This window comes from Escherichia sp. WS3227_2, assembly GCF_046486495.1.
GTDB lineage: Bacteria > Pseudomonadota > Gammaproteobacteria > Enterobacterales > Enterobacteriaceae > Escherichia > Escherichia coli.
This window is the reverse complement of sequence record NZ_JBJQLG010000006.1, coordinates 1-57,671: the sequence shown is the minus strand read 5'-3', so window position 1 is coordinate 57,671 and position 57,671 is coordinate 1. Positions and strand designations below refer to the sequence as shown.

The 57,671-nt window shown below is 49.3% G+C and carries 45 protein-coding genes, 5 tRNA genes, 3 pseudogenes and 1 other annotated feature (1 of these 54 running past the window's edge); of the genes and pseudogenes, 29 read left to right on the top strand and 24 right to left on the bottom strand.

Features of this window, described 5'->3' with window-relative positions; all coding sequences use genetic code 11:
* Window positions 1-902 carry the 3' portion of a UDP-glucose 6-dehydrogenase gene (gene ugd / locus ACJHXB_RS10205; protein WP_000704797.1) on the top strand. 265 nt of this gene lie to the left of the window's left edge, so only the last 902 of its 1,167 coding nucleotides appear in the window; the start codon falls outside the window, past its left edge; the stop codon is at window positions 900-902.
* 146 nt (window positions 903-1,048) lie between these two features.
* Window positions 1,049-2,029 carry an LPS O-antigen chain length determinant protein WzzB gene (gene wzzB, locus ACJHXB_RS10200; protein WP_042097151.1) on the top strand — a complete coding sequence of 327 codons (981 nt, stop codon included), beginning with the start codon at window positions 1,049-1,051 and terminating at the stop codon, window positions 2,027-2,029.
* 96 nt (window positions 2,030-2,125) lie between these two features.
* Here wzzB and hisIE read toward each other — a convergent pair whose 3' ends face one another.
* The 9 genes from hisIE to hisL all read right to left on the bottom strand — a co-directional run bounded on the left by hisIE (window position 2,126) and on the right by hisL (window position 9,355).
* Complete coding sequence (gene hisIE, locus ACJHXB_RS10195) at window positions 2,126-2,737, bottom strand: bifunctional phosphoribosyl-AMP cyclohydrolase/phosphoribosyl-ATP diphosphatase HisIE (RefSeq protein ID WP_000954872.1); 612 nt, start codon at window positions 2,735-2,737, stop codon at window positions 2,126-2,128.
* The gene (gene hisF / locus ACJHXB_RS10190; RefSeq protein WP_000880182.1) at window positions 2,731-3,507 is read right to left on the bottom strand and encodes an imidazole glycerol phosphate synthase subunit HisF; all 777 of its coding nucleotides are present in this window, start codon (window positions 3,505-3,507) and stop codon (window positions 2,731-2,733) included. The genes hisIE and hisF overlap by 7 nt, the downstream gene beginning before the upstream one ends.
* On the bottom strand, window positions 3,489-4,226 hold the full coding sequence (hisA, locus tag ACJHXB_RS10185; protein ID WP_097447024.1) for a 1-(5-phosphoribosyl)-5-[(5-phosphoribosylamino)methylideneamino]imidazole-4-carboxamide isomerase: 738 nt from the start codon (window positions 4,224-4,226) through the stop codon (window positions 3,489-3,491). Before hisA ends, hisF begins: the two co-directional genes overlap by 19 nt.
* Window positions 4,226-4,816, bottom strand: coding sequence for an imidazole glycerol phosphate synthase subunit HisH (hisH, locus tag ACJHXB_RS10180; protein ID WP_001103560.1), 591 nt, complete (start codon window positions 4,814-4,816; stop codon window positions 4,226-4,228). Before hisH ends, hisA begins: the two co-directional genes overlap by 1 nt.
* Entirely contained in the window at window positions 4,816-5,883 is a 1,068-nt protein-coding gene (gene hisB / locus ACJHXB_RS10175; RefSeq protein WP_087890955.1) for a bifunctional histidinol-phosphatase/imidazoleglycerol-phosphate dehydratase HisB, read from the bottom strand. Before hisB ends, hisH begins: the two co-directional genes overlap by 1 nt.
* Window positions 5,883-6,953 carry a histidinol-phosphate transaminase gene (gene hisC, locus ACJHXB_RS10170; protein ID WP_000108970.1) on the bottom strand — a complete coding sequence of 357 codons (1,071 nt, stop codon included), beginning with the start codon at window positions 6,951-6,953 and terminating at the stop codon, window positions 5,883-5,885. Before hisC ends, hisB begins: the two co-directional genes overlap by 1 nt.
* Window positions 6,950-8,254, bottom strand: coding sequence for a histidinol dehydrogenase (gene hisD, locus ACJHXB_RS10165; protein WP_001578572.1), 1,305 nt, complete (start codon window positions 8,252-8,254; stop codon window positions 6,950-6,952). Before hisD ends, hisC begins: the two co-directional genes overlap by 4 nt.
* Window positions 8,255-8,259: 5 nt before the next feature.
* Entirely contained in the window at window positions 8,260-9,159 is a 900-nt protein-coding gene (gene hisG / locus ACJHXB_RS10160; protein ID WP_000131782.1) for an ATP phosphoribosyltransferase, read from the bottom strand.
* A 46-nt stretch (window positions 9,160-9,205) separates the two neighbouring features.
* Window positions 9,206-9,329, bottom strand: a sequence feature (His leader region).
* Window positions 9,305-9,355, bottom strand: a complete 51-nt coding sequence (gene hisL, locus ACJHXB_RS10155) for a his operon leader peptide (RefSeq protein ID WP_001364200.1) — start codon at window positions 9,353-9,355, stop codon at window positions 9,305-9,307. (Overlaps the previous feature by 25 nt.)
* Before the next feature lie 282 nt (window positions 9,356-9,637).
* Between hisL and yefM the strand changes: the two genes are divergently transcribed.
* The 8 genes from yefM to tsuB all read left to right on the top strand — a co-directional run bounded on the left by yefM (window position 9,638) and on the right by tsuB (window position 15,115).
* Entirely contained in the window at window positions 9,638-9,889 is a 252-nt protein-coding gene (gene yefM / locus ACJHXB_RS10150; RefSeq protein WP_001259255.1) for a YoeB-YefM toxin-antitoxin system antitoxin YefM, read from the top strand.
* On the top strand, window positions 9,886-10,140 hold the full coding sequence (gene yoeB / locus ACJHXB_RS10145) for a type II toxin-antitoxin system mRNA interferase toxin YoeB (RefSeq protein WP_000767820.1): 255 nt from the start codon (window positions 9,886-9,888) through the stop codon (window positions 10,138-10,140). The genes yefM and yoeB overlap by 4 nt, the downstream gene beginning before the upstream one ends.
* A gap of 82 nt (window positions 10,141-10,222) precedes the next feature.
* On the top strand, window positions 10,223-11,047 hold the full coding sequence (locus ACJHXB_RS10140) for an SDR family oxidoreductase (RefSeq protein ID WP_000754737.1): 825 nt from the start codon (window positions 10,223-10,225) through the stop codon (window positions 11,045-11,047).
* Between the two features lie 45 nt (window positions 11,048-11,092).
* A complete protein-coding gene (locus ACJHXB_RS10135; protein ID WP_097447025.1) occupies window positions 11,093-12,022 on the top strand; it encodes a LysR substrate-binding domain-containing protein in 930 nt (309 codons plus the stop codon).
* 214 nt (window positions 12,023-12,236) lie between these two features.
* A complete protein-coding gene (yoeI, locus tag ACJHXB_RS10130; RefSeq protein ID WP_010723108.1) occupies window positions 12,237-12,299 on the top strand; it encodes a membrane protein YoeI in 63 nt (20 codons plus the stop codon).
* Window positions 12,289-13,647, top strand: coding sequence for a putrescine/proton symporter PlaP (gene plaP / locus ACJHXB_RS10125; protein ID WP_000019197.1), 1,359 nt, complete (start codon window positions 12,289-12,291; stop codon window positions 13,645-13,647). The genes yoeI and plaP overlap by 11 nt, the downstream gene beginning before the upstream one ends.
* Window positions 13,648-13,815: 168 nt before the next feature.
* Window positions 13,816-14,874, top strand: a complete 1,059-nt coding sequence (gene tsuA, locus ACJHXB_RS10120) for a thiosulfate utilization transporter TsuA/YeeE (protein ID WP_000492321.1) — start codon at window positions 13,816-13,818, stop codon at window positions 14,872-14,874.
* A gap of 13 nt (window positions 14,875-14,887) precedes the next feature.
* Window positions 14,888-15,115, top strand: coding sequence for a thiosulfate utilization sulfurtransferase TsuB/YeeD (gene tsuB, locus ACJHXB_RS10115; RefSeq protein WP_000985273.1), 228 nt, complete (start codon window positions 14,888-14,890; stop codon window positions 15,113-15,115).
* Window positions 15,116-15,157: 42 nt separating this feature from the next.
* Here the strand turns inward: tsuB and sbcB are convergent, their stop codons facing one another.
* Window positions 15,158-16,585, bottom strand: a complete 1,428-nt coding sequence (gene sbcB / locus ACJHXB_RS10110) for an exodeoxyribonuclease I (protein WP_000980601.1) — start codon at window positions 16,583-16,585, stop codon at window positions 15,158-15,160.
* Between the two features lie 208 nt (window positions 16,586-16,793).
* Between sbcB and dacD the strand changes: the two genes are divergently transcribed.
* The 4 genes from dacD (at window position 16,794) to ACJHXB_RS10090 (ending at window position 20,309) form a co-directional block, all read left to right on the top strand.
* Entirely contained in the window at window positions 16,794-17,960 is a 1,167-nt protein-coding gene (gene dacD / locus ACJHXB_RS10105) for a serine-type D-Ala-D-Ala carboxypeptidase DacD (RefSeq protein WP_001514310.1), read from the top strand.
* A 118-nt stretch (window positions 17,961-18,078) separates the two neighbouring features.
* Window positions 18,079-18,552 (top strand): DNA gyrase inhibitor SbmC, encoded by a 474-nt coding sequence (gene sbmC, locus ACJHXB_RS10100; protein WP_001105393.1) that lies wholly within the window; start codon window positions 18,079-18,081, stop codon window positions 18,550-18,552.
* Window positions 18,553-18,749: 197 nt separating this feature from the next.
* On the top strand, window positions 18,750-19,808 hold the full coding sequence (locus tag ACJHXB_RS10095; protein ID WP_001200892.1) for an FUSC family protein: 1,059 nt from the start codon (window positions 18,750-18,752) through the stop codon (window positions 19,806-19,808).
* Between the two features lie 171 nt (window positions 19,809-19,979).
* Window positions 19,980-20,309, top strand: a complete 330-nt coding sequence (locus tag ACJHXB_RS10090) for a DUF496 family protein (RefSeq protein WP_000450409.1) — start codon at window positions 19,980-19,982, stop codon at window positions 20,307-20,309.
* Between the two features lie 100 nt (window positions 20,310-20,409).
* On the opposite strand, the pseudogene ACJHXB_RS10085 reads toward ACJHXB_RS10090, so the two are convergent.
* Window positions 20,410-20,706 (bottom strand): annotated as a pseudogene (locus ACJHXB_RS10085) (EutP/PduV family microcompartment system protein); the annotation flags it as partial.
* A gap of 2 nt (window positions 20,707-20,708) precedes the next feature.
* Between ACJHXB_RS10085 and ACJHXB_RS10080 the strand changes: the two are divergent.
* The 5 genes from ACJHXB_RS10080 (at window position 20,709) to ldtA (ending at window position 24,551) form a co-directional block, all read left to right on the top strand.
* Entirely contained in the window at window positions 20,709-21,044 is a 336-nt protein-coding gene (locus tag ACJHXB_RS10080) for a hypothetical protein (RefSeq protein WP_032159232.1), read from the top strand.
* Window positions 21,045-21,177: 133 nt separating this feature from the next.
* Complete coding sequence (cobU, locus tag ACJHXB_RS10075; RefSeq protein ID WP_000973153.1) at window positions 21,178-21,723, top strand: bifunctional adenosylcobinamide kinase/adenosylcobinamide-phosphate guanylyltransferase; 546 nt, start codon at window positions 21,178-21,180, stop codon at window positions 21,721-21,723.
* Window positions 21,720-22,463 (top strand): adenosylcobinamide-GDP ribazoletransferase, encoded by a 744-nt coding sequence (gene cobS, locus ACJHXB_RS10070; protein ID WP_001297350.1) that lies wholly within the window; start codon window positions 21,720-21,722, stop codon window positions 22,461-22,463. Before cobU ends, cobS begins: the two co-directional genes overlap by 4 nt.
* 11 nt (window positions 22,464-22,474) lie before the next feature.
* The gene (gene cobT, locus ACJHXB_RS10065; RefSeq protein ID WP_001193829.1) at window positions 22,475-23,554 is read left to right on the top strand and encodes a nicotinate-nucleotide--dimethylbenzimidazole phosphoribosyltransferase; all 1,080 of its coding nucleotides are present in this window, start codon (window positions 22,475-22,477) and stop codon (window positions 23,552-23,554) included.
* A 61-nt stretch (window positions 23,555-23,615) separates the two neighbouring features.
* The gene (gene ldtA, locus ACJHXB_RS10060; RefSeq protein WP_001602802.1) at window positions 23,616-24,551 is read left to right on the top strand and encodes a L,D-transpeptidase; all 936 of its coding nucleotides are present in this window, start codon (window positions 23,616-23,618) and stop codon (window positions 24,549-24,551) included.
* Between the two features lie 55 nt (window positions 24,552-24,606).
* Here the strand turns inward: ldtA and ACJHXB_RS10055 are convergent.
* Window positions 24,607-24,682 (bottom strand) — tRNA-Asn (locus ACJHXB_RS10055).
* Between the two features lie 325 nt (window positions 24,683-25,007).
* Here ACJHXB_RS10055 and nac point away from each other — a divergent pair.
* Complete coding sequence (gene nac, locus ACJHXB_RS10050; RefSeq protein WP_001011451.1) at window positions 25,008-25,925, top strand: nitrogen assimilation transcriptional regulator NAC; 918 nt, start codon at window positions 25,008-25,010, stop codon at window positions 25,923-25,925.
* Between the two features lie 101 nt (window positions 25,926-26,026).
* Window positions 26,027-26,977, top strand: coding sequence for an HTH-type transcriptional regulator Cbl (gene cbl, locus ACJHXB_RS10045; RefSeq protein WP_001011029.1), 951 nt, complete (start codon window positions 26,027-26,029; stop codon window positions 26,975-26,977).
* 37 nt (window positions 26,978-27,014) lie between these two features.
* Here the strand turns inward: cbl and ACJHXB_RS10040 are convergent.
* Window positions 27,015-27,090 (bottom strand) — tRNA-Asn (locus ACJHXB_RS10040).
* Between the two features lie 160 nt (window positions 27,091-27,250).
* Here ACJHXB_RS10040 and yeeO point away from each other — a divergent pair.
* From yeeO to ACJHXB_RS10025, 3 genes are all read left to right on the top strand, one after another.
* Window positions 27,251-28,738: a toxic metabolite efflux MATE transporter YeeO gene (gene yeeO / locus ACJHXB_RS10035; protein WP_001308744.1), complete on the top strand. Its 1,488-nt coding sequence runs from the start codon at window positions 27,251-27,253 to the stop codon at window positions 28,736-28,738.
* A gap of 100 nt (window positions 28,739-28,838) precedes the next feature.
* Window positions 28,839-28,914, top strand: a tRNA-Asn gene (locus ACJHXB_RS10030).
* Window positions 28,915-29,075: 161 nt separating this feature from the next.
* A complete protein-coding gene (locus ACJHXB_RS10025; protein ID WP_000055678.1) occupies window positions 29,076-30,338 on the top strand; it encodes a tyrosine-type recombinase/integrase in 1,263 nt (420 codons plus the stop codon).
* A 1,363-nt stretch (window positions 30,339-31,701) separates the two neighbouring features.
* On the opposite strand, the pseudogene ACJHXB_RS10020 reads toward ACJHXB_RS10025, so the two are convergent.
* Window positions 31,702-32,392: pseudogene (locus ACJHXB_RS10020) on the bottom strand (phage integrase N-terminal domain-containing protein).
* Window positions 32,393-32,659: 267 nt separating this feature from the next.
* Between ACJHXB_RS10020 and ACJHXB_RS10015 the strand changes: the two are divergent.
* Window positions 32,660-32,818: a hypothetical protein gene (locus ACJHXB_RS10015; protein WP_000301065.1), complete on the top strand. Its 159-nt coding sequence runs from the start codon at window positions 32,660-32,662 to the stop codon at window positions 32,816-32,818.
* Between the two features lie 424 nt (window positions 32,819-33,242).
* Here ACJHXB_RS10015 and ACJHXB_RS10010 read toward each other — a convergent pair whose 3' ends face one another.
* Together ACJHXB_RS10010 and ACJHXB_RS10005 are read right to left on the bottom strand one after the other, a co-directional pair.
* On the bottom strand, window positions 33,243-33,497 hold the full coding sequence (locus ACJHXB_RS10010; protein ID WP_000983501.1) for a helix-turn-helix domain-containing protein: 255 nt from the start codon (window positions 33,495-33,497) through the stop codon (window positions 33,243-33,245).
* Window positions 33,494-33,954 (bottom strand): annotated as a pseudogene (locus ACJHXB_RS10005) (hypothetical protein). Before ACJHXB_RS10005 ends, ACJHXB_RS10010 begins: the two are co-directional and overlap by 4 nt.
* 521 nt (window positions 33,955-34,475) lie before the next feature.
* On the opposite strand from ACJHXB_RS10005, the gene ACJHXB_RS10000 reads away from it, so the two are divergent.
* Together ACJHXB_RS10000 and ACJHXB_RS09995 are read left to right on the top strand one after the other, a co-directional pair.
* Window positions 34,476-38,657 carry an RHS element core protein gene (locus tag ACJHXB_RS10000; protein ID WP_410233490.1) on the top strand — a complete coding sequence of 1,394 codons (4,182 nt, stop codon included), beginning with the start codon at window positions 34,476-34,478 and terminating at the stop codon, window positions 38,655-38,657.
* Between the two features lie 56 nt (window positions 38,658-38,713).
* Complete coding sequence (locus ACJHXB_RS09995) at window positions 38,714-39,262, top strand: tetratricopeptide repeat protein (protein ID WP_001375933.1); 549 nt, start codon at window positions 38,714-38,716, stop codon at window positions 39,260-39,262.
* 750 nt (window positions 39,263-40,012) lie between these two features.
* On the opposite strand, the gene ACJHXB_RS09990 is transcribed toward ACJHXB_RS09995, so the two are convergent.
* From ACJHXB_RS09990 to shiA, 3 genes are all read right to left on the bottom strand, one after another.
* Complete coding sequence (locus tag ACJHXB_RS09990; RefSeq protein ID WP_000532923.1) at window positions 40,013-40,729, bottom strand: YebC/PmpR family DNA-binding transcriptional regulator; 717 nt, start codon at window positions 40,727-40,729, stop codon at window positions 40,013-40,015.
* Window positions 40,730-41,070: 341 nt separating this feature from the next.
* Window positions 41,071-42,525: an AMP nucleosidase gene (amn, locus tag ACJHXB_RS09985; RefSeq protein WP_001060231.1), complete on the bottom strand. Its 1,455-nt coding sequence runs from the start codon at window positions 42,523-42,525 to the stop codon at window positions 41,071-41,073.
* Between the two features lie 101 nt (window positions 42,526-42,626).
* Window positions 42,627-43,943, bottom strand: coding sequence for a shikimate transporter (gene shiA, locus ACJHXB_RS09980; protein ID WP_000378562.1), 1,317 nt, complete (start codon window positions 43,941-43,943; stop codon window positions 42,627-42,629).
* A 314-nt stretch (window positions 43,944-44,257) separates the two neighbouring features.
* On the opposite strand from shiA, the gene ACJHXB_RS09975 reads away from it, so the two are divergent.
* Window positions 44,258-45,310: a glycosyltransferase family 9 protein gene (locus ACJHXB_RS09975; protein WP_000477869.1), complete on the top strand. Its 1,053-nt coding sequence runs from the start codon at window positions 44,258-44,260 to the stop codon at window positions 45,308-45,310.
* Between the two features lie 571 nt (window positions 45,311-45,881).
* Here the strand turns inward: ACJHXB_RS09975 and ACJHXB_RS09970 are convergent.
* From ACJHXB_RS09970 to mtfA, 3 genes are all read right to left on the bottom strand, one after another.
* A complete protein-coding gene (locus ACJHXB_RS09970; protein ID WP_410233489.1) occupies window positions 45,882-54,563 on the bottom strand; it encodes an Ig-like domain-containing protein in 8,682 nt (2,893 codons plus the stop codon).
* A gap of 312 nt (window positions 54,564-54,875) precedes the next feature.
* A tRNA-Asn gene (locus ACJHXB_RS09965) sits at window positions 54,876-54,951 on the bottom strand.
* A 100-nt stretch (window positions 54,952-55,051) separates the two neighbouring features.
* On the bottom strand, window positions 55,052-55,849 hold the full coding sequence (gene mtfA, locus ACJHXB_RS09960) for a DgsA anti-repressor MtfA (protein ID WP_001604628.1): 798 nt from the start codon (window positions 55,847-55,849) through the stop codon (window positions 55,052-55,054).
* A 93-nt stretch (window positions 55,850-55,942) separates the two neighbouring features.
* Between mtfA and ACJHXB_RS09955 the strand changes: the two genes are divergently transcribed.
* Window positions 55,943-56,032 (top strand) — tRNA-Ser (locus tag ACJHXB_RS09955).
* 669 nt (window positions 56,033-56,701) lie between these two features.
* Here ACJHXB_RS09955 and zinT read toward each other — a convergent pair.
* Entirely contained in the window at window positions 56,702-57,352 is a 651-nt protein-coding gene (gene zinT, locus ACJHXB_RS09950) for a metal-binding protein ZinT (RefSeq protein WP_001007766.1), read from the bottom strand.
* 240 nt (window positions 57,353-57,592) lie between these two features.
* A partial coding sequence (locus ACJHXB_RS09945) for an IS3 family transposase (RefSeq protein WP_323498327.1) occupies window positions 57,593-57,671 on the bottom strand: 79 nt, incomplete at its 5' end.

Below are 57,671 nucleotides of genomic sequence, written 5' to 3'. Positions count from 1 at the left end.
CAAATTATTTTAATACCTCAAGCGTGGAAGCGGTCATTCGCGATGTGACAGAAATTAATCCTAATGCTGTCATGGTGATTAAATCTACAATTCCGGTAGGTTTCACCAAATCAATTAAAGAACGTCTGGGTATCGATAACCTTATTTTCTCTCCGGAATTCCTCCGTGAAGGTAAAGCCCTTTACGATAATCTCCATCCTTCACGTATTGTCATCGGTGAGCGTTCAGAACGCGCAGAACGTTTTGCTGCGTTGTTACAGGAAGGAGCGATTAAGCAAAATATCCCGACCCTGTTTACCGACTCCACTGAAGCAGAAGCGATTAAACTTTTTGCAAACACCTACCTGGCGATGCGCGTGGCGTACTTTAATGAACTGGATAGCTACGCAGAAAGTTTAGGTCTGAATTCCCGTCAAATAATCGAAGGCGTTTGTCTCGATCCACGTATTGGCAACCATTACAACAATCCGTCGTTTGGTTATGGTGGTTATTGTCTGCCGAAAGATACCAAGCAGTTACTGGCGAACTACCAGTCTGTGCCGAATAACCTGATTTCGGCAATTGTCGATGCTAACCGCACGCGTAAAGACTTTATTGCCGATGCCATTTTGTCACGCAAACCGCAAGTGGTGGGTATTTATCGTCTGATTATGAAGAGCGGGTCAGATAACTTCCGTGCGTCTTCCATTCAGGGGATTATGAAACGTATCAAGGCGAAAGGCGTTGAAGTGATCATATACGAGCCAGTGATGAAAGAAGACTCATTCTTCAACTCTCGCCTGGAACGTGATCTCGCGACCTTCAAACAACAAGCCGACGTCATTATCTCTAACCGTATGGCAGAAGAGCTTAAGGATGTGGCAGATAAGGTATACACCCGCGATCTCTTTGGCAGCGACTAACATCCTGTTATCAGGGCGATTTTCGCCCTGATTCTCTTATGTTCCCTTTGTAATAATTCATTATTTTTATCATTTATCCTATAGCATTCATGGTGATTATCGCTAAACTATGGCGACTTAAAATTATTTCGTCCGTTAGGGTAATGATGAGAGTAGAAAATAATAATGTTTCTGGGCAAAACCATGACCCGGAACAGATTGATTTGATTGATTTACTGGTGCAGTTGTGGCGCGGCAAGATGACAATTATCATCTCTGTCATTGTGGCTATTGCCCTGGCTATAGGGTATCTGGCCGTTGCCAAAGAAAAGTGGACTTCCACAGCTATCGTTACTCAACCTGATGTGGGCCAAATCGCTGGTTATACCAACGCGATGAATGTGATTTACGGTCCGGCTGTACCGAAAGTCTCCGACATTCAGGCTTCGCTTATCGGACGTTACAGCACTGCATTCTCAGCATTAGCGGAAACGCTGGATAACCAGGAAGAAGCAGAAAAGCTGACCATTGAGCCTACCGTTAAAAATCAGTCATTACCTTTAGCGGTGTCTTATGTTGGTGAAACACCTGAAGGTGCTCAGAAGCAGCTGGCGAAGTATATCCAGCAAGTTGACGACCAGGTAAACGTAGAGCTGGAAAAAGACTTGAAAGACAACATCGCGCTGCGTATGAAAAACTTGCAGGACTCTTTAAGAACTCAGGAAGTAGTCGCGCAAGAGCAGAAAGATCTGCGTATCCGTCAGATTCAGGAAGCGTTGCAGTATGCGAATCAGGCGCAGGTGACAAAACCGCAAATTCAACAGACTGGCGAAGATATCACACAAGATACGTTGATCCTTTTGGGGAGCGAAGCGCTGGAGTCGATGATAAAGCACGAGGCGACCCGTCCGTTGGTGTTCTCACCAAACTACTATCAGACACGTCAAAACCTGCTGGATATCGAAAGCTTAAAAGTTGATGATCTTGATATTCATGCTTACCGTTATGTGATGAAACCGACGTTACCTATTCGTCGCGATAGCCCGAAAAAGGCAATTACCTTGATTCTGGCGGTGCTGCTGGGCGGCATGGTTGGCGCGGGGATTGTGCTGGGGCGTAATGCTCTACGCAATTACAACGCGAAGTAATCTTTTCGGTTTTAAAGAAAAAGGGCAGGGTGGTGACACCTTGCCCGTTTTTTTTGCCGGATGCGACAACAACATCGCATCCGCTTACCCCGCAACTCACTGATGCCGTTTACGCAGGTTCTCAATCACCGTCGTTAAATCCAGATCCTGATCCTGCAACAATACCAGCAGGTGATACATCAAATCAGACGCCTCGTTGGTTAGCTCAAAGCGGTCATGTACCGTTGCTGCCAGTGCGGTTTCCACCCCTTCTTCGCCCACTTTCTGCGCAATGCGTTTGGTGCCGCTGGCATACAGTTTGGCTGTGTAAGAGGTTTCCGGGTCGGCAGATTTGCGTTCGGCGAGCAGTTGTTCCAGTTGATACAGGAACAGCCATTGGTGAGCGGTGTCGCCGAAGCAGCTGCTGGTGCCTTTGTGGCAGGTTGGTCCGATAGGATTCGCCAGTACCAGTAGCGTGTCGTTGTCGCAGTCCGGCGCAATATTTACTACGTTGAGGAAATTGCCCGACGTTTCGCCTTTGGTCCACAGTCGCTGTTTAGTGCGCGAGAAGAAGGTGACTTTGCCGCTTTCGATGGTTTTATCTAAGGCTTCTGGGTTCATATAGCCCAGCATTAACACTTCACCGGATACCGCGTGTTGCACAATCACCGGCATCAGTCCGTCGGTTTTTTCCCAGTCCAGTTCTCGACGTTGTTGTTCTGTTAACATATCCTGATCTCCACGCCCTGTGTTGCCAGGTACGCTTTTAATTCACCAATATTGATTATTTGTTTGTGGAATACGGAAGCTGCCAGCGCGCCGTCAACGTCGGCATCGCGGAAGGCTTCGAGGAAGTGTTCCATGGTGCCCGCGCCACCGGAGGCAATCAGCGGGACGTGGCAAACTTCACGCACTTTTTTCAGCTGCTCGAGGTCGTAACCGTTACGCACACCGTCCTGATTCATCATGTTGAGGACGATTTCTCCGGCACCGCGTTTTTGCACTTCCTGTACCCAGTCGAGCGTTTCCCACTGAGTGACGCGGGTGCGGCTTTCATCGCCGGTATATTGATTCACATGATATTTACCGGTTTCAGCGTCGTACCAGGTATCAATGCCGACCACAATGCATTGCACGCCAAAGCGATCCGCCAGGCGAGTAATTAACGTCGGGTCCGCCAGCGCAGGAGAGTTGATGGAAATTTTATCCGCGCCAAAGGAAAGAATTTTCGCGGCATCTTCCAGAGACTTAATCCCACCCGCCACACAGAACGGAATGTCGATCACTTCCGCCACGCGAGATACCCAGCTTTTATCTACCACACGGCCATCGCTGGAAGCGGTGATATCGTAGAACACCAGTTCATCTGCACCTTCTTCGGCGTAGCGTTTTGCCAGCGGCACGATATCGCCAATGATTTCATGGTTGCGAAACTGTACGCCTTTCACCACCTGACCATCACGAACGTCGAGACACGGGATTATGCGTTTTGCCAGCATGCGATGGCCTCCTTCACGGTGAATTTACCTTCCAGTAATGCACGACCAACTATTACGCCGCGCACGCCAGTACCACGCAGGGCCGCGACATCATCAATGTCGCCAATGCCGCCGGATGACTGAAATGCCACCTGCGGATATCTGGCGCACACTTCTTCATATAAAGAGACGTTAGAACCTGCCAGCGTGCCGTCGCGCGAGATATCGGTACACAGCACATGTTTCAGGCCGACGGGCAGATAGGTTTCCACCAGTTGTTCCAGTGAAACGCCCGAGTTCTCTTGCCAGCCGCTGACTGCCACCTGCTTGTTGCCTTGCTCGTCAATACGGACATCCAGCGCCAGCACTAAGGCATCGGCACCGAAACGTTCAAACCAGCCTTTCGCCATTTCTGGTGATTTCACCGCGGTGGAGCCGACCACCACGCGCGCAACGCCCGCTTCCAGTAACGCCGCCACGTCTTCTTCGCTACGCACGCCGCCGCCAACCTGCACCGGAACGTTAACGCCCGCGACCAGGGTTTTAATCAGCGGGATTTGACGTTTAGCCGGATCTTTTGCCCCGGTCAGATCCACAAGGTGCAGCACTTCAGCACCTTGTGTGGCGTAATCCTGTAAGCGTGGCAGCGGGTCGTTACCGTAATCGCGTTGTTTGCCATAATCGCCCTGATGGAGACGCACCACGGTGCCGTCGATTAAATCTAATGCCGGAATAATCATCACATCTCCAGGAAATTTTTCAGCAACTTAGCGCCAGCGGCACCAGAACGCTCCGGGTGGAACTGCACGCCGTAGAAGTTATCTTTTTGTACCGCCGCGGTGAACGGTTCGCCGTAATTACACTGGGCGATGGTCCACGGATTGACCGGCATTGCGTAGCTGTGAACAAAGTAAAAGTACGCGCCGTCTTCAATCCCCTGAAACAGGCGGTTGCCTGCCTGCGGGTAAACGCGGTTCCAGCCCATATGCGGCAGGGGCAGGCCAAAGTCGGTCATTTTCGGCACGTCTTCGTCGATGATGCCCAGCAAGTCGACGCCGTTGCTCTCTTCGCTGCGCCGCCCCAGCAGTTGCATCCCTAAGCAGATGCCCAGCACCGGTTGGGTACAGGCTTTGATGAGATCAAACAGCTCGCGCTCACGCACCTGATCCATCGCTGCTTGTGCAGTGCCAACGCCGGGTAAAAATAGTTTATCGGCCAGTAACACGACGTCCGGGTCACGGCTGACTTTGGGTTCATAACCGTGACGCGCAATGGCTGACTTCACCGAGTTCAAATTGGCGCAGCCAGTATCAAGGATCACCACGTTCATTACAGCACTCCTTTCGACGAGGGCAGAGTATCGCCTTCCACGCGGATGGCCTGGCGCAGGGTGCGACCAAAGGCTTTAAAGAGACTCTCTACACGGTGATGATCGTTTTTACCTTTGGTTTTCAGGTGCAACGTCACGCCCATGGTGTAAGAGAGCGAACGGAAGAAGTGCTCGATCATTTCAGTGCTGAGATCGCCCACGCGCTGGTAGGTAAATTCAGCTTTATATTCCAGGTGCGGGCGACCAGAGATATCCAGCGCGCAGCGGGCAAGGCATTCGTCCATCGGCAGCACAAAACCAAAGCGGCAAATACCGCGTTTGTCGCCAAGAGCAATTTTTAACGCTTCGCCCAGCGCCAGGCCGGTATCTTCGACGGTGTGGTGATCGTCGATATAGAGGTCGCCTTTGACGTTGATTTCCATGCGGAAACCGCCGTGGGTAGCGATCTGATCCAGCATGTGATCAAAGAAGCCAACACCGGTGTTAATCTTGCTGCCACCTTCGCGATCCAGCCACACCTGGACGTCAATTTGCGTCTCTTTGGTGTTGCGCACTACATGGGCGTAACGGTCTCGTTTAGTGAGCTGCTCGCCAATCATTGGCCAGTTCAGGGTTTCGCGGTCATAGCGTAAACCATTAATGCCCATGTTTTCCGCCAGCTGAATATCGGTCGCGCGATCGCCAATCACATAACTATTGGCACGATCCATCGCTTGCTCAGCGAGATAACGCTCCACCAGTTTTACTTTCGGCTTACGGCAGTCGCACTCATCGGCGGGCAGGTGAGGACAAATCAGCACTTCATCAAACTGCACGCCTTGCGAGGTGAAGATCTGCATCATCAGGTTGTGCGGGCCATCAAAATCCTCCTGCGGGAAACTTTGTGTTCCAAGACCATCCTGATTAGTGATCATCACCAGCTTGTAGCCCGCTTTTTGCAGCTTCAGCAGCTCCGGGATCACGCCTGGTTCAAAGGCGAGTTTGTCAAAACGGTCCACCTGAAAATCACTCGGCGGTTCGCTAATCAGGGTTCCATCGCGATCGATAAAAAGATACTTCTGACTCATCAAACTTGCTCCGCACGTAAGGCGTCAATGACGCGCTGGCTTTCTTCACGGGTTCCGACGGTAATTCGCAGGCAGCCGCTTAAAGAGGGTTGTTTATTCTGATCACGTAAGATAATGCCCTGATCCCACAAAGATTTAAACACTGCGCTGGAGGCTTTAAAGCGCGCCAGAATGTAGTTGGTTTCAGAGTCAAAAACCTGCTCCACGCAGGAGATTTCTTTCAATGCGGCAATCAGGTATTCGCGTTCTGCAATAATTTGCGCCACCCGTTCGCGCATGGCGACGATCCCCTGCGGGCTTAACGCCTGGGCCGCAATGTCGGCAACCGGCGTCGAGAGCGGGTAGGGGGCGATCACTTTCATCAGCAGGTTGATGACTTCTTCGTTTGCCAGCGTAAATCCGCAACGAAGCCCCGCCAGAGCAAAAGCTTTCGACAGTGTGCGTAAAATAGCCAGGTGCGGATATTCCGCCAGCCAGCCAGCCAGCGATGCCTGCGGGCAAAACTCAATATAGGCTTCATCGGCAACCACAATCGCCTTACCGCGCGTTAACTCCAGCAGGGTGCGAAAATCCTGCGGATTGATCAGTTGCCCGGTTGGGTTGTTGGGGCTGCAAACATAGACCACTTTTACGCCGTCCAGCTTGTCGGAAATGCCCTGTAAGTCCAGTTGCCAGTTTTCCAGCGTCGGCACTGTGCGGCACTCGACGCCAATGGTTTCAGCGCTGACGCTGTACATGCCGTACGTTGGCGGGCAGTAGAGGATGGCGTCTTTACCTGGTTCGCAAAAAGCGCGGATCAGCAGTTCAATACCTTCGTCCGCGCCACGGCTGACCAGCACCTGCTCCGGTTTTACGCCTGCATACTGCGCGTAATTTTCTATCACCGCTTTCGGCTGACATTCCGGGTAGCGGTTGAGCGTTTGCTGAGTAAGCTGAAACTCCACGGCTGTGGGGTATTCGTTGGCGTTCAGCCAGACATCGCCGTTACCGCCCAGACGACGCGCCGACTGATACGGCGTCAGGTTGCGGACGTTTTCACGCGCTAAATCGGTAATAGTCACGGTGCTCATGCTTGCTCCTTAAGGGCGTTAACACGCAAAGTAACGGCATTTTTATGGGCGGTCAGGCGCTCGGCGGCGGCCAATGTTTCAATGGTCGAAGCCAGCGCGGAGAAACCTTCTTTCGACAGTTCCTGCACGGTCATGCGCTTCTGGAAATCTGCCAGCCCGAGGCTGGAACAGGTGGCGGTGTAACCGTAAGTCGGCAGAACGTGGTTGGTGCCGGAGGCGTAATCACCTGCCGATTCCGGTGACCAGTCACCCAGAAATACCGAACCGGCACTGGTGATGCCATCGACCAGATCGCGGGCGTTGCGGGTCTGGATGATCAGGTGCTCCGGGCCGTACTGGTTAGATATCTCCACGCACTGCGCTAAATCTTTAGTCACGATCAGACGGCTGGCGCTCAGTGCCTGACGGGCGGTTTCGGCACGCGGCAGCTCTGCCAACTGGCGTTCGACAGCTTCGGCTACGCGACGCGCCATCTCAGCATCGGGCGTCAGTAAAATCACCTGAGAGTCCGGGCCGTGTTCAGCCTGGGAAAGCAAATCAGAAGCCACGAAATCCGGCGTAGCGCCGCTGTCAGCAATCACCAGCACTTCCGACGGGCCTGCGGGCATATCGATCGCCGCACCGTCCAGACGCTGGCTCACCTGACGTTTTGCCTCGGTGACAAAGGCGTTTCCTGGCCCGAAGATTTTGTCCACTTTCGGCACAGATTCCGTACCAAACGCCAGCGCGGCAATGGCCTGTGCGCCGCCGACGTTAAACACGTCCTGCACGCCGCACAGCTGCGCCGCGTAAAGGATCTCATCGGCAATCGGCGGTGGTGAGCACAGCACCACTTTTTTACAGCCCGCAATACGCGCCGGAGTTGCCAGCATTAATACCGTTGAGAAGAGCGGGGCGGAGCCGCCAGGAATATACAAACCCACTGAAGCCACCGGGCGCGTGACTTGCTGGCAACGTACGCCTGGCTGCGTTTCTACATCTACCGGCGGCAGTTTTTGCGCAGTGTGGAAGGTTTCAATATTCTTTACTGCCACCGCCATCGCCTGTTTTAGCTCGTCGCTCAGGCGTTCGCTGGCGGCGGCGATCTCCTCAGCAGACACCTTCAGCGCGGTAACCGTGGTTTTATCAAACTTCGCGCTGTATTCCCGCAGGGCGTCATCACCGCGTGCTTTCACGTTATCGAGAATATCGTTAACAGTGCGGGTAATGCTTTCAGAAGCGGAGATCGCCGGGCGCATTAACAGCTGGCGTTGTTGCTCCGCAGTACAGCTATTCCAGTCAATGATTGTGTTAAAGCTCATGGCGATCACTCCATCATCTTCTCAATCGGCAGCACCAGGATTGAACTGGCACCCAGCGCTTTCAGTTTTTCCATCGTTTCCCAGAACAGGGTTTCGCTACTGACCATGTGCATCGCTACGCGCTGTTGATCACCTGCCAGCGGCAGAATAGTTGGGCGTTCGGCACCTGGCAGCAGGGCGATGACTTCATCCAGACGTTCAGTCGGTGCGTGCATCATGATGTATTTTGATTCGCGCGCCTGGATCACGCCCTGAATACGGGTCAGCAGCTTGTCGATCAGTTGCTGTTTAGATTCTTCCATTTCGCCATCGCGCTGGATCAGGCAGGCTTTCGAGCGGTAGATAACTTCGACTTCGCGCAGGCCGTTAGCTTCCAGCGTGGCACCGGTGGAAACCAGATCGCAAATCGCATCCGCCAGTCCGGCGCGCGGGGCGACTTCAACAGAACCGTTCAGTAAGCAGGATTTAAAAGAGATGCCTTTCTGGTCGAGATAACGCTTGAGCAGGTGAGGATAAGAGGTGGCGATACGTTTACCGTTTAAGGAGAGCGGACCGTCCCAGGCTTCATCAACCGGCGTTGCCAGCGAAAGGCGGCAGCCGCCGAAATCCAGTCGACGCAGGGTAAAGTAGCGCGGATCTTCACCCTGGGCTCGGCGGTTAAGCAGCTCTTCTTCCAGCACGTTTTCGCCGATAATCCCAAGGTCTACCACGCCGTCCATTACCAGACCGGGAATGTCGTCGTCACGCACGCGCAGAATATCAATCGGCATGTTTTCTGCCATCGCGATCAGGCGCTGGGTGTGAAGATTGATTTTAATGCCACAGCGCGCCAGCAATTCGCGTGAGTCATCACTTAAACGGCCGGATTTCTGCATAGCTATGCGTAAACGAGTGTTGTCTGTCATTTTCTTATTCCTCTTTAAACCTGTCTGAACCGTTATCAACAGCGCAATAAAAAAGCCCCCGGAAGGTGATCTTCCGGGGGCTTTCTCATGCGTTCATGCACCACTGGAAGATCTGAATGTCTTCCAGCACACATCGCCTGAAAGACTAGTCAGGATGATGGTGATGATGGTGGTGTTTAAATTGAACGCGTGTCATAAAAGTCTCTGTGAATGTTTATTCAACTGATGTCTTTTAACCTAAACCACTTTCACGTTAGAAAGCAAGGGCTTTTTTATATATTTTATGGCGATGGATTTGTTTAATGAATGAGCGGGGAAAGGAGGGGGCTAAGAGGACTGTCCTCTAACCTGACGGCACCAAAAATAGCGAAGCCTGGATTTTCGTCTCACTGACAATATCTTGATCTACAAACTAATTAATAAATAGTTAATTAACGCCCATCATTGTACAATGAGCTGTACATAAGAGGAGATTGATATGCGTACAATTAGCTACAGCGAAGCGCGTCAGAATTTGTCGGCAACAATGATGAAAGCCGTTGAAGATCATGCCCCGATCCTTATTACTCGTCAGAATGGAGAGGCTTGTGTTCTGATGTCACTCGAAGAATACAACTCGCTGGAAGAGACGGCTTATCTACTGCGCTCCCCCGCTAACGCCCGGAGATTGATGGACTCAATCGATAGCCTGAAATCAGGCAAAGGAACGGAAAAGGACATTATTGAGTGAAACTAATCTGGTCTGAGGAGTCATGGGATGATTATCTGTACTGGCAGGAAACAGATAAGCGAATTGTTAAAAAGATCATTGAACTTATCAAAGATACCCGCAGAACACCATTTGAAGGTAAGGGGAAGCCAGAACCCCTGAAGCATAATTTGTCAGGCTTCTGGTCCCGACGCATTACAGAGGAGCACCGTCTGGTATACGCGGTTACCGACGATTCACTGCTCATTGCAGCATGTCGTTATCATTATTGAACAGATTCATTCATAGAATGAATTGTCAGTTTTGATACGCTAGCGTAGCCTTATAGATCTAAGGTGTATCAGGAGATAACGGATGAAAAAGGTCGCAATTGTCGGGTTAGGGTGGTTAGGCATGCCGCTGGCGATGTCACTTTCAGCGCGAGGCTGGCAAGTCACCGGGAGTAAAACCACACAAGATGGTGTCGAAGCGGCCCGAATGAGTGGCATTGATAGCTATCTGCTTCGCATGGAGCCTGAGTTAGTTTGCGATTCTGACGATCTGGATGCCCTGATGGATGCCGATGCGCTGGTCATTACGCTTCCGGCACGTCGTAGCGGCCCCGGCGATGAGTTCTATTTACAAGCGGTACAAGAGTTAGTGGATAGCGCGCTGGCCCATCGTATTCCCCGCATTATTTTTACCAGCTCAACATCTGTCTATGGCGACGCGCAAGGCACGGTGAAAGAAACCACACCGCGTAATCCAGTAACCAACAGTGGACGAGTATTAGAAGAACTCGAAGACTGGCTGCACAATTTACCCGGTACTTCGGTCGATATTCTGCGTCTTGCGGGCCTGGTCGGACCGGGACGTCATCCCGGACGCTTCTTTGCCGGAAAAACCGCGCCTGATGGTGAACATGGTGTTAATTTAGTCCATTTAGAAGATGTTATTGGCGCTATCACTCTGTTGTTACAGGCACCTAAAGGCGGACACATCTATAATATATGTGCGCCAGCTCACCCTGCGCGTAATGTTTTCTATCCGCAGATGGCCCGTTTACTGGGGCTGGAGCCTCCGCAGTTCAGAAATAGTCTGGACAGCGGCAAAGGTAAGATTATTGATGGCAGTCGGATTTGTAATGAACTGGGATTTGAATACCAGTATCCCGATCCGCTGGTAATGCCGCTGGAGTAAACGATCACGCCAGCAGGACGCCGCATGCACTGCAAGGGGGCGTGTATGAAACCACTGCTGGATGTGTTGATGATCCTCGATGCCTTAGAAAAAGAGGGCAGTTTTGCGGCGGCGTCGGCCAAACTCTACAAGACGCCGTCCGCTCTGAGTTACACCGTTCACAAGCTGGAAAGCGACCTTAATATTCAATTGCTTGATCGTAGCGGTCACCGCGCTAAATTCACCCGCACCGGAAAAATGTTATTAGAGAAAGGGCGGGAAGTTCTGCATACCGTGCGAGAACTGGAAAAGCAGGCGATCAAACTGCACGAAGGCTGGGAAAACGAGCTGGTGATTGGCGTGGACGACACGTTTCCTTTTTCTCTGCTTGCGCCACTCATTGAAGCTTTTTATCAACATCATAGCGTGACGCGCCTGAAGTTTATCAATGGCGTACTCGGTGGTTCCTGGGATGCCCTGACTCAGGGGCGAGCGGATATTATTGTTGGCGCGATGCATGAGCCGCCTTCCTCCAGTGAATTTGGCTTCTCACGGCTGGGCGATCTGGAGCAGGTATTTGCCGTTGCGCCGCATCATCCCTTGGCGCAAGAGGAAGAGCCGCTCACCCGCCGCGTTATTAAGCGTTTTCGGGCGATTGTCGTGGGAGACACTGCGCAGGCTGGCGCTTCCACCGCCTCGCAACTGCTTGATGAACAGGAAGCCATTACCGTTTTCGATTTTAAAACCAAGCTGGAGCTGCAAATTAGCGGCCTTGGCTGCGGCTATTTACCCCGTTATCTGGCGCAACGTTTTCTCGATAGTGGCGCGTTAATCGAGAAGAAAGTGGTCGCCCAAACTCTCTTTGAACCCGTCTGGATTGGCTGGAACGAACAGACCGCAGGGCTTGCGAGCGGCTGGTGGCGAGATGAAATTTTAGCAAATAGTGCGATCGCCGGTGTTTATGCAAAATCTGATGACGGAAAATCAGCCATTTAAAGAAAAATTATTATGACAAGCCTCTCATTCTCTTGTCATTTCCCCCCCATTTAGGCACAATGCGCCGCTGTCAAAAAATGACTAAAAACCGACGTTTAATTAGCGTCGGTTATTTTTTGCTTCAAACCAATCATTCATACCAAGAGGCCGGGCTTCGTACCGGATAGATATTTACTAAAAATCGACAGTTGTTGTCGCTGAGGAATCCAAAAAAATGGGGCAATTTTTTGCTTACGCGACGGTTATCACCGTAAAGGAGAATGACCATGTCGCATAACGTTACTCCAAACACCTCTCGCGTGGAATTGCGTAAAACGCTTACGTTAGTTCCGGTTGTAATGATGGGTCTTGCCTATATGCAGCCGATGACGCTGTTTGATACATTTGGTATCGTTTCAGGCCTCACGGATGGTCATGTGCCGACAGCCTATGCGTTCGCATTGATTGCGATCCTGTTTACGGCTCTGAGCTACGGGAAGCTGGTTCGCCGCTATCCTTCTGCTGGCTCTGCATACACTTACGCCCAGAAATCCATTAGCCCGACTGTCGGCTTTATGGTGGGTTGGTCTTCTCTGCTCGACTATCTGTTCGCGCCGATGATCAACATTCTACTGGCGAAAATCTATTTTGAAGCTCTGGTGCCTTCCATTCCATCGTGGATGTTTGTGGTGGCGCTGGTGGCCTTTATGACCGCCTTTAACCTGCGTAGTCTGAAATCCGTAGCGAACTTCAACACTGTAATCGTCGTGTTGCAGGTAGTGCTGATCGCGGTGATTCTGGGCATGGTTGTTTATGGCGTATTTGAAGGTGAAGGCGCTGGTACGCTGGCGAGCACTCGTCCGTTCTGGTCTGGCGATGCGCATGTTATCCCGATGATTACCGGGGCGACAATCCTGTGCTTCTCCTTTACCGGCTTTGACGGCATCAGCAACCTGTCGGAAGAAACCAAAGATGCAGAGCGCGTGATCCCGCGTGCGATTTTCCTGACCGCGCTGATTGGCGGCATGATCTTCATCTTTGCAACTTACTTCCTGCAGCTGTACTTCCCGGATATCTCTCGCTTTAAAGATCCGGATGCGTCACAGCCTGAAATCATGCTGTACGTTGCGGGTAAAGCGTTCCAGGTTGGCGCGCTGATCTTCTCCACCATTACCGTACTGGCGTCCGGTATGGCGGCGCACGCAGGCGTAGCGCGTCTGATGTACGTAATGGGTCGTGACGGCGTGTTCCCGAAAAGCTTCTTCGGTTATGTACACCCGAAATGGCGTACTCCGGCAATGAACATCATCCTGGTTGGCGCGATTGCCTTGCTGGCAATCAACTTCGACCTGGTAATGGCTACGGCGCTGATTAACTTTGGTGCGTTGGTGGCGTTCACCTTCGTTAACCTGTCGGTCATCTCGCAGTTCTGGATCCGTGAGAAGCGTAACAAGACGCTGAAAGATCACTTCCAGTATCTGTTCCTGCCGATGTGTGGTGCGCTGACCGTTGGTGCGCTGTGGGTTAACCTGGAAGAAAGCTCAATGGTTCTGGGTCTGATCTGGGCGGCTATCGGCCTGATTTACCTGGCTTGCGTCACCAAGAGCTTCCGTAACCCGGTTCCGCAGTACGAAGACGTAGCATAATCATCTTTTCTAATAATAAACCGGAGTCGAATGAACATTTGGCTCCGGTTTTTTTATCGAAATCCTCATTAATAACCATTTGTTCTAATTTAGAGAATTTGGTTATTGGTCTGCATTCCACCAGTCATGAATAATTTCCCCATTAACATTCATCTGGTTAATTAATTTATGTTTTCAATGATATTAAGCGGGCTAATTTGTGGTGCTCTGCTGGGATTTGTCATGCAGCGTGGGCGTTTTTGCCTGACAGGTGGTTTTCGCGATATGTATATCGCGAAAAATAATCGCATGTTTTACGCCTTGCTGATTGCAATTTCGGTACAAAGCGTGGGGGTTTTTGCGTTAATTCAGGCGGGCCTACTGACTTACGAAGCCGGGGCGTTCCCGTGGCTTGGTACTGTTATAGGTGGGTATCTTTTCGGGCTGGGAATTGTTCTGGCGGGTGGATGTGCCACCGGGACCTGGTATCGCGCGGGTGAGGGATTGATCGGCAGTTGGATCGCGCTTTTCACTTATATGGTGATGAGTGCGGTGATGCGTTCTCCACACGCCAGTGGTTTAAATCAAACCTTGCAGCACTACAGTACTGAACATAACTCTATTGCTGAGACTTTTAATTTGTCTGTGTGGCCGTTGGTTACCGTTTTGCTGGTGATAACGCTCTGGGTGGTGATGAAAGAGTTGAAGAAGCCAAAACTCAAAGTCGCGACCTTACCGCCGCGCCGAACCGGGATCGCTCATATTCTGTTTGAAAAACGCTGGCATCCCTTTGTCACTGCTGTACTCATCGGTTTGATTGCGCTTTTAGCCTGGCCCCTGAGTGAAGCAACCGGACGCATGTTTGGGTTAGGAATCACTTCCCCAACGGCCAATATTCTGCAATTTCTGGTCGCGGGTGACGTGAAATACATTAACTGGGGCGTTTTCCTGGTGTTAGGGATCTTCGTGGGGTCATTTATTGCCGCCAAAGCGAGCCGTGAGTTCCGCGTTCGCGCTGCTGATGCACAAACAACATTACGTAGCGGGTTAGGTGGTGTACTGATGGGCTTCGGTGCCAGCATTGCAGGTGGTTGCTCTATCGGTAATGGACTGGTCATGACTGCAATGATGACCTGGCAGGGCTGGATTGGCCTTGTATTTATGATTCTCGGAGTCTGGACTGCGTCCTGGCTTGTGTATGTTCGACCGCAGCGTAAGGCGCGACTGGCAACTGCTGCGGCAAATTAAGTAAGGTGTAAAGATGGCGATTAAAAAGCTGGATGTGGTGACGCAGGTCTGTCCGTTTCCACTCATAGAAGCAAAAGCAGCACTGGCAGAAATGGCCAGCGGCGATGAGTTGGTAATTGAGTTTGATTGCACCCAGGCAACTGAAGCAATCCCACAGTGGGCGGCAGAAGAAGGGCATGCCATCACCGATTATCAGCAGATTGGCGATGCAGCGTGGAGCATCACCGTTCAAAAAGCCTGACTCAAAATTGTCCTCCGCCGTACTAGCGGCGGAGGCTTCACATTAGACAATCTCTTCCGCGTACTGCCAAAGTGCTTTTAACAGCGCCACTTTCTCTTTGTCATCGGCATATTGTTGTGCCAGCATCTGCAATTCATCAGCATAGCCCTGCAAAAACTCTGGCGTGAAGACCTGGCGGCGGTGCTCCAGCCAGCGTTGCTGCTCGGCATAATCCAGCGTCCCCGGGAAGTTGCGTGCCCGATAATTGAACAACAGCTTTTCAATCCGTTTATCAACAAAAGTGATATCCAGTGCCGGTAAATTACGCGGCTCGGTTTCCAGCACAATTTTCATTGCTGCACGATCGGCGTCACTGAAAAAGCCATTATAAAGCTGTGCATCCACATTATCTGAAGGTGTAAACGGTTCGGCTTCCGCGAATATCGCTACCACTTTTTCACGCACTTGCGGATTTTCACGCAGAATTTTTAGGTTATCGAGGCAATGCTGACGATTAATTCCCAGTCGGTCGGCATCTTCCGGGCGTAGCGTATTCGCCTGGGCCAGTACCGGACATTTATTGATATGCACCAGCTTAACCGGAACGGCGGCGTTATCGCCAAGATCGGCTTTTGCGGTATATAAACGCTCGCGCAATGTGTCGCTATCAAGCTCCAGTAATGGCGAAATGTCTCCTGCCAAATCCACCATAATTACGGCATTGCGATTTTCAGGATGCCACGCCAGCGGTGCCACCCAGCTGGTATTGCCGCGCCATGCCCCAAACATTCCGGAAACGTGCACCAGGGGTTTCATCTGCGGAACATCAATCAACGCCATCAGTTTGTGTTTATTGCGATGGGTAAAGAGATAATCAAACAGGCGTGGCTGACGCGTTTTTACCAGCTTTGCCATCGCAATAGTGGCGTACACATCAGCCATCGCATCGTGGGCGTTGCTATGTTCAATACCATTCGCTTTGGTTAAATGCTCAAGGCGAAAGCTCGGTAGACCGTCATCATTTTCAGGCCAGTTTATTCCTTCCGGGCGCAGGGCATAACAGGCACGCATAACATCCAGTAAATCCCAGCGCGAGTTATCATGCTGCCAGCTCCAGGCGTAAGGATCGTAGAAATTACGATAAAAAACGTTGCGTGTGACTTCGTCGTCGAAACGCACATTGTTGTAGCCCAGAATACAGGTCTTCGGTACGGTAAAAAGCGAGTGAATACGGGCGGCAAACGCGGCTTCGTTTTCTCCTTTCGCCCGTGCCTCCTGCGGAGTAATACCGGTAATTAATACTGCTCCAGGCTGGGGTAAATAGTCATCCGCGGGCTTGCAGTAAAAGACTTCGGGTTCGCCGATGACATTGAATTCGCTATCGGTGCGAATGGCTGCGAACTGTGCAGGGCGATCTAACGCGGGGTGCGTGCCAAAGGTTTCGTAATCGTGAAACAAAAAGGTAGATTGTTGCTTACCGTCATTCATCATTAGGTTAAATCCGTTATTTCTGCTGTCTGCCAGAGTATCAAATATCACCGTGCTAATCAGCTTTAGCGCAACAATTTGACAGCGAGTGGCAACAGATCATGTCAGATAAAAATGCGAGGGTAGTCACATTTTCTTGCACTTTATTCCAGCCAGTTCATAAGTATTTCCGTAAAAAGAACAGCTATTTGAAACTCCTGAGGGTTTGCTGTTGAAACGCCGTCTTATTATTGCTGCTTCTTTGTTCGTTTTTAACTTATCGTCTGGTTTTGCGGCGGAAAACATTCCTTTTTCACCTCAGCCTCCACAGATTCAAGCCGGGTCCTGGGTACTGATGGATTACACCACCGGACAGATCCTCACCGCGGGTAATGAGCATCAACAGCGCAATCCCGCCAGCCTGACAAAGCTGATGACGGGTTATGTCGTGGATCGCGCTATCGATAGTCATCGAATTACGCCAGACGATATTGTCACCGTAGGGCGCGATGCGTGGGCGAAAGATAATCCGGTGTTTGTCGGTTCTTCACTGATGTTTTTGAAAGAGGGCGATCGCGTATCGGTACGTGATTTAAGCCGTGGTTTAATTGTGGATTCCGGAAATGACGCTTGTGTTGCACTGGCTGACTATATTGCTGGTGGGCAACGGCAGTTTGTTGAAATGATGAACAACTATGCCGAGAAGCTGCATCTCAAGGATACGCATTTTGAAACAGTGCATGGTCTGGATGCACCTGGCCAGCATAGCTCGGCTTATGATTTAGCTGTGCTTTCTCGCGCTATCATCCACGGCGAGCCCGAGTTTTATCATATGTACAGTGAGAAAAGCCTCACCTGGAACGGTATCACTCAGCAAAACCGTAACGGGTTATTGTGGGATAAAACCATGAATGTTGACGGCCTGAAAACGGGTCATACTTCTGGTGCCGGTTTTAACCTCATTGCTTCGGCTGTGGATGGGCAGCGTCGTCTCATTGCAGTGGTAATGGGGGCTGACAGTGCAAAAGGTCGTGAGGAAGAGGCAAGAAAATTACTGCGTTGGGGGCAACAAAACTTTACTACGGTGCAAATTTTGCACCGTGGGAAAAAGGTCGGTACGGAACGCATCTGGTATGGCGATAAAGAAAATATCGCCCTGGGAACGGAACAAGAGTTCTGGATGGTGCTACCGAAAGCCGAAATTCCACATATCAAAGCCAAATATACCCTTGATGGTAAAGAGCTCACCGCGCCAATTAGCGCCCATCAGCGGGTAGGGGAAATTGAACTTTACGACCGTGATAAACAGGTGGCGCACTGGCCGCTGGTTACCCTGGAATCTGTCGGGGAAGGCAGCATGTTTTCTCGCCTGAGTGATTATTTCCACCATAAGGCCTGACCTTTCTTTTGCAGCAGACTGGCAGGAGTGCGAGTCTGCTCGCATAATCAACACTCATTCCTTGTGGTTTTAATATTGCAACTATACTGTATATAAAAACAGTAATAATGGAGGCGTCATGAACTACGAGATTAAGCAGGAAGATAAACGTACCGTTGCAGGTTTCCATCTCGTTGGCCCGTGGGAACAGACGGTAAAGAAAGGTTTTGAGCAGTTGATGATGTGGGTAGATAGCAAAAATATTGTGCCGAAGGAGTGGGTTGCTGTCTATTACGACAATCCGGATGAAACACCCGCCGAAAAATTACGCTGCGACACCGTCGTGACGGTACCGAATAACTTTACGCTCCCCGAAAACAGTGAGGGCGTCATTCTGACAGAAATTTCAGGTGGTCAATATGCGGTGGCGGTGGCTCGTGTAGTCGGTGATGATTTTGCTAAACCCTGGTATCAGTTCTTTAATAGCCTCTTGCAGGACAGTGCTTATGAAATGTTACCAAAGCCCTGCTTCGAGGTTTACTTGAACAATGGCGCGGAAGATGGGTACTGGGACATCGAAATGTATGTTGCGGTGCAGCCAAAACATCACTAATTCATCTCAGGGCGGTGTGTTGACGCGAAGACCACTCTTTTTTTGAAAGCGAAAAGAGTAAGATGCGCCTTTCAATTTTTTCGCTCCTGCCGGGAAATTACACTGTTCCCGGTTTGTCCGTCGGATAATTCAGAGGCGCGCCTTCTGGCCGACAGATGAGTTATGAGCGCTTTTAATCTTCATTACGGAGTTTCTGCGTGCGTGCCGATAAGTCATTAAGCCCGTTTGAAATCCGGGTATACCGCCATTACCGCATTGTGCATGGTACTCGGGTCGCGCTGGCATTCCTGCTCACTTTTCTCATTATCCGCCTGTTTACTATCCCGGAAAGCACCTGGCCGCTGGTCACCATGGTGGTGATTATGGGGCCAATCTCGTTCTGGGGGAACGTTGTCCCTCGTGCCTTCGAACGTATTGGCGGTACGGTGTTGGGGTCGATTTTAGGTCTTATCGCTCTGCAACTGGAGTTAATCTCGTTACCGCTGATGTTAGTCTGGTGCGCGGCGGCGATGTTCCTTTGCGGTTGGCTGGCGCTGGGCAAGAAACCGTATCAAGGTTTATTGATTGGGGTGACGCTGGCAATTGTTGTGGGTTCCCCGACAGGTGAAATTGATACGGCGTTATGGCGAAGCGGCGATGTGATCCTCGGCTCTTTACTGGCAATGTTGTTTACCGGTATCTGGCCACAACGGGCGTTCATCCACTGGCGCATTCAACTGGCAAAAAGTCTGACCGAGTATAATCGGGTCTATCAATCTGCATTCTCACCGAACTTACTCGAACGCCCGCGTCTGGAAAGCCATCTACAAAAACTCCTGACCGATGCCGTGAAAATGCGTGGGCTGATTGCGCCCGCCAGCAAAGAAACTCGTATTCCAAAATCGATATATGAAGGTATCCAGACCATTAACCGCAATCTGGTTTGTATGCTGGAGTTGCAAATCAATGCATACTGGGCCACGCGCCCCAGCCATTTCGTGTTATTGAACGCGCAAAAACTTCGTGATACCCAGCACATGATGCAGCAAATACTGCTGAGCCTTGTTCATGCGCTGTACGAAGGTAATCCGCAGCCGGTTTTTGCCAATACGGAAAAATTGAACGATGCTGTGGAAGAGCTGCGTCAGTTGCTGAATAACCACCATGACCTGAAGGTTGTGGAAACACCAATCTATGGTTATGTGTGGCTGAACATGGAAACGGCACATCAGCTTGAGTTGCTATCGAGTCTGATTTGCCGGGCCTTGCGCAAATAATTCCTGAACTTCAGAATCATCTTGCTGCTGCTTCGATTCAGCAAGGATAAAGGGTATGATAGTGATAAGGGATAAAAGCATTGTCATCTGCGGCAGCTATGAGTAATGTTGGCCCTAACGAATAGCGGTTGCTTAAACGAATCCGACTCTCACATTATCAGGGGTATAAAAATGGAAACTACCAAGCCTTCATTCCAGGACGTACTGGAATTTGTTCGTCTGTTCCGTCGTAAGAACAAACTGCAACGTGAAATTCAGGACGTTGAGAAAAAGATCCGTGACAACCAGAAGCGCGTCCTGCTGCTGGACAACCTGAGCGATTACATCAAGCCGGGGATGAGCGTTGAAGCAATCCAGGGCATCATCGCCAGCATGAAAGGTGACTATGAAGATCGCGTTGACGATTACATCATCAAAAATGCCGAGCTCTCCAAAGAACGCCGCGATATCTCCAAAAAGCTGAAAGCTATGGGCGAAATGAAAAACGGCGAAGCGAAGTAATTCCTGTTTTATTCAATGAGGGTTGCCCGGCAACCCTCATTGCTCATTGATTCTTTTCTGTGTATCACCGTCATCATTCCCATCTGAGAACCTGTCGAAATTAGCGACAGAATTCTTCTGTATGCAGCAAGGCAAAAAGTTCTGCAACTCCATTGTTATTAACCGCACTGGTTACTAACACATTGTGCGCTCCAGCTTCCCGTAACCAACATTTCACCAAAGATATTTGTTCCATGTTGGCTAAATCTGCTTTGGTTACTACTCCAATAACAGGGCGATTCATTGACGAGGTAAAGCCTGGCGAAAAAGGGGACCACGGTGCGTCCGCATTAAGCACCAGGGCGATAATGTCCGCTTCGCAGGCGCTGACCAACAGAGCACTGTAGAGGCTGCGGTTTTATCTGTGAGGACTGGCAGCAAGATTTCCAGCCTCTTGACGGTGGGCCTGTGCAATCGTTATCAGATGCGTATAGCGATTATTCAGTGCTGCTATTGATAGCAGCTGAAAGCGAGATATCCGTACCAGAATGGCTCCCTCATTCTGAGGGAACGACGGTAATTGTGATTGCAGAACACAATGCCCGTTTGCTGACTGGTCCGGCTGGTGGGGCTGTGGCATTGATCCATTATCTGAATGAAATCTGTCATTCTAGAGAAACCGCTGTCAATGACGCATTTTGTCGGACGTTAACACGAGGAAGTCTGGCTATTCCGCAATGCCATCTTCTTTCGTAATGGATTGAGAATGCTGGATTTTTAATTATATTACGCGCAGTATTAATCGCGTAAATGTTTTGCGGTCAGCAACGGTGGGGGATCCATTGTTCTGTTCAATGAATACCATCATACAATTGAATCAGGAGTCGGTATGATGATTTTGGTGACAGGTGGAGCACGGAGCGGGAAGAGTCGCCACGCAGAGGCGCTTATTGGGGACTCTTCACAGGTTCTGTATATCGCCACCTCGCAAATCCTTGATGATGAGATGGCTGCACGGATAGAACATCATCGGAAAGGCCGCCCGGCGCACTGGCGCACGGTGGAGCGTTGGCAACATCTTGATGAATTAATTCATGCAGACATTAACCCGCATGAAGCTGTGTTGCTGGAATGCGTTACCACAATGGTGACTAATCTGTTGTTTGATTATGGCGGAGATAAAGACCCTGATGAATGGGATTATCAGGCGATGGAACAGGCGATTAATGCTGAGATTCAGTCGTTGATTGCTGCCTGCCAACGTTGCCCCGCGAAGATTGTATTAGTGACTAACGAAGTGGGAATGGGGATTGTGCCGGAGAGTCGTCTGGCACGACATTTTCGTGATATAGCCGGGCGGGTAAATCAGCAACTGGCCGCTGCGGCAAATGAAGTGTGGCTGGTGGTTTCGGGTATTGGAGTAAAAATCAAATGAGTAAATTATTTTGGGCGATGCTCTCTTTTATTACGCGTCTGCCTGTGCCGCGTCGCTGGTCCCAGGGACTGGATTTCGAGCATTATTCTCGCGGTATTATTACTTTTCCTTTAATTGGATTATTGCTTGGCGCGATTAGCGGGCTGGTCTTCATGGTGCTGCAGGCATGGTGTGGCGTACCACTGGCGGCACTGTTTAGCGTACTTGTGCTGGCGCTGATGACCGGGGGATTCCACCTGGACGGCCTCGCCGATACCTGTGATGGCGTATTTTCTGCACGTAGCCGCGATCGCATGTTGGAAATCATGCGTGATAGTCGTTTAGGCACCCACGGCGGTCTGGCATTGATTTTTGTTGTACTGGCAAAGATTCTGGTGTTAAGCGAATTGGCTCTGCGTGGCGAACCGATCCTTGCATCGCTGGCGGCAGCATGCGCGGTTAGCCGCGGGACTGCCGCATTATTGATGTATCGTCATCGTTATGCCCGGGAAGAAGGGCTTGGCAATGTGTTCATTGGCAAAATTGATGGGCGACAAACCTGCGTCACACTCGGCTTAGCCGCTATTTTTGCTGCCGTATTATTGCCGGGTATGCATGGTGTGGCTGCTATGGTGGTGACGATGGTGGCGATTTTCATCCTCGGTCAGCTTCTCAAACGTACGCTGGGCGGGCAAACCGGCGATACGCTGGGAGCTGCTATAGAGCTTGGTGAACTGGTCTTCCTGCTGGCGCTGCTATAAAGAGACGTGACATGCAAACACTTGCCAATTTACTGAATACGATCCCTGCCATCGATCCTGCCGCTATGTCGCGTGCACAACGGCATATTGACGGGTTACTCAAACCTGTTGGTAGCCTGGGAAGGCTGGAGGCGCTTGGCGTACAACTGGCGGGAATGCCGGGGTTGAATGGCATACCGCATGTGGGCAAAAAAGCGGTACTGGTTATGTGTGCCGATCACGGCGTCTGGGAGGAAGGGGTCGCTATTTCCCCAAAAGAAGTGACAGCCATTCAGGCTGAAAATATGACCCGCGGAACAACCGGCGTGTGTGTGCTGGCAGCACAAGCGGGCGCTAACGTCCACGTAATTGATGTTGGTATTGATACTGCTGAGCCTATCCCCGGGCTTATCAACATGCGTGTCGCACGAGGTAGCGGCAATATTGCTTCAGCTCCGGCAATGAGTCGCCGTCAGGCTGAAAAGTTGCTTTTGGACGTCATATGTTATACGCGGGAGCTGGCAAAAAACGGTGTCACGCTGTTTGGTGTAGGTGAACTGGGGATGGCAAACACGACACCGGCAGCGGCAATAGTCAGCACAATCACTGGCCGGGATCCTGAAGAAGTGGTTGGGATTGGCGCAAACCTGCCGACAGATAAACTGGCTAATAAAATTGATGTTGTGCGCCGGGCGATTACGTTGAATCAACCAAATCCTCAGGATGGTGTTGATGTCCTGGCAAAAGTGGGTGGATTTGATTTGGTCGGAGTAGCTGGAGTGATGTTAGGTGCTGCTTCTTGCGGTTTACCCGTGTTGCTGGATGGATTTCTTTCTTATACTGCTGCGCTCGCAGCCTGCCAGATGTCTCCTGCAATCAAACCGTATCTCATTCCTTCTCACCTGTCGGCAGAAAAAGGGGCGCGTATAGCGCTGTCGCATTTGGGGCTGGAGCCTTATCTCAATTTGGATATGCGTTTAGGTGAGGGGAGTGGTGCGGCGCTGGCGATGCCCATCATCGAAGCTGCATGTGCGATATACAACAGCATGGGCGAACTTGCTGCCAGTAATATTGTTCTACCGGGGAATACGACTTCTGATTTGAACAGTTAAAAACGAAAAGTCTGATAAAAGCTATACTTAACCGATAGCTTTCGCGACTTAGGAAAGGGACATGATGCGTCGTGTAAATATTTTTTGCTCATTTGCTCTACTTTTTGCCAGCCATAATAGCCTGGCGGTAACTTATCCATTACCTCCAGAGGGTAGCCGTTTAGTGGGACAGTCGCTTACTGTAACTGTTCCTGATCACAATACCCAGCCGCTGGAGACTTTTGCCGCACAATACGGGCAAGGGTTAAGTAACATGCTGGAAGCGAATCCGGGCGCTGATGTCTTCTTACCGAAGTCAGGTTCGCAACTCACCATTCCGCAGCAACTGATTTTGCCCGCCACTGTTCGTAAAGGGATTGTGGTTAACGTCGCTGAGATGCGTCTTTATTACTACCCACCAGACAGTAATACTGTGGAAGTCTTTCCTATTGGTATCGGCCAGGCTGGGCGAGAAACCCCGCGTAACTGGGTGACTACCGTTGAACGTAAACAAGAAGCACCAACCTGGACGCCAACGCCGAACACCCGGCGCGAATATGCGAAACGAGGGGAGAGTTTGCCCGCATTTGTTCCTGCGGGGCCCGATAATCCCATGGGGCTGTACGCGATTTATATTGGCAGGCTATATGCCATCCACGGTACCAATGCCAATTTTGGTATTGGGCTCCGGGTAAGTCAGGGCTGTATTCGTCTGCGCAATGACGATATCAAATATCTGTTTGATAATGTTCCTGTAGGTACTCGTGTACAAATTATTGATCAGCCAGTGAAATACACAACGGAACCGGATGGATCAAAGTGGCTGGAAGTTCATGAGCCGCTGTCGCGCAATCGTGCAGAATATGAGTCTGACCGAAAAGTGCCATTGCCGGTAACCCCATCTTTGCGGGCGTTTATCAACGGGCAAGAAGTTGATGTGAATCGCGCAAATGCTGCGTTGCAACGTCGATCGGGAATGCCTGTGCAAATTAGTTCTGGTTCAAGACAGATGTTTTAAGAGCGTTGGTAATTAGAAAGCAAAAAGCCTGCTAGAAAGCAGGCTTTTTTGAATCTGGCTCCTCTGACTGGACTCGAACCAGTGACATACGGATTAACAGTCCGCCGTTCTACCGACTGAACTACAGAGGAATCGTGTGAACGGGGCGCATATTAATGGCAGTGCATGGTGATGTCAAAGGGTGAAATGCATTTTTTTGTTTGTTTGCTGTCTATTTCAACAAAGCGGTGAGATTTCAATCTTATAGGTAATGAACCATCGTGGTGCATACCCTCCTTTTATGGGGCAGGGGAACGCGACAGCTGATAAAAAGAGCCAATGACGAACCTATCATAATCTCTTATTTGACAGTTGGTTAGCTTGTACATCAACGCCAAAATAAAACTGGCAAGCATCTTGCAGTCTGGTTGTAAGTAATGGCGGCACTTGGGCCGATTCTTAAAAACCGGAGGCAACATGAACTTCAGACGCCTGAAATACTTCGTAAAAATTGTAGATATTGGTAGCCTGACCCAGGCTGCTGAAGTATTGCATATCGCACAACCAGCGCTCAGTCAGCAGGTTGCCACACTGGAAGGTGAGTTAAATCAACAACTTTTGATTCGCACAAAACGGGGCGTTACGCCAACTGACGCCGGAAAAATTCTCTATACCCATGCGCGGGCCATTTTACGTCAGTGTGAGCTGGCCCAACTGGCGGTGCATAACGTTGGTCAGGCATTATCGGGGCAAGTCTCGATTGGCTTTGCGCCAGGAACCGCTGCGTCATCCATCACCATGCCCTTATTACAGGCGGTTCGCGCTGAATTCCCGGAGGTCGTTATCTATCTTCATGAAAATAGCGGTGCAGTACTTAACGAAAAACTGATAAATCATCAACTCGATATGGCGGTGATTTATGAGCATTCCCCTGTGGCTGGTGTATCCAGCCAGGCTTTGCTGAAAGAAGATCTTTTCCTGGTAGGAACTCAAGATTGCCCGGGGCAAAGCGTTGATGTTAATGCTATTGCGCAAATGAACCTCTTTCTCCCCAGTGATTACAGTGCTATTAGACTTCGTGTTGATGAGGCTTTTTCCCTACGGCGACTCACGGCAAAAGTCATTGGTGAAATTGAGTCTATTGCCACGCTTACCGCAGCGATTGCTAGCGGCATGGGCGTTGCAGTATTACCCGAATCGGCCGCGCGTTCGTTATGTGGCGCAGTAAATGGTTGGATGTCACGCATTACCACTCCTTCCATGAGTCTCTCTTTGTCATTAAATTTACCCGCCAGAGCGAACTTATCGCCACAGGCACAGGCAGTGAAAGAGTTGTTAATGTCAGTGATGAGTTCTCCAGTGATGGAAAAAAGGCAGTGGCAATTGGTGAGCTAAGCGTTATATCGGGATGGAATAAGATGCGGGTTTTTATTATTTGTTATGCCGGGCATTAGACTTTAACAATAACGGGATATCTGAACTGCCCGGAGTTTACCGTGAATTTCCAACAACTAAAGATAATCCGCGAGGCTGCACGTCAGGATTACAACCTGACAGAGGTTGCGAATATGCTTTTTACCTCACAGTCAGGCGTCAGCCGTCACATTCGGGAACTGGAGGATGAACTTGGCATCGAAATATTTGTTCGACGAGGTAAGCGACTGCTGGGCATGACTGAACCGGGCAAAGCATTACTGGTCATTGCAGAACGCATTCTTAATGAAGCCAGTAATGTTCGTCGGCTTGCAGACCTGTTTACCAACGATACGTCTGGCGTTCTCACTATTGCAACGACGCATACTCAGGCACGTTATAGCTTGCCTGAGGTCATTAAAGCTTTTCGCGAACTTTTCCCGGAGGTTCGGCTGGAGCTAATCCAGGGTACACCACAGGAAATTGCGACGTTGTTGCAAAATGGCGAAGCTGATATTGGTATCGCCAGCGAGCGTTTGAGTAATGACCCGCAGCTCGTCGCCTTCCCGTGGTTTCGTTGGCACCATAGTTTGCTTGTTCCACTCGATCATCCCTTGACGCAAATTACACCGTTGACGCTGGAATCAATAGCGAAGTGGCCGTTAATTACTTACCGACAGGGGATTACGGGGCGCTCACGTATTGATGACGCATTTGTCCGCAAAGGTTTGCTGGCAGATATTGTATTAAGTGCGCAGGATTCTGATGTCATTAAAACCTATGTTGCTCTTGGGCTGGGGATCGGATTAGTTGCCGAACAATCCAGTGGTGAACAAGAGGAAAAGAATTTAATCCGTCTGGATACGAGGCATCTTTTCGATGCTAATACTGTCTGGTTGGGACTGAAGCGAGGGCAACTTCAACGTAACTATGTCTGGCGCTTTCTGGAACTTTGTAATGCAGGACTGTCAGTTGAGGATATCAAGCGCCAGGTGATGGAAAACAGTGAAGAGGAAATTGATTATCAGATATAGCAAAAAGCCCGCTATAAAAGCGGGCTTTTCAGAAATTTGGCTCCTCTGACTGGACTCGAACCAGTGACATACGGATTAACAGTCCGCCGTTCTACCGACTGAACTACAGAGGAATCGCTGTTGAGGCACATCTTAACGGCGAAAAATCTTTTGTCAAACCCGATTTTTAAATTTCCCAACTGTTTGCCGTTTCTATCAACAGTTTGTTGCATTTGCAGACAATTTGTTGGCGAAAATCTTTGCAGCTTTGCTGATTCTCCCTCATTATTTGAAATGTGGTTTCACTTTCTGCAATTAAGGTCGGCTTTGAATATCTCCTCTGCTTTACGCCAGGTTGTTCACGGCACTCGCTGGCACGCCAAACGCAAGAGTTACAAAGTGTTGTTCTGGCGCGAGATAACCCCGCTTGCTGTTCCTATCTTCATGGAGAACGCCTGTGTCCTGTTGATGGGTGTCCTGAGCACTTTTCTGGTCAGCTGGCTGGGAAAAGATGCGATGGCCGGCGTGGGATTGGCGGACAGCTTCAATATGGTCATTATGGCTTTTTTTGCAGCTATCGATCTTGGTACTACTGTCGTTGTGGCATTTAGTCTCGGTAAGCGGGATCGACGACGAGCGAGGGTGGCGACGCGGCAGTCATTGGTGATCATGACGTTGTTTGCCGTACTGTTGGCAACGCTTATTCATCATTTTGGCGAACAAATTATTGATTTCGTCGCGGGTGATGCCACGACAGAAGTTAAAGCACTGGCGTTGACTTATCTGGAGCTGACGGTACTCAGTTATCCAGCAGCTGCCATCACTTTGATTGGTAGCGGGGCACTTCGTGGTGCAGGGAATACGAAAATACCGCTACTGATTAACGGTAGCCTGAATATTCTTAATATTATTATTAGCGGCATATTGATTTACGGCCTTTTCTCCTGGCCGGGACTGGGATTTGTCGGGGCTGGGTTGGGGTTAACCATTTCTCGTTATATTGGCGCAGTGGCAATTTTGTGGGTGCTGGCGATTGGTTTTAATCCTGCGCTAAGGATTTCGTTAAAGAGCTATTTTAAACCGCTGAATTTTAGCATTATCTGGGAAGTCATGGGGATTGGTATTCCAGCGAGTGTCGAATCAGTATTATTTACCAGTGGTCGGTTATTAACCCAAATGTTCGTTGCCGGGATGGGGACCAGTGTTATTGCCGGGAATTTTATCGCGTTTTCAATTGCGGCTCTTATCAACTTACCCGGAAGTGCGCTCGGCTCTGCTTCTACGATCATTACAGGCCGAAGGTTGGGGGTAGGGCAGATAGCGCAAGCAGAGATTCAGTTGCGGCATGTGTTCTGGCTGTCCACTCTTGGATTAACGGCCATCGCCTGGCTAACGGCTCCCTTTGCCGGGGTTATGGCATCGTTTTACACCCAGGATCCACAGGTTAAACATGTCGTTGTAATTCTGATTTGGCTAAATGCTTTATTTATGCCTATTTGGTCTGCCTCATGGGTGCTACCCGCTGGATTTAAGGGTGCTCGCGATGCCCGTTACGCCATGTGGGTTTCTATGTTGAGCATGTGGGGTTGCCGGGTTGTAGTCGGTTATGTGCTGGGAATCATGCTTGGTTGGGGTGTGGTTGGTGTCTGGTTGGGAATGTTTGCCGACTGGGCTGTGCGGGCCGTGCTGTTTTACTGGCGAATGGTTACTGGACGTTGGCTATGGAAATACCCTCGACCCGAGCCGCAAAAGTGTGAAAAAAAGCCAGTTGTGTCGGAATAAACGACAAAATGCAGATTATTTCAGCAAACGATTTCAAATTTAAAAAACAGGCTTTGACATTGTGGATGGGCATCGCTAATATTCGCCTCGTTCTCACGATTCCTCTGTAGTTCAGTCGGTAGAACGGCGGACTGTTAATCCGTATGTCACTGGTTCGAGTCCAGTCAGAGGAGCCAAATTCAAGTTTTCATGCTTATCTGTACGTCTCTATTTGTTTACGATTCAGTAAGTTAGCGTGAAAATCCTTCCCAGTGCGTATCTGGTTTTCTCTCTGCATCGGGATAATTTGGTGGTCAGATCTGGGGTCAGTTTGGTTCGATTCTGGAGTGACCCCCAAATGTCTTTAAACGATTCTAAAATCCGCAAGTTAAAACCCTCTTCCCGTCCGGTAAAACTCTCCGACTCTCACGGTCTGTATCTGCTCGTCAATCCGGGCGGTTCACGCATCTGGTATCTCAAATATCGTTTCAACGGAAAAGAATCCAGAGTCAGTCTTGGCGCATACCCGCTTGTCTCACTGGCAGAAGCCAGGCAACAGCGCGACGGTATCCGTAAGTTACTGGCGCAGAATATCAACCCGGCGCAGCAGCGCATGGCGGAGGAAGCGGCCTGCTCCCCTGAAAAGTGCTTTAAGGCAGTGGCGCTGGCCTGGCACAAAACCAACAAAAAATGGTCGGCTGATTATGCCGCCCGTATTCTCGCCAGTATGGAAAACCATATCTTCCCGGCGATTGGTCATCTGCCCGTTGCCACTCTTAAAACGCAGGATTTCACTGCTTTGTTGCGGGTTATCGAGGATAAAGGCTTTCTGGAAGTCGCATCCCGAACCCGGCAGCAACTCAGCAACATCATGCGCTATGCCGTTCAGCAGGGGCTTACCGAAAGCAATCCGGCGCAGCATCTGGATGGCGTTGTCGCCTCACCCGTAAAGAACCACTACCCCGCGTTACTGCTGGAGCGGTTGCCCGAACTGCTTGGCCGCATCGGTGACTATCAGCAGGGCCGGGAGTTAACACGGCTGGCGGTGGTGCTGACGTTGCACCTGTTTATCCGTTCCAGCGAACTGCGTTTCGCCCGCTGGAGCGAGATCGATTTCAGGCACAAAATCTGGACCATCCCCGCCACCCGCGAGGCAATCGACAAAGTACGGTTTTCGGGGCGTGGCGCAAAAATACGTACCCCGCATATCGTGCCGCTCTCCCGCCAGGCGATTGCCATTCTGAAACAGATACAGGAGCTTTCCGGCCATCTGGATCTGGTGTTTCCCGGTGATCATAACCCGTACAAGCCAATGAGTGAAAACACCACCAACCGGGCGCTACGCCTGATGGGGTATGATACGAAAACTGAAATCTGCGGGCATGGACTCAGGGCGATGGCCTGTAGCGCCCTGGTGGAATCGGAGCTGTGGTCACGCGATACGGTGGAGCGGCAAATGAGCCACCAGGAGCGTAACAGCGTGCGGGCAGCCTATGTGCATAAAGCGGAGCATCTGGAGGCCAGAAAGGCCATGATGCAGTGGTGGTCGGATTATCTGGATGTGTGCCGCGAGGGGTATGTTGCGCCGTACATTTATGCCCGGCAGCATAAGGCAGCCTGAATCAGAAATAGCGGAAATCATTAAAAATGTAAAAGCAGATCCTGATTGACCGGGATCTGCTTATTGTATTGAGAAGTATTACCATTTTTCTGTTATTATCAATCGGAAAGTATCTAAAAATATTTGTCCCCAAATAATTTTGGTGAAAACCAATCAATAAACCATTTATCAATAGGTAAGTACCGGAAATTATTCCAGTAGAATATTTTCAGGCGATTGCCTATTAATAAATACATTATTGATAGATAAGTGCCTTCTGTGATTTGCCCGCAAATCACAGAAGATGAAAACCTATCAATACGGGATATTTTCACGGAAATACCAATTAATACTCCAGAATATCTCCTGACCATATACTCTGAAACCTGTAAGAACTGCATCAGATATTGAGAGACCATATAGATATAAGTGTGAAATTATTTTGTTTCCAATGATTTCAGGCGAAAACCTATCAATGCATCTGTTTTCAATAGGCAGCCACCTTCCGTGATTAACATGTTAATCACGGAAGGTGAAAAGCTATCAATAATCGATATTTTCACGGAATTACCACTTAATACATCCCAAAAAATGCGCCATAAAATACCGGGCAATCTTTCCTGATACACATTATCACTGCACCAGCTATACAGAGACAAAATAATCTGCACCAGCCCCTGTAAATCGGTTATCTGTGCCAGTGTCCCGCCGCTCTACCTGTTCAGGGTTGTGCCAGTTTCTGGCCCTTTGGTTTTCGGCCCTTTCCGGTCAGGCGCTGTTACCCTTATTGCCCCTTAACCTTTATGACCCTTTCCCTTTCTGACGCAACCAGTTTATTTTGAAATGCTCCATGACAGTCTGCACCAGACTGTATTTTCACCACAGGATAACGATCACAAAGTGCAAAAAAATAACATGAAGCACCGAAGATTGTTAATCTATATGTAGCAGGTAATGATGTCAAAAACTGTCGCAGCATTTTTTATAAAATTATGAGACATTCTGTGGGCATATAATATATGTCACAAGATGCAGGAAAACAAAGAGAGAGTTTTCAGATATAATCCTGCGTCAGAATTAATGTGATGCCCCGGTGAATTTACATTTTAAAATTTCCCTGTCCCGTAATATCGGTAAAAACGATTGAAACACCAGCTATTAATCGGGAACGTTTCGAGTGATTACAGGGTAATCACTATAATATCCCGGCAAACTATATTGGTTAAGCAGGAGAATCTGATCAGTTGATATTTATTCGTCATGCTGTAACGATATTTTCACAATATAAACCCGTTCGCCCCCTGCGCCAGATCCGGTACAGAGGGTACGATAAATCGCTGTCGTTACGCAGTAACGTACTATTTTGCGACATTCATGAATTCAGTCATTCCTCCCTCCAGCGGTAGCCGTACACCTGTTTCACCCAGCGACCGCGACCGTCGCCATGACCCAGATCCGTCGCCGTCAGCGCCAGTGACTCCTTTTCGCTGAATCCCTGCGCCAGTATCCAGGACTGTCGTATAACGGGGACGCCCGCCTTTGGTGCCAAATACCACTTTTAGCCGGGTTTCACCGCGGGAAATGGCTTTCAGCCACGTTTTCAGCGACTGTGAACTCTGTACCGCCTCCTGCGAACGCAGCCCCATCAGCCGCGCAATCTCCAGCGCTGCTGCCAGCCCTGCGTCCTGAGTACGGGCTTTCTCCATCACCTGCTGGTAATGTTCCGGCGTGATGGCGCGGCGCGTGCCGTTGCGCGAAGCGCCTGATACCCCTAATGCCTTATTGGTCAGACGCGGATGCTCCACCACCTGCCTGCGTCCAGCCTGTCTCAGCACGGCCCGCAACGCTGCCATTTCGTTTTGCAACGTTCGTAAACCAATATCCAGCTCCAGCCGTTCCTCAATGTAGCATTCGATATGGCGAACCTTGATCTGCTCCACCCGCTGGATCTGGATATTCAGCGCCCGTAAATGTTCACTGAACCGTTTTGTAATATGGATACGGTCATTCACCGTTTTGAAGCTGCCGCCCGCTTTCTTCGCCAGCGCCTTCATTTCACTGCTTAATTTACTCATGAATCCCCCTGCAACAAAAACAAACAGTCTCCGGCGTGTGCTTTTTGGCTGCGCCAGAACGATACCTTTACGCCGGAGTGGTAGTTTGTTGAGGTTTAGGGAGTTTCAGGCTGTACGCAGTACAGACTGCCTGCGAAGCAGGAGTGTCTCCGGGGCTTCTTGCCCCCCTCGGTATCGATCTTTTTCTCCTTTACTCTTAGCTGACAGCGGCCCCAAAGGGCATGTCAGACGGCGGAAATATGGCGCAGGCCAGAACTGGCGCGGCTTGTGGCGGTGAGTTGTGCGGCGTCACTTTGCTTTTTCGCTGGCGCGACCAAAGTGACGCCTCGTCTGGTGCAGGGGGTAAACGTTACGTTTCTGGTGCAGGGTGACGGTCACGCGGCAGCAAAGCCTGACGGCAATGCAGGCCGCAGCCCGTCAATGTAAGGCGCTGGTTGTCAGCAGAAGATAAAACCCGGCAAAGCCAGAGTGTCAGCCCGTAAAGCCGGGTATCTGGTGCAGTGATGGTGTATATGTACGTCAGTCTCAGATGCAGGTATTTTTGCATCCCCGGCGTTTTCAGAGATCAACGCCGGTAAAGGATGCCATGCTGGCGAAGCCAGGCGCTTCTTTCAGACGTGAAGCGACAAAGGGACTGCCCGGAGGCAGTTTGTTGCAGGCGGGAGACTGCGCCATTATTTCTGGTGCAGGAAGGAAAAACTGTTTCCGGGTTTAAAAGATTGTTTGCTTACCTGGTGACGGAAAAACTGCCGCGCTTCGCTTGTCTTCTCCCGGCGCGCTGCCAGCAAAAGCAGGCAGCGCGCCGGGAGAGTCTGGTTTTACTGTAACAATGCGCCTGACGGTTCAGCCATCAGGATCGGCGTTTTTGCATGAGTCTTCCGGTACGGTTGCCCCGATCATCGATGTATCTGGACGGCCAGATAATTTCCGGTGATGTTTCCAGCGCATCCGCAATCAGTTTTTCGCCGCGCGGCCTGGAGCGGGTCAGCGCATTTGCCAGCGTGGAAGACGCCAGCCCGGCCCTGCGGGAAACCTCAGCCAGCGATGTTCCCTTTTTTCTCAGGCCCGCGATAATATCGGCGGGGTGCCAGTCGGGTTGCATCATGCTGGCCTCCCGTCGATAACCTGTATGCCGTCAGCAGTACATATCCAGCGTGGGGCGTTCAGATTGGCGGCAAAATACCAGACCAGTTCGCACAGCAGCCCGGTCAGCGTGGTTTCGGTTTCCGGCAGCAGCACGTGGCCGTTCAGTATCTGCGTCAGCGCCAGGCAGTAATCGCAGAGTGATCCTGCATCAGGCTCAAACCGGGTGAAACATCGGGAAGATCATTCGTAATAAACCCGTCAATCAGATGTGGTGGGATCGGCTCGTTCAGCGTGGGCCGTAACAGTGCAAGACAGGTATTAAGCCTGCCACAGAGCGCCGTTTTCAGCGCCGGATCGCAGCACTCGATGAGCGTTGTGGCAACGCGATCGCAGTACTCCGCCAGATCGGTGAAATCGGTAGCGGCACTAAAGGGAACAGCAAGTAAATTGCATTCAGAGGTGAGAGTAGTCGCCATAAGGCCGTCTACAGTGAGTGATAAATATTCCAGCCACTGGAGAGGCTAATCTCACGGGTGGTGGAACCGGACGGGGTTAGCCTTACCAGCCTCACTGACACTGGCGCGTCTTTCGACGCCCCCGCCCGATCCCGCCATTGAGATGAGACCGTGCGCGACACACAAATATTGTATCGTCAGTGAGGATCTTCAGGAGGCTAATCCCGACGCCTGATTTTGCAGGCGCGGCGCAACAATACAATGTTCGGTAATTTGCAGCAAGAGGTTTAGCGGAAGCAGACGCACAGGAAAATACAATCACGCGATAAATATTAAATACAATTATATTTATATAAAATATATATTGAGCAATATGCAGACACTTTCCAGTAAATATCCTGTCAGTTATTTCGTCCCGTTGATATCAGTCAAAAAAATAAATGTAAAAAGAGCGTATTTCGTTTCATACAGTAACGTTATTTATCATTTTGTCCGGTGTCGCCAGCATCAGGCCAGATGAACCATAAAAAAGGATATCAGCGATGAGCGGAAAACCGGCAGCACGTCAGGGCGATGCCACAATGAAAGGTGGCCCGATAGTCCAGGGGTCGGCAGGCGTGAGGATTGGCGCGCCAACCGGCGTGGCCTGTTCAGTGTGCCCTGGCGGATTCACTTCCGGTAACCCGGTGAATCCGCTGCTCGGTGCAAAAGTACAGCCCGGCGAAACCGATTTCGCGCTGCCCGGCCCGTTACCGTTCGTGCTCTCCCGCACCTACAGCAGCTACCGGACGAAAACCCCTGCGCCCGTCGGTATCTTCGGTCCTGGCTGGAAAGCACCCTTTGATATCCGCTTACAGATACGCGATAACGAACTGATACTCAATGATAACGGTGGCAGAAGCATTCATTTTGAGCACCTGTTTCCCGGTGAGGATGGCTTCAGCCGCAGCGAATTATTCTGGCTGGTGCGCAGCGGCGTGGCGAAACTGAATGAAAGTCACCGTCTTGCCCCACTCTGGCAGGCTCTGCCGGAAGAACTCCGCATGAGTCCGCATATTTATCTGGCGACGAACAGTCCTCAGGGGCCGTGGTGGATACTCGGCTGGAGTGAGCGGGTACCGGGTGTGGATGAGGTGCTGCCTGCGCCATTGCCGCCGTACCGGGTGCTGACCGGCCTGGTGGACCGCTTCGGGCGTACCCTGACCTTCCGGCGTGAGGCAGTTGGCGAATTTACCGGGGAAATCACCGGCGTGACCGATGGCGCAGGCCGTCAGTTCCGCCTGGTGCTGACCACGCAGGCGCAGCGGGCGGAAGAGGCCCAGCAGCAGGCGGTTGCAGCCGGAGCAAAACGACCAGATATCCCGATTTCATTGCCGGACTATACAGAATATGGCCGGGATAACGGCATCCGCCTGTCAGCGGTGTGGCTGACGCATGACCCGGAATACCCGGAGAATTTACCTGCCGCGCCACTGGTGCGCTACGACTGGACGCCACGCGGTGAACTGGCGGCGGTGTATGACCGCAGCGGTACGCAGATGCGCCACTTTACTTACGATGATAAATACCGGGGCCGGATGGTGGCGCACCGTTACGCAGGCAGGCCGGAGATGCGTTACCGCTACGACGACATCGGGCGCGTGACGGAACAACGTAATCCGGCGGGTTTAAGCTACACCTATCAGTATGAGAAAAACCGCATCATCATCACCGACAGCCTGAACCGGTGCGAGGTGCTGCATACAGAAGGCGAAGCCGGGCTGAAACGGGTGGTGAAAAAAGAGCACGCTGACGACAGCGTCACACAGAGTCAGTTCGATTCCATTGGCCGCCTTCAGTCACAGACGGATGCGGCAGGCCGGACGACAGAATACAGTCCGAATGTGGTGACGGGTCTCGTCACACGCATCACCACGCCGGACGGCAGGAAATCGGAATTTTACTATAACAACCAGAACCAGTTAACCTCAGCATCCGGGCCTGACGGACTGGAAATGCGCTGGAAATATGATGAGTACGGGCGTCTGACGCAGGAAACCGCCCGCAACGGCGATATCACCCGCTACAGTTATGATAATCCGCACAGTGAATTACCCTCTGCAACTGAAGATGCGACGGGTAGCCGCAAGCAGATGACGTGGAGCCGTTACGGGCAGTTACTGACCTTCACCGACTGCTCAGGCTACCAGACCCGTTATGAATACGACCGCTTTGGTCAGATGACGGCGGTCCACCGCGAGGAAGGTATCAGCCGTTACCGCCGCTATGACAACCGTGGCCGGTTAACCTCGGTGAAAGACGCACAGGGCCATGAAACGCGGTATGAGTACAACGCCGCAGGCGACCTGACTGCCGTTATCACCCCGGACGGCAACCGGAGCGAGACACAGTACGATGCGTGGGGAAAGGCGGTCAGCACCACACAGGACGGGCTGACGCGCAGTATGGAGTATGACGCGGCAGGACGTGTCATCAGCCTGACCAACGAGAACGGCAGTCACAGCGACTTCAGCTACGATGCGCTGGACCGGCTGGTACAGCAGCGCGGCTTTGACGGGCGGACGCAACGTTACCGTTACGACCTGACCGGGAAACTCACGCAGAACGGGGATGAGGGGCTTGTCACCCTCTGGCACTACGACGAATCGGACCGTATCACACACCGCACGGTGAACGGCGAACCGGCAGAGCAGTGGCGGTATAACGACCACGGCTGGCTGAAAGAAATCAGCCACCTGAGCGAAGGTCACCGTGTGGCGGTCCACTACGGCTATGACGATAAAGGCCGTCTGACCAGTGAGCGCCAGACGGTGAAGAACCCGGAGACGGGGGAACTGCTGTGGCAGCATGAGACGAAACAGGCATACAACGAACAGGGGCTGGCAAACCGCGTCACGCCGGACAGCCTGCCGCCGGTGGAGTGGCTGACCTATGGCAGCGGTTACCTGGCGGGCATGAAGCTGGGCGGGACGCCGCGGGTCGAGTATACGCGGGACAGGCTGCACCGGGAGACGGTGCGCAGCTTCGGCAGCATGGCAGGCAGTAATGCCGCATACGAACTGACCAGCACATACACCCCCGCAGGTCAGTTACAGAGCCAGCACCTGAACAGCCTGGTGTATGACCGTGACTACGGGTGGAATGACAACGGCGACCTGGTGCGCATCAGCGGCCCGCGACAGACGCGGGAATACGGCTACAGCGCCACGGGCAGGCTGGCGAGTGTGCGCACCCTCGCACCGGACCTGGACATCCGCATCCCGTATGCCACGGACCCGGCGGGCAACCGGCTGCCGGACCCGGAGCTGCACCCGGACAGTACACTCACGGCGTGGCCGGATAACCGCATCGCCGAAGACGCGCATTACCTGTACCGTTACGATGAATACGGCAGGCTGACGGAGAAGACGGACCGCATCCCGGCGGGTGTGATACGGACGGACGACGAGCGGACCCACCACTACCACTACGACAGCCAGCACCGTCTGGTGTTCTACACGCGGATACAGCATGGCGAGCCACTGGTCGAGAGCCGCTACCTCTACGACCCGCTGGGACGGCGAATGGCGAAAAGGGTATGGCGGCGGGAGCGTGACCTGACGGGGTGGATGTCGCTGTCGCGTAAACCGGAGGAGACATGGTACGGGTGGGACGGCGACAGGCTGACGACGGTGCAGACTAACACCACGCGTATCCAGACGGTGTACCAGCCGGGAAGCTTCACACCGCTCATCCGCATCGAAACAGACGTGACCGAACTGGAGAAAGCGCAGCGGCGAAGCCTGGCGGAGAAGTTACAGCAGGAAGGGAGTAAAGATGGTCACGGCGTGGTGTTCCCGCCTGAACTGGTGCGGCTGCTGGACAGGCTGGAGGGGGAAATCCGGGCAGACCGTGTGAGTGACGAAAGCCGGGCGTGGCTTGCGCAGTGCGGGCTGACGGTGGAGCGGCTGGCGGCACAGATCGAGCCAGTTTATTTGCCTGAGCGAAAAATACATCTTTATCACTGCGACCACCGGGGACTGCCGCTGGCGCTTATCAGTACTGAAGGTGCAACGGAATGGCGTGGGGAGTATGACGAGTGGGGGAATCAGCTTAATGAGGAGAACCCGCATCATCTGTTCCAGCCATACCGCCTGCCGGGGCAGCAGTACGATGATGAATCGGGGCTGTGCTATAATCGTTATCGTTACTACGAGCCGTTACAAGGGAGGTATATTACACAGGACCCGATTGGGTTAAATGGGGGGTGGAATTTATATAAATATCCGCTGAATCCAATAAATTATGCAGATCCTCTTGGCTTAGCCGTAGATATAAACCACTTCCCAGTCAACGAAGACATACGAAATTATGCAGAGAAAGTTTGGAATAATCCTAATATCATTACAATTGGAACACATGGTGATCCTCAATCAGTATATGATGAAAATTATAATAAGATAGATGTCAAGACATTAGCTAATGAGGTTCGAAATCATCCTAAATTTAAACCTGGAATGTCAGTAAGACTGTTATCCTGTAATACAGGAAAAGGAAATAACTCTTATGCACAGCAATTGGCAGATGAACTAGGTGTGAGAGTCTATGCTCCTGACCAATATGACTGGTACTATTCAAATGGTAAGGTAGAGCCTTGGGGAGGATTTTATGATGCAAACAATCAATTGCAAATGGACACGAATCAGCCTGGACATGAGTTTACATTCAAGCGAAGGAGACCATAGGTATGAGGTATTTTCTCTTTATATTTATAACAATTCCCCTTATCTCTGGAGGTCATATGAGTAATGATAGCGAAAAGATAATATCAACATATTCGCTCAATTTTTTATCACCAGATGATGTGAGGAAGGAAGAACTTAAGGCATCACAAGGTGATAGTGATGCTGCATTTAAATTGTACAAATATTACCTTTTTTGCGAGCCAAAATCATACAGAAAACAGCACGAATGGTTAATAATATCGGCAAATAATGGAAATGCTATAGCTCAATATAACTTATCAAGAGAACTTGAGTCAGAAGGAAAAGTAGATGAATCAATACAATGGCTGAAAAAATCAGCGGAACATGGTAATAATTACGCACAATATCAGATGTCAAAATATTTATTAAAAATAGGTGATATTAGAGGATCGGAATATTATCTAAACTTATCTGCGGATAACGGATGTGTATTTGCAATAAAAGATATTATCAAAAATATGATGGGTAGTGGAAGGTACGATGACGCCCTCATTTGGGTTGAAAAATTGAAAAAATTGTATCCTGACACAAATACCGAACTTTACATACAAAAAATAACGCAGAAAAAAAAGCAATCCAAATAATAATTATATATAATTACTCGCACAGAGTTACAGTATTGCAAGAAATATATCTAGCATATAAAGTCGCCGCCAGTAAAGATAAAGTACTGTGTAATCCTTCCTCCCATATAGGGGTAAAAACTTAGCATCTAGTGCTCTCGACTTAATTTTTAGTATTTTCTCTGTGAAGTGACACTTCGTAGGATTCAGTTCATGTTTACCAGAAAAAAGGTGGTCAATCTGGTGGTCTTGACAATCTCGATTTTTTTTAGCTTTCCAATCAGCCAGTTAATGGCTACGACGATCCCAGTCAGAGGAGCCAAATTTTAGTTTTGAGACATTTCTATGAGTCTCAAGACAGTTAAAAAATAAAAATTATTTTTACCCGGTTACCTTGTAAAAAAGTGACCGGGTTTTTTGATTTCTGTGTTTCGTGCGCTTAATCGAGTCTCACGCTTCTGTGAGCAAATTGCCCCCCAACAGACATCACGATTCGCAAGGTCAAAAAATTCGTTCCGTGAAGTACCATACAAAGGTATAGAGAAAAATGCCTTATGCGGGATGTTGCTGTCGCGTTTTTATCAGGAAACTAAACGTAATTGCCACTTTGTCTTCTGTAATCAGAAAAAGAAAACCTGGAATTTTAATAAATATTATTTCTCTGGGGTCGGTATTTTTATAATCAATATGACGAGTTGAATATTATATTTTTTATAAGAATATATGAGATTAAAGAAATCTGCCATAAAGACAGATTCCTTTAAAATATAATTAGAGATTTGCGACGTTATGATAAACTTTTTGAACATCGTCGTCATCTTCAAGGGCATCAACAAGCCCTTCAAAGATTTCTAAATCTTCTGGGGAAAGCTCAACTTCAGATTGAGCAATCATTTCTAATTCTGTTGTTGAGAACTCAGTGATTCCAGCTGCTTTTAGAGCCGCGATTCCTTTATGAAGGTCAGTAGGTTCAGTATAAATAACAATATTACCTTCTTCTTCAGTTACATCACGAACATCAACTTCAGCTTCAAGTAAAATTTCAAAAATATGGTCAGGGTCTGTTCCTTTAAATACAATCACACCCGTATTGTCAAACATATAGCTGACAGAACCTGCCGCTCCGATATTGCCGCCTTTTTTATTGAAAATTGTGCGAACGTTAGCAATCGTACGGTTAACATTTGAAGTTAATGTCTCAGCGATAATCATTGAGCCATTAGGACCAAAGCCTTCATAACGTCCCTGCACGAACGTTTCATCTCCGCCGCCTTTGGCTTTATCAATTGCTTTATCAATAACGTGCTTTGGAACTTGTGCTTGTTTTGCACGTTCAATAACGAATTTTAAAGATGTGTTTAATTCTGGATCGGGTTCACCTTGTTTGGCAGCAGCATAGATTTCTACACCGAATTTTGCATAAATTTTAGACGTTGCACCGTCTTTAGCCGTTTTTTTAGCAACAATATTGGCCCATTTACGTCCCACTGGAATGATCTCCTCGAAAATTTATTTACATTACTGGTAAATCGTTAACATGTGTTAATTCGGCATATTATATCATAACAGGAAAAATCTCGTCTATTAGAAATAAAAATATTCTAAAGCCATAATATTATATTTAATCTCATAAAAACTAATGTTGTTGGCGGGATTTTTTATAATTGTGTTTTGAAAGCATACTTGCTTTTAATATGTGGAAATCATTAAGGCTATAATAAAACTCGTATCCGCCCCAGGAAGCAAACAGCCTGCTTTATTGCAGGCTATTTGCTGGATGACTTACTAAATCCTTCACATCTATTCCTGATAAAAAGGAACAGAACTTATTATCGGAACGGCGGCTCATTAAAGGTTCGTAATTTACGCGAATGCAGTCGGTCGCCTTCTGCGCGCAGCAAATCGATCGCCCGAATGCCAATTTGCAGGTGTTCGGAAATAGCGCCTTCATAAAAACGGTTAGCCTGACCGGGAAGTTTAATCTCACCATGCAACGGTTTATCTGAAACACACAGTAGTGTCCCGTATGGCACGCGGAAACGATATCCTTGCGCGGCAATGGTTGCACTTTCCATATCAATTGCTACGGCCCGGCTTAAGTTAAAACGAAGTGCAGAAGCTGAGTAACGTAATTCCCAGTTCCTGTCATCTGTGGTTACCACAGTGCCAGTACGTAGCCGCTGTTTAACTTCCTCACCGGGCCTGCCGCTGACTAACTTGGTAGCGTCATAAAGCGCACGTTGCACTTCAGCAATGCTCGGAATAGGAATATCGGGCGGCAGTACCGCATCAAGAACGTGGTCATCGCGTAAATAAGCGTGTGCAAGTACATAATCTCCAATGGCCTGGCTTTCACGTAAGCCACCACAGTGACCAATCATCAACCAGACATCCGGGCGTAGCACCGCCAGATGATCGCAGATGGTTTTTGCATTTGACGGTCCCACGCCAATATTCACCAGAGTAATACCCTGACCATCGGCGGTAATTAAATGCCATGCTGGCATCTGGTGTTTTTTCCATGCAAGGTCGGAAATGGCTTCTTCTGGCGCTTCGGTTTCGGCGGTGATCCAGTTCCCGCCAGCACAAGAAAGGGCAATGTAGGGACTATCAGGGTCGAGGATCTGGCTGCATCCCCAACGAACGAATTCATCCACATAACGTGTGTAGTTGGTAAACAAGACGAACGGCTGAAAATGTTCAACTGGCGTACCGGTATAATGGCGCAACCGCGCGAGGGAAAAATCGACGCGGCGCGCATCAAAATGCGATAGCGGGGAGAATTCCGTTGGATGATAAATGCCGTCTGCAGTTTCATCGCCAATTTGCGCCAGTTCTGTTGTCGGGAAATAGCGAGTTAACCCAGCGCTCATTGAGCGATCAAGGGTCAATTCTGAGCCATCGATGACATAAGGATAAGGGATTTCATGCTGCGAGGGTTGCACAGAGATATGCGCACCATAATCCTGATACAGCAACGTAAGTTGTTCATTGAGATACGAACGAAAGAGAGTAGGGCGAGTAATCGTGGTGGTGTAGCTGCCTGCGTGGGTAAAGCGACCAAATGCGCGCGTTTTGGGGGGATTGGTTGTGCTACCGTCCCAGGTTACGGTCAGTGATGGATAGACAAAAAGACCTTGTTTGCGGGCGTTTTCATCAGGTAATTCGCCACTTGTAATATATTTGCCAATGGCGTTGCGTAATGCGACTACAGATTGCTCATACAGCGCATCGAGTTTATCCAGTGCCTGAGCTGGGGTCAGACCGGAGCCCTTATTATTCATGTGTGTCTCCTGTTCCATACAATTACCGCACATCCGATAGTATGTCACAGAAATGTGAAACAAAAGTGTAAGGCGAAGATCGGATGATCTTCGCCAGACTATCAAGCGCGTTGATTATCTTTCATCAACAAAGCGGTCATTGCGGAAATCAGGCATCCAGCCAGCAAATAAATGGCGACGCTATGCCAGTTCCCGGCAAAGTAAGTGATGAGTGCAGCGGCAATAAAAGGTGTAAATCCACCGCCAACCACACTGGCAACCTGATAACCGACTCCAGCGCCACTATAGCGATAACTGGCACCAAACATTTCGGTAAACATCGGTTGTTGCACACACACCACCATGTCATGCGCAATGTTTGCCAGCATTATGGAGAAGAAAACTATCCAGAAAATAGATTGTGCTTCAAGCGCCATAAAGAAAGGAAATGCGCTCAACGTTCCGATTAACGCACCTGTGATATAAACCCTGCGGCGACCAAAACGATCGGCAAGCCAGGCAAAACAGGGAATTGTCAGGCAGCTTAATCCACCTACCAGCAAACCAATATTGAGGAAAAGTTCGCGCGGTAACCCCATATTCTGGGTTGAATAATTAAGTGCGAAGGCGGTAACGATGTACATCGTCAGCAACTCGCACAGTCGTAGCGCAATAATCTTCAGGAAAGCACCAGGATGCCGTAATAGTGCTTCGATAACCGGAATGCGTTTTTTCGCGGCCGCTTGATTATGTTGCTGTTGTTCGAATTCCGCGGACTCCTCCATGCCATTGCGCACCCACAATGCTCCCAGTACCAGTACGATGCTAAACAGGAAAGGAATGCGCCAGCCCCAGCTTAAAAACTGTTCGTCAGTCGTCATCATACTGATCAATGAAACCAGTCCGGTTGAAAGCAGTAAACCTACACCGTAGCCAACTTGTACACCGCTACTGTAAAAGGCTTTTTTATTTTTCGGAGCACTTTCAACGGAAAGTAACGCCGCGCCTCCCCATTCGCCGCCGACGGCAAATCCCTGTATGGCACGCAGCGTCACCAGTAAAATGGGGGCCCACCACCCAATGGTCGAGAAGGAAGGAAGAATACCAATCAAGGCTGTCGCGATGCCCATCATCCAGACGGTCAGCATTAACATGCGTTTACGTCCCAGTCGGTCGCCAAAGTGACCGAAAATGACACCGCCGAGCGGACGGAACAGGAATCCGACACCAAAGGTGGCAAATGCGGCGAGCGTTCCCATAGCCGGGCTTACTTGCGGGAAAAACTCGCGATTAAACACCAGTGCGGCGGTAATGCCATAGAGTAAAAAATCATACCAGTCGACGACGGCACCGGCAAAACTGCCTAACGCAGCTCGTCGGGCGCGACTTAACGAAAGCGTCCCTTCATCGGGACGAGTGGAGATGAGCGTGGAGTCCATAATGATCCTGTTTGTACTGTCTTTTTATAATTAGTATGGAAAAGGTAACTCACATTGCCGTCGATCTATAAACGAACCTTATGAGACTACCTCGACAGAGCGCATCTGCAAATGATTTTATGGCTGATGAGCAACAACACGAAAAATTCGCTGGAAGATGAAAGCGCAGGAGTTGCTGGTGTTGTTTAAGGATTAAGCAGAGGCCCCACAGGTTTGAGATATGAAACATAAAAGTCCGCATATGTACAAAATAGCACCCTGATGAGTCTGATAGACTGCATTGCATTATAACCAGTAGGGAGGCGAGGTTAGGTATGTTTTTAGCATCATTGTTGAGACGTATTGCATTTAGTTACTACGATTATAAAGCTAATAATTTCAATATTGGAAAAACAGACTTTGTTGTCATCCATATTCCCGATCAAATTGGCGATGCTATGGCCATCTTTCCAGTTATTCGGGCGATTGAAATGCATAAAACAAAGCATCTTTTAATTGTTACTTCGACTATTAATTTAGAAGTCTTTAATGCGCTCAAACTTGAACAGACTAAATTAACATTAGTCACAATGACTATGCAGGATCACGCAACATTAAAAGAAATAAAAGATTTAGCGAAGAACATAACACAGCAATACGGTACGCCGGATCTTTGTATAGAGGCGATGCGTAAAAAGAACCTGAAAACGATGTTATTTATCAGTCAGTTGAAAGCAAAAACGAATTTTCAGGTTGTCGGTTTAACCATGAAGTGCTATTCCCCTTTGTGTAAGAACGCGTCCCGGATGGATCAGAATCTCAGGGCTCCCGTACCCATGACATGGGCGTTTATGATGCGTGAAGCGGGTTTTCCTGCAGTCAGGCCAATATATGAATTGCCATTAAGCGAGGATGTACTCGATGAGGTGCGCGAGGAAATGCGATCGTTAGGATCTTACATTGCGCTTAATTTAGAAGGTAGCTCGCAGGAGCGTACATTTTCATTATCGATTGCAGAAAATCTAATAGCAAAAATTCAAAGTGAAACAGATATACCAATAGTGATCGTTCATGGACCCAAAGGGGAAGATAAAGCCAGGGAACTAGTGAATAGTTATAATAATGTCTACCGTTTATCCTTGTCACCCTCGATTAAACGTTCAGCAGCAATCATAAAAGATGCTTATATCGCAATAACACCTGACACCTCAATATTACATATGGCAAGTGCCTATAATACCCCCGTTGTTGCAATTTATGCTGATTACAAAACGCGATGGCCCGCAATGGCCGATGTCTCGGAGTCAGTCGTCGTTGGGCAAAAAATTGACAATATAAGTCTGGATGAATTCGCAAAGGCATTAAAAAGTGTTTTGGCGAGAATTTGAGGCAGTACTTATGCATAGTAATGCCGATCTGTTATGAACGGTAGTGTCATCAATGCTCTGAGGCTGGTCAATCATCACAGAAAACCAGCCTTTGGATCAAAGCAGTACTCACCGAAAATGCTCATAGTCACACCGAACGCAATTCAGGTGGAACTAAAACATTCACCATCATAAATAAGACAGCCTGAACTTAAATCCCCGTTAACAGGCATACATTATAATGAGTGGTACTGATGTAATTTGTAATATTGAAATATGAACTGATATTGTTTGTTCGTCCTGACATATCTTCCTCCTTGATGTAATTAGCTAAACATTAACGTAATTTGACTGCATAGCAACAATGATAGCTATCAATAATAGCTCATGTACTTCGTTTCCCGCTGGCGTGGAACAGGTGGTTATACCATGTGTGAAAGCGTTTATTAAAAAAGAAAGGAGGCTCGACTATCTTCAGACTAACAGGGATGTATGGGAAAATGCAGGTATATTAATGGAGCGTTTGACAGCAAACGAATGTAAAAGTAGAGCGCCCCGAATGGAGCACTCTGTAAGAAAATATAGCGAAAAATTAGATGTTTTTATAGCATGCTACATGAAAATATTCAGATGTTTGAACAGAACCATGCGCCCCGTTTTCCAGGGAAACAATGTATTGTCGGCCTCCACCTGCGGTATTAGAAGACCAATATATTTCTGAATAAAAATCAGCGTCCATATAATGTCCCATATCTCCCCACTCACCGAACAGTGACCCTATTTCGCGTCGGTTTTCTCCACTGCTTAAAAGATTCACGCCAGGAATAGCGTAACCGTTGCCGATCTCGTTATTACAATAATTTTCAGCACGACTTAATGGTAAGATAATATTATTGTTATCTTTCCACCAGCCTTTCACCCGTACTTGCGTTTGGTAAATAGCGCCACCGGATCTTGGGGTCGCTGTAATTATTACAGTATTGCTATCACCGTCATTTTTGAATGTCACTTTACCAGTAGCATCAACGCCTACCCAGGAGGCAGAGCTTGAAAACGCATAATCAGCCGCCGTTTTTCCTGGTGCAAAGTTGTCATTATTCAACTGATAATACGCCCCGGTAAATCCCTGCGAAGGGAATGAAGCTGCAGGTAGGTTTGCACCATTCACTGATACTGTACCGGTCATTGGTCTGGTTCCCGCGCTAATGAATTCTATCGTGGTACTCAGACCCGCCTGGTGAACACCATTCAACACGGGGATCAGCGTTGCGATACCCTCTCCGCCGCCTGTAACAGTGGCTTTATACTCACCGTATAAATTTTGAGTGTAATCAATTGTGCTGATTTGCACATAGGGCACATTGGTACCTGATTGCACAAATTCCAGCCCTTCAGAAACATTGATCGGATGACCTGATAGATCGTGTAAAACAAGATATAGTTCAGCACTTTCGGTAAAGTCCCCTTTCAGTGATGACCGGTTGTTTTTAAGGACGGACTGCGAGGCGTCTGCCGGGCCTGCCACCAGCGTTATATCTACTGTTTGCGCCCCACCATAGCTCGTTTCTGCGCTTACCGTGACGCTCCCCGTTATCGCACCTCTTACGCTCGTTGTCGCGACTCCGTTTTGATCGGTCACCGCTGTTAATGACGTTAATGTGGCAAAGGCAAAGCCTCTTTTTAATGCGAAGTTCACATTGACACCTTCGACCAGGTTCCCACTGCTATCTTCAACAGTAGCCTTTAACGTGCTGATATCACTGTTGTTGGCCGTGAGAGTCGACGGATCAGCGATAAAACTAGCAACATGTGCTGTGCTTGGGTTGCCAGTAACCTTCACGGTTGTCTGTGTCTGAATAATTACGCCGCTATGGATCGATGCTGTCACCACATATGTACCGACTTTATTGCTGGTCAGAACGACTTGTGCCTCACCTGAAGTGTTGGTTGTCGCCGTTTGGTTACTTAACGTTGCACCTTCGGGCGTTACGCTAAAGATAACGAGTTCATGGCTCAATGGAGCCCCGTTTGCATGAGTTAACCTTACAGTCAGAGTTGCTCCCGATGGGTCATTGACGCCGATAAGTTGACTTGATGCCGTGAGTGTTAGTCTTAGATCGATTACCACCAGATCCTTCTCATAAGAGGATCCATTCGCCAGGGATGCTTTCACAGTATACGAACCGTATCTTCCAGGCGTCATGGTGACCTCAGCTATACCCTGCCTATTCGTAGAAACCGTATCCTGACTAATGACCATGTTAAAACTTGATGGCTCTGCACTGAATGTCACAAGTTGGTCAGCAACTGGATTGCCAAACTGGTCGTCGACGTGTGCTTTAACCGCTATGGGTTCTCTGATTATTACCTGACCTTCAGGCATCTCCAGACTGGTGATCGTCGCAGAATCAATATCTGCTTTGACAGTCAGCGTTCGCATGGCGGCTTCGGTAGGTGCATTTGCCAGATTAGCTGTAATTACTTTCGTTCCTGCAATGGTGCTGGTCACAAGAACTTCTGCCTTACCCTGAGCATCCGTTTCGACGCTGGTGTTACTCAGCGTGGCGCTGCCGCGGAAATTGACCATGATGCCTTCTAGCGGGTTGCCGTAAGCGTCAGTGACGCTTGCCGTCAGGGTCGCGCCCTCGGTTGTGCTCGCGGTGAATGAGCTTGATGATGCGGTAAAACCAGCCAGTTTTGCGGTACCAGCATCGGCAATCAACGTCACCTGTTTCGTATCACTGACACCATAATTGTTCACGCTAACTGTCACGGGGTAGGTGCCGGATTTTGTACCGCTCAGTGTAACTTCAGCCTTGCCGTTGATGTCTGTAATGGCGGAACCGCCTTGTCCGAGAGTGAAGCTTGCGCTCACATCTGCCGGTAGCGTGAATGTCACCGCCTCATTGGCTAACGGGTTGCCGTTTCCATCAGTCACTGTTGCCTGAAGTGTGGTCATCCCAACGTTATTGGCGATAAAGTTGTCCTCGGTAACGTTAAGATTAACCTGCGCAGTGAGCGTATCCGCAGTAAAGTTCACCACCAGTTGTCCGCTCTTACCGCCAGCCATCGATGCTGTAACAGTATGAGCGCCTGCTTTTGTACCTTTCAGCGTGACTTTCGCTTTGCCTTCAGTATCAGTAATCGCTTTACCGCCATCGCTCAGCGTGAAGTTCGCCCTCACATCTTCCGGCAGAGTAAATGTTACCTCAGTGTTGGCTATCGCATTGCCCTCTGTATCAGCGACTGTTGCTGTTAGTGTCGTGAGATCGTTATTGTCGGCAATCACCGGATCCTTCGAGGCTGCCAGCGTGATTTCAGCATTCGCGACGTTCGGCACATAGGTCACTGTGTGTTGCATCGAATCGCCATTGTCGAGGGTTGCCGTCACTTGATAAACCCCGGCTTTTGTAGCGGTCATGCTTGCGTATAAATAGCCGTCGTGGTTGGTAGTATTTATACCGTTATTACTGAGGGTCACGCCTTCACTCGGCGAAACGCTGAGGGTTACCTGATGCAGGGGTACACCATTGCCGTAATTATCATTCACCGTAATGTACAGAGCGGTATCCTCGCCTGCCAATTGTGTGTCATAAAGGGTATAAAGCGAGGTGAGATGTGCCGTAGACGCATCAGCGTCGACTTGAATGGACGTGCTAAGCGTGGAGCTACCATTTTCCAGGCTAGCTTCAATGGTATCCGGTCTCGCTCCTGTTTCTCTCGAGGAGCGGGTATTGGTATAAGTGACGGTAGCTTTACCCTGTTCGTTCGTCACGGCTTGGCCGCCGTTCGTCATTTCGGCAGATTTTGTTCTGCTGGTAAAGCTCACAGTCACACCTTTTACCGGAAAGCCATTATTATCAACGATTGTGGCGGTGATGACGCTGCCGGAGCTGTTCTGCGGGGTACCGGCGATTATGCGGTCTGGCACAGCCGTCAACTCGATAATTTTTGCCGCCGCTGTGTCGCCAATAAAATGCACAGTTTTGTTGTCGCTGGCACCATTATTAGCCAGTGATGCAGTGACCGTCTGCTCACCAAAGGCAACGCCTGCGAGAGAGGCCTGCGCGATGCCAGACTCATTGGTATTACTCACTCCCGGGGTCAGGGTGAGTCCTGAAGAGGCTGAGCTGAATGTTACCGGAAGATTGTTCACCTCATTGTCGAACTGATCTTTAACCGTTGCAGTTAGCGTTGCGTTATCGACGCCATTACCTGTGATCTCATCTTTTGACATCTGCAGGACAACCTGAGCCGAGGTTTTGTCCGCCACAAACGTTACCGGCTGCGAATCACTGGTATTGTTATTACCCAGCGTTGCGGTAACCGTATGCGTGCCCGCTTTTTTACCTTTGAGCGTGACATGCGCTTCCCCATTGGCCTGGGTAATGGCAATGCCGTTATTTTCAAGGGTAAAGTTTGCCGCAACGTCCTGTGGCATGGTGAAGTTCACCGTTATTCCCGCCACTGGATGATTCGACGGATCTGTCACCGTTGCCGTCAGCTGCACGCTGTCACTGTTATTCGTCACCACCTGTTGAGCAGGGATATTCAGCGTGACCTGCGCGTTGCTGGCATCGGGCGCAATATTGACTGTCTTCGTATCGTTGTTGCCGTTAGGCAGTGTGGCTTCGGCTGTATGAACACCCAAAACCGTGCCCTTAAGGGTAACTTCAGCAACACCACTGTCGTTAGTATTGCTCGTGCTCTGACTAAGTTGAGTATCAGCCGGGTCGGTACTTTCAGCAACACCACTGTCGTTAGTATTGCTCGTGCTCTGACTAAGTTGAGTATCAGCCGGGTCGGTACTGAAGGTGACCGGTAGATCTTTTACTACGTTATCAAAAGGATCTTTCACTGTTGCTGTCAGCGTCGTCTCATCCACGCCATTCCCAATGATTTCCGCTTTCGATGTTTGGAGGACGACAATCGCGTTGTCCTTATCCGCCACGAATGTGACTGGCTGCGCATCGCTGGCATTATTGTTACCCAGCGTTGCGGTAACCGTATGCGTGCCCGCTTTTTTACCTTTGAGCGTGACATGCGCTTCCCCATTGGCCTGGGTAATGGCAATGCCGTTATTTTCAAGGGTAAAGTTTGCCGCAACGTCCTGTGGCATGGTGAAGTTCACCGTTATTCCCGCCACAGGATGATTCGACGGATCTTTCACCGTTGCCGTCAGCTGCACGCTGTCGCTGTTATTCGTCACCACCTGTTGAGCAGGGATGTTCAGGGTGACCTGCGCGTTGCTGGTATCGGGCGCAATATTGACTGTCTTCGTATCGTTGTTGCCGTTAGGCAGTGTGGCTTCGGCTGTATGAACACCCAAAACCGTGCCCTTAAGGGTAACTTCAGCAACACCACTGTCGTTAGTATTGCTCGTGCTCTGACTAAGTTGAGTATCAGCCGGGTTAGTACTGAAGGTGACCGGTAGATCTTTTACTACGTTATCAAAAGGATCTTTCACTGTTGCTGTCAGCGTTGTCTCATCCACGCCATTCCCAATGATTTCCGCTTTCGATGTTTGCAGAACGACAACTGCGCTGTCCTTATCCGCCACGAATGTGACTGGCTGCGCATCGCTGGCATTATTGTTACCCAGCGTTGCGGTAACCGTATGCGTGCCCGCTTTTTTGCCTTTGAGGGTGACATGCGCTTCGCCATTGGCCTGGGTAATGGCAATGCCGTTATTTTCAAGGGTAAAGTTTGCCGCCACGTCCTGTGGCATGGTGAAGTTCACCGTTATTCCCGCCACCGGATGATTCGACGGATCTTTCACCGTCGCCGTCAGCTGCACGCTGTCACTGTTATTCGTCACCACCTGTTGAGCAGGGATATTCAGCGTGACCTGCGCGTTGCTGGCGTCGGGCGCAATATTGACTGTCTTCGTATCTCTATTGCCGTTAAGCAGTATGGCTTCGGCTGTATGAACACCCAAAACCGTGCCCTTAAGGGTAACTTCAGCAATACCGTTCTCATTAGTATTACGCGTGTTCAGACTCAGTTGCGTGTCTGCGGGGGAGGTGCGGAAGACTACTGACAGATTTTTAACCACGTTATCAAAAGGATCTTTTACTGTTGCTGTCAGCGTCGTCTCATCCACGCCATTCCCAATGATTTCCGCTTTCGATGTTTGCAGAACGACAACTGCGCTGTCTTTATCCGCCACAAACGTCATTGGCTGTGTATCGCTGACATTGCTGTTAGCCAGACGAGCCGTGATCATATGCGTGCCCGCTAACGTGCCGGTCAGGGAGGCGATTGCAACCCCGTTACTATCCGTCATGCCTTTTCCGCCGTTGCTAATCGAGAACCGACTTGCGACGTCGTTTGGCACAGTGAAGGTGATTTCTTTATCTTTTAGTGGGTTGCCATTTTTATCCTGCAAGGTTGCAGTCATATGTTGCGGAGCTGTGTTGGTGACGGTGATATCACCTGAAGGCACACTGAGGGTCAGGGCAGCAGTACTTTGATCACCGATAAAATTCACCTGTTGATTGGCCTGGGAACCAGAGCTCACAGAGGCCGTAACCCTATAATCACCGTTTTTTAAACTGGTCAGCGTAGCTGTGGCGATCCCGTCGTGGCTATTCACTTCGGTTTGGCTCAGTTTCGCTGCTGCTGAATTAACATTGAAGGTGACCTTGACGTCATTGAGCAGGTTGCCTTTTGCATCCCGGACTGTCGCGGTCATGGTGGCGCTGTCATTGCCGTCAGCGACCACTTCATTTTTCGACTTCTGCAGATCAACCTGCGCGGTACTCGAGTCACCGACAAAACTGACGATTAATGTTTGTTTCACGCCATTTTCAAGGGTGACTTCAACCGTGTTGTCTTCCTGCTTACTACTTTTCAGATCAAAAGTCGCCAGACCATTAACATCCGTTTTTGCGGTGTTTTGATTATTAAAGGAAGTTGCCGATCCGTTTAATACCGCAAACGTGACGGTATGATCATTGATTGGGTTGCTTCCTTCATCAGCGACATTGACCGAGACGGTATTTGCTGCATTCTCATTGGCGAGCACACCATTATTGCTGGCAGATAATGTCGCAATTTTCGCTGACTGCGGGTTGGCGTCGATGATAAATCCAGCGGTATGCAAATCTTCATTCCAGTTTTGCATTAACAGCTTCGCAGTAAGTCCACTGCCTTTGGTATAGGCGGTATAGGTTGCCTTATAGACGCCATCTGCGGTTTCTTTCCAGTCAGTAGTGACTCCTGGTTTCACGTTGTCGATGCTGACTGCGGTATTAAGTTGCTGTTTTTGTTCCTTAACAGGTTTGTCATTTTCATCTCTCAGTTCTACCGTCACCTCGATAGGATTGCCGGAGAGATAACGGTCCTTATCAATCTTAATTGACGAGTGAGTTCGCGATGACGAAACAGAAATGATATTCACCACGGCGGGGGCTTTAGCCGCATCCACACCGTTCAGCTGTGGCATCAGCGTTAGCGTGCCAGACATCGCTCCTGTGGTCAGGACTTGGGTATAGCTTCCGTCACCATTATCTTTCCAGTCAGACAGGGTGATGTCCTGAACACCTTCGTGACGCGTCGAGAGCACCAGCCCGATAACAGGATTACCAGCTGCATCATGAGCAATAAAAGTCAGTGTGGCGGTTGAATGGGAATCCGCGCTCAACGTCTGGGTACTTAACGATACCGAGGAATCTTTCTGGCTTAGCGTAGGTGCCTGAACGACTACCATGCTCTGTTCACGATTCGAAAAATTGCCTTTGACATCTTCAGCGGTGACTTCAATCGGCCAGGTGTTATCGGTTTCTGGCGTACTGGTGAACCGGTACGGCGGCAGGGTAACCAGAATATCTTTACCCGTTGTGACCACTTTACCACCGGCAGCTTCCAGAGCGGTGGCTTCGACGTTATAGCCTTTCAGGGCATATTTGGTTTGTAGCGACGAAACCAGTGATTTCACTTCTCCTGACTTCCCTGTCACGGGGTCTGTCAGGGTCAGGCGAACCAGTTCTTTTTTGCGATATTCCAGAACGATGTTGTTGTTGCGATCCACCAGATCATAACGGCTGCCTGCAAGGCTACGCCGTGCAGCGACTTCGTTCGGGTCAAGCTGTTTCTGCATTGCGCTGCCAGGTTGCCAGGTAAAATCGACGGCAAAACGGGTGTCATTTTCGCCCTGTTTACCCTGGCGTTGCTCCGCGCTGAAGGTCATCAGCGGGAAGGGGGTATAGTTAAGTCCAGCGGTTATGGCATGAGGATTACTTTGCCGATCGTCTTTATCGAACAGGGCCACTTCATCGCCATAATACTGTTCATAGACCAGTTTACCGCCAAGGTGCGGCCAGGCGGGTAGCCAGCCTTCTGCGCGTACATCCCAGCCATTGGCCGGGCGTGCTTCATAATCGTTGTCCAGTTCAGGTGCGCTGCGCCAGTTGGTCAGTCGCAAATAGCCGTTACTGCTTAATTTAAGATAGTCGCGCCAGTACTCCGCGCCAATGCCGGCGCGGGAGTGGTAACGGCTAAGATCGTGGTCGAAAAAGAAGTTGATGCCCGACATCCATGTGGGAGTGAAATGACGCCAACCCAAGCCGTTGTTAATCTGCGTACGCTCGTCAGTACGGTGGAGAGTATGCTGGCTGAAAAAGAGATTATCAGGTGTTTCATACCACGGATGGAGAAAATCGAACTGGGAATTCTTCAGGCTAAAATCTTCATCCACGCCCAGCGTGATTCTTGCGGTACCGAAGCGGCTTAACCAGTCTGTCATTGCGCCAGATGCCTGAGAAGAGGCCCATCCACGCGCCATATTGGCCGCTTGCTCGCTGTTCATATCTTCGGCGAGCAGAGACCCGATTTGCTGTGAAGTACTGGCTATCTGTTGCTCAAGGTTGTCACTGCTATTACCCGGCGGCGGGGTTAAATTTTTTTCACTAACTTGTGCCGGGACATCCAGTTCATCACCCTGGCGGACATTATCAAAACCTCGAGCAAACGTACGAAACTGGTTGAGTTTGCGTAACTCAGCCAACGAAATACCGAAACGTTCGGCAACGCTTTGGGCCGATTCCAGCGCTCCAAGGGTGTAGGGCACCGTATTGGCATTTGCAATGGCGATTTGTGTAGGAACTGGTTGTTGGGTTGCGGCGTTTACCACACCTTGTGCTGCCACAGTCATAGGGAACACAAGTTGAGTTACCAGGCAGATACCCGCAGTTAAGCGGCGTAGTTTAATACCCATCCCGCATAAGATTTGTCGGTCATTTATTTCTTCTCCACTTCTCTTCTTCGTAGCCATGCTTACCTTCCCTGAACGAGCTAACATAAATGCGCCCTTTCTAGCACAGCGAAAAAAAGTAAATCCTGATAGCAATATGATTGAAAATTAATAACTTTTCGTTAAGCAGTTTTGAGTGTGAGTTGCAAGAGGGGAGACTACTGAATTACTCAAGTTTTATAATCGAGGGGAAAATGGTGATGGCGTTCATAGCAAAACGCCCTCAACCATAAAGGTTGAGGGCGCTTAAGATGTCAAAAACCCGCTATCCGTTAAAAAGCAATGCTCAACTAAGATCAGTGACATTGCGCTAAAAAGCGAATTTTTAGAATTTGGCTCCTCTGACTGGACTCGAACCAGTGACATACGGATTAACAGTCCGCCGTTCTACCGACTGAACTACAGAGGAATCGTGTGAACGGGGCGCATATTACTTAGCGGTACCTTGTCTGTCAACACTAAATTTCATAAGCCATTTCAATTGGTTAATTAATCTGCAAAGTTGTTAATTAATGAACATTCGTCGCCGAAAACGAGTCTGTATCATTAGCGTGATGCAGTCTCTGCAAAGGATCTTGTTGATAAAATTGGCAGAAACGTTTCCACAATGAAGGGAAACGAGGAGCAAAAAGTTCTGGGGCGCTAAAGAAATATTCAGAAAGTACGGCAAAACATTCAGCAGGATCACTGGCAGCATAAGCATCGATGCTCGCCGCATTCTCGCCAACTAATTCGATTTCTTCCTGAATATTGTTCATTGCAGCATGAAGATCGTGTTCCCAGCCAGCAACCTCACGCAACGGAATAAAGGGAACTCCGCTGGCGCGATCGCCATTACGGGTGTCCAGCTTATGAGCGACTTCATGAATAATCAGGTTAAAACCAGAAGCATCAAAAGAATCTTGTATATCCAACCAGTTCAAAACGATAGGCCCTTGCTGCCAGCTCTGACCTGACTGAACAATACGTTGGTTATGCACCAAACCGATATCGTCTTCCCATTCGTCATCGACCACAAATGGCGCAGGATAAATTAAGACTTCATGAAAACCATCCAGCCATTCCAGTCCTAACTCCAGAACGGGCAGGCAAAATAGAAGTGCTATCCGGCAGCTTCTTAATGAATCCAGTTCAAAGCCCTGTAAAGGAACAAGCCGCTTTTGCTGTAAAAAACGTTCGGCAAGAGTGACTAATTTGCTTTGTTCCTGTTCCGTCAGACACGTTAAAAGGGGGATCGATAGTGCTTCCTGCCAGGGAAGGGCAGTTTGATGTGCTGATTCTTGTACTTTCCAGGGCCACTTAATCATCGTTTTGCTCGCAAACTCGTCACTTGAACAAAATTGCACGGACAGGGACTGTTAAAATGCCAAATTTCCTGGCATCATGGCAACCATCTGAACGGAGAGATGCCGGAGCGGCTGAACGGACCGGTCTCGAAAACCGGAGTAGGGGCAACTCTACCGGGGGTTCAAATCCCCCTCTCTCCGCCACTTTATCAATGACTTATCTCCCGACTTCCCGCCTTGCTTTTCCTAAACAGAACAATCGTAGAATATTCTTGAAGGATTAGATCGTCACTGTTTTCTGTTCGATACTGTGACATTCAGCACTTGATTCGCTATGGATCTGACAGGAAGGTTTCGAGCGAAAATCTGCAGTTATTCAGTCGTTTTCTTATCGGTCACCATTATTCTTTTAGACATTGATCCTACGAAGCTGCCGCAAAGTTGGTGGTGGGAACTGAAGTTGCATAGAGAAGGGGTCAATAATTGAGCAAAAAAAGGAACGCGGCCGTCAGATTAAAGCCGCGGGACAAAGTCCATAATTTCCAAGAGTTGTTGAATTTCCCAGCTTTTTTGAAAGCCTTTGTATCATACTAACAAGTAAAAAAGGTTTAAATACCAAAATTAACCTATATTTCTGGTTAGCTTTACCATGACAGATGACTTGCTCCTGGAGACATTGGCGCAGCCAGTCTGTATTGGCGAGTTGTGTATTTATTGTTCGCCGTTTTCTCAGTTTTTTTCTACAGACATAATAAAAAAGACACGTCTCAAGCATGAGCGTGTCTGAGTTTGTCTTATTTATTTGTCTTGGTAAATTATTGTCGTTACTACCAGGCACTGTTCTGTTAAATAATTGAAGTCAGCGCAAAAAAATCAATGAAACATCATCTCCTCGACCACTTCTTCGCTACTCAACTGATAGGGATAATACGTTGGCCAGTTTTCCATTTCATTTAATAAAGATTGCTGTGAATCATTACCCATAAAAATGTGAAAATGAGATGATTTTCGTGGTGCAATTATATGATCGCTAAATTGAATATATTTAGGGGCTTTGCTTTCAGGATCTTTACATTCGAATAAGTAACGAACGCCTTTCTTGCCTGATTTATAGGTGAGTATTTTGTATCCATCGTAATCATATTTACAGGATGTTGTTTCATTATTTCTATGGAATTCAACAATGCCGTCCTCAATGCCAATCATCTCGATATCTGTCACATAACCTTTGCGATAATAATCTTTAATTTCAGCAAATGTTTTAGTTTTATCTGCATCCGCTTTCTTCTGAAAGACGGGGTCAAGTTTGCCACTTTGCAGTAAAGGATAAACGGATTGCCAGACTCCATCCCAGTCACTGAGCGTTCGGTTTTGTACATTGGCATCATCAAAAACACCATTAGCAGCTTTTTGTTCGACCTCTGTTAAGGGTTTGCCGTGTGAGTGATGACCATGCGAAAAGGCAGGAGCGCTAACAATAAAGACACCTAAAGCAACAGCCAGTTTATGAAGACGAATCGCCAAAACAGTTTCCTCCAGAGTTAATGTATATGATGTGTAATGTTATATTGTAACATATAACAAAATGCAACAACTCTTAGGAGACAAGAGAATAGTTCTCTCAGGTGTGCTTATCTATCTTATTGAAATAAAATAAATTATGTCGATGATTTGAGGTTGATGACAAACGAAACATAACCTAATGCGATCTGTGTATGCCGGATAAGGCGCTTGAACTGAACCCCAAAACCTGGACAGTTTCAGTTAACCGGCTTTTTGATGCTCAGTCCGGTATTCTACCGGACTGAGTCCCCCAAGACTGAGTTTTATTCTTTTTTGATTC

What these genes read in the sequence shown, in the direction of transcription:
- wzzB (WP_042097151.1), top strand. Translation starts at nt 1,049, where the DNA reads ATGAGAGTAGAAAATAATAATGTTTCTGGGCAAAACCATGACCCGGAA.
- hisIE (WP_000954872.1), bottom strand. Translation starts at nt 2,737, where the DNA reads ATGTTAACAGAACAACAACGTCGAGAACTGGACTGGGAAAAAACCGAC.
- hisF (WP_000880182.1), bottom strand. Translation starts at nt 3,507, where the DNA reads ATGCTGGCAAAACGCATAATCCCGTGTCTCGACGTTCGTGATGGTCAG.
- hisA (WP_097447024.1), bottom strand. Translation starts at nt 4,226, where the DNA reads ATGATTATTCCGGCATTAGATTTAATCGACGGCACCGTGGTGCGTCTC.
- hisH (WP_001103560.1), bottom strand. Translation starts at nt 4,816, where the DNA reads ATGAACGTGGTGATCCTTGATACTGGCTGCGCCAATTTGAACTCGGTG.
- hisB (WP_087890955.1), bottom strand. Translation starts at nt 5,883, where the DNA reads ATGAGTCAGAAGTATCTTTTTATCGATCGCGATGGAACCCTGATTAGC.
- hisC (WP_000108970.1), bottom strand. Translation starts at nt 6,953, where the DNA reads ATGAGCACCGTGACTATTACCGATTTAGCGCGTGAAAACGTCCGCAAC.
- hisD (WP_001578572.1), bottom strand. Translation starts at nt 8,254, where the DNA reads ATGAGCTTTAACACAATCATTGACTGGAATAGCTGTACTGCGGAGCAA.
- hisG (WP_000131782.1), bottom strand. Translation starts at nt 9,159, where the DNA reads ATGACAGACAACACTCGTTTACGCATAGCTATGCAGAAATCCGGCCGT.
- yefM (WP_001259255.1), top strand. Translation starts at nt 9,638, where the DNA reads ATGCGTACAATTAGCTACAGCGAAGCGCGTCAGAATTTGTCGGCAACA.
- ACJHXB_RS10140 (WP_000754737.1), top strand. Translation starts at nt 10,223, where the DNA reads ATGAAAAAGGTCGCAATTGTCGGGTTAGGGTGGTTAGGCATGCCGCTG.
- ACJHXB_RS10135 (WP_097447025.1), top strand. Translation starts at nt 11,093, where the DNA reads ATGAAACCACTGCTGGATGTGTTGATGATCCTCGATGCCTTAGAAAAA.
- plaP (WP_000019197.1), top strand. Translation starts at nt 12,289, where the DNA reads ATGTCGCATAACGTTACTCCAAACACCTCTCGCGTGGAATTGCGTAAA.
- tsuA (WP_000492321.1), top strand. Translation starts at nt 13,816, where the DNA reads ATGTTTTCAATGATATTAAGCGGGCTAATTTGTGGTGCTCTGCTGGGA.
- tsuB (WP_000985273.1), top strand. Translation starts at nt 14,888, where the DNA reads ATGGCGATTAAAAAGCTGGATGTGGTGACGCAGGTCTGTCCGTTTCCA.
- sbcB (WP_000980601.1), bottom strand. Translation starts at nt 16,585, where the DNA reads ATGATGAATGACGGTAAGCAACAATCTACCTTTTTGTTTCACGATTAC.
- sbmC (WP_001105393.1), top strand. Translation starts at nt 18,079, where the DNA reads ATGAACTACGAGATTAAGCAGGAAGATAAACGTACCGTTGCAGGTTTC.
- ACJHXB_RS10090 (WP_000450409.1), top strand. Translation starts at nt 19,980, where the DNA reads ATGGAAACTACCAAGCCTTCATTCCAGGACGTACTGGAATTTGTTCGT.
- cobU (WP_000973153.1), top strand. Translation starts at nt 21,178, where the DNA reads ATGATGATTTTGGTGACAGGTGGAGCACGGAGCGGGAAGAGTCGCCAC.
- cobS (WP_001297350.1), top strand. Translation starts at nt 21,720, where the DNA reads ATGAGTAAATTATTTTGGGCGATGCTCTCTTTTATTACGCGTCTGCCT.
- cobT (WP_001193829.1), top strand. Translation starts at nt 22,475, where the DNA reads ATGCAAACACTTGCCAATTTACTGAATACGATCCCTGCCATCGATCCT.
- ldtA (WP_001602802.1), top strand. Translation starts at nt 23,616, where the DNA reads ATGATGCGTCGTGTAAATATTTTTTGCTCATTTGCTCTACTTTTTGCC.
- nac (WP_001011451.1), top strand. Translation starts at nt 25,008, where the DNA reads ATGAACTTCAGACGCCTGAAATACTTCGTAAAAATTGTAGATATTGGT.
- yeeO (WP_001308744.1), top strand. Translation starts at nt 27,251, where the DNA reads ATGTGGTTTCACTTTCTGCAATTAAGGTCGGCTTTGAATATCTCCTCT.
- ACJHXB_RS10025 (WP_000055678.1), top strand. Translation starts at nt 29,076, where the DNA reads ATGTCTTTAAACGATTCTAAAATCCGCAAGTTAAAACCCTCTTCCCGT.
- ACJHXB_RS10010 (WP_000983501.1), bottom strand. Translation starts at nt 33,497, where the DNA reads ATGATGCAACCCGACTGGCACCCCGCCGATATTATCGCGGGCCTGAGA.
- ACJHXB_RS10000 (WP_410233490.1), top strand. Translation starts at nt 34,476, where the DNA reads ATGAGCGGAAAACCGGCAGCACGTCAGGGCGATGCCACAATGAAAGGT.
- ACJHXB_RS09995 (WP_001375933.1), top strand. Translation starts at nt 38,714, where the DNA reads ATGAGTAATGATAGCGAAAAGATAATATCAACATATTCGCTCAATTTT.
- amn (WP_001060231.1), bottom strand. Translation starts at nt 42,525, where the DNA reads ATGAATAATAAGGGCTCCGGTCTGACCCCAGCTCAGGCACTGGATAAA.
- shiA (WP_000378562.1), bottom strand. Translation starts at nt 43,943, where the DNA reads ATGGACTCCACGCTCATCTCCACTCGTCCCGATGAAGGGACGCTTTCG.
- ACJHXB_RS09975 (WP_000477869.1), top strand. Translation starts at nt 44,258, where the DNA reads ATGTTTTTAGCATCATTGTTGAGACGTATTGCATTTAGTTACTACGAT.
- ACJHXB_RS09970 (WP_410233489.1), bottom strand. Translation starts at nt 54,563, where the DNA reads ATGGCTACGAAGAAGAGAAGTGGAGAAGAAATAAATGACCGACAAATC.
- mtfA (WP_001604628.1), bottom strand. Translation starts at nt 55,849, where the DNA reads ATGATTAAGTGGCCCTGGAAAGTACAAGAATCAGCACATCAAACTGCC.